Source organism: Variovorax sp. P1_G12, assembly GCF_056405555.1.
Window position 1 is genome coordinate 54,972 of sequence record NZ_JBFUBW010000006.1, and the last position, 57,453, is coordinate 112,424.

The window sequence follows — 57,453 nt, forward strand, 5'->3', positions numbered from 1 at the left end:
CGTTGAGGCTGTCGGCCGCATTGACGATCTCGAAGTTGATCGCCGCCAGGCCGCCGCCGATGCCGGCGAAGAAGCCGGCGACGATGAAGGCGAAGTAGCGCACCCGCTGCGTGTTGTAGCCGATGAACTCGACCCGCTCCGGGTTGTCGCGCACCGCGTTCAGCATGCGCCCGAGCGGCGTGCCCGTGAAGGCATACATCAGCGCGGTGCAGATGAAGCAGTACACCGCGATCAGGTAGTAGACCTGGATCTGGGGCCCGAAGCTGATGCCGAAGAAGGGCTTGCCGTAGACGCGGTCGGTCGTGATGCCGCCCTCGCCGCCGAAGAAGCCCGGGAACATCAGCGCCATCGAGGCCACCAGCTCGCCGATGCCGAGCGTGATCATCGCGAAGGTGGTGCCGGACTTCTTGGTCGTCACGAAGCCCAGCACGATCGCGAAGAACATGCCGGCCAGGCCGCCCACCAGCGGGATCAGCACCAGCGGGATCGGCCAGCCGCCCTTGCCCGCCAGGTTCATCGCGTGGATCGCGATGAAGGAGCCGAGCCCGACGTAGACCGCATGCCCGAAGCTCAGCATGCCGCCCTGCCCGAGCAGGATGTTGTAGCTCAGGCAGATGATGATGAGGTAGCCCATCTGCGAGAGCATCGTGAGCGCCAGGCTGGTCTTGAAGACCATCGGCGCGACGATCAGGACGATCGCGAACAGCGACCAGATGAAAAAGCGCCCGAGGTTCAGGGGCTTGAAGCGGTAGTACTGCGTGGTCATGCTTGGCGTTGCACTCATGTCAATCCTCCCGCGTGCCGAGCAGGCCCTTGGGCCTGAAGATCAGGATGAGCACAAGAAAGAGATAGGGAAGGATCGGCGCCACCTGCGAGATCGTGAGCTTGAGCAGCGGATAGCCGAAGGTGCCATCGTTCACCGCGACGCCGAGCGCCTGCAGGCCGGTGGCCATCGACTGGTCCATCGCCACCGCGAAGGTCTGGATGATGCCGATCAGCAGCGACGCCAGGAAGGCGCCCGCCAGCGAGCCCAGCCCGCCGACCACCACCACCACGAAGATGATCGAGCCCACCGAGGCCGCCATGGCCGGCTCGGTCACATAGGTGTTGCCGCCCACCACGCCGGCCAGGCCGGCCAGCGCGGCACCACCGCCGAACACCAGCATGAAGACCCGGGGCACGTTGTGGCCGAGCGCCTCGACCATCTCGGGATGCTTGAGCGCGGCCTGGATCACGAGGCCGATGCGCGTGCGCGTCAGCAGCAGCCACACCGACAGCAGCATCAGCAGCGCCACCAGCATGATGAAGGAGCGCGACTTCGGGAACTGGGTGCCGAACAGCGTGAAGAGCGGCCCCTGCAGTTGCGTCGGAAGGCCATAGGGCACCGTGGAGCGCCCCCAGACCAGCTGGACCAGCTCGAGGATCAGGAACGACAGGCCGAAGGTCACCAGCAGTTCGGGCACGTGGCCGAACTTGTGGACCCGCCTCAGGCTGTAGCGCTCGAAGCCGGCACCTAAAGCGCCCACCAGCAGCGGCGCGATGAACAACGCCGGCCAGAAGCCGATGATGCCGGACAGCGTGTAGGCCACGTAGGCCCCCAGCATGTAGAAACTGGTGTGCGCGAAGTTGAGCACACCCATCATGCTGAAAATCAGCGTAAGGCCAGAGCTCAGCATGAACAACAGCAAGCCGTAGCTCACGCCGTTGAGCAGCGAGATGACGAAAAATTCGACGTTCATCGGTCCTCGGGGTCACGTAGAAAAGAAAAAGGCCCGAGTGTTGAAGTCGGGCCTCGACCGGTCAGCGGAAGGTCAAGGGCTCGGCCGCTTCATCTCGCAGGTGGTGGGCGTGCTGGCGACGTAGGGCTCGTAGTATTTAACCGGAACAAAGGTGTATCCGGTCGACTCGGAGTCGATCGGGAACTTTCCGCCCGCCTTTTCCCACTTTGATACATACAGGCCCTGCTGCAGCTGGTGGTCGGCCTTGCGCATCTCGACGTCGCCGTTGAAGCTCTTGAAGCGCATGCCTTCCAGCGCCGCCGCGACCTTGAGCGGCTCGGTCGACTTGGCCTTGACGAAGCCGTCGACCAGCATCTGCAGCGAGGTGTAGGCCGCCGAGGTGTAGAGGTCTTCCTTGAACTTCTTGTTGAACTCCTTGCTCAACCGCTCGATCTCGCCGCCCATGTTGTAGTGGCCGTAGCCGACCATGTAGACCTTGCCCGCCGAGGCCGCGCCCATGGCGGTCGGCGTGCCGCTGACCGTGCCGTAGTAGGTATAGAACTTGACGTTGTTGAGGCCGGCATCGTTGGCCGCCTTGATCAGCAGCGCGAGGTCGGAGCCCCAGTTGCCGGTGATCACGGTGTCGGCGCCCGAGGCCTTGATCTTGGCGATGTAGGGCGAGAAGTCGCGCACCTGCGCCAGCGGGTGCAGGTCTTCGCCGACGATCTGCACGTCGGGCCGCTTGCGCGCCAGGTTTTCCTTGGCGTACTTGGCCACCTGCACGCCATGCGAGTAGTTCTGGTTGAGCAGGTAGACCTTCTTGACGTCCGCCTGATCCTTCATGTAGGTGGTCAGCGCTTCCATCTTCATGGAGGTGTCGGCGTCAAGCCGGAAGTGCCAGTAGCTGCACTTGCTGTTGGTCAGGTCGGGATCGACCGCCGCGTAGTTCAGGTAGAGCACTTCCTTGCCCGGGTTGCGGGCGTTGTTCTTCTCGAGCGCGTCGATGATGGCGAGCGCCGGGCCGGAGCCGTTGCCCTGCACCACGTAGCGTGCGCCCTGGTCCATGGCCGAGCGCAGGGCGCTGGTGGTTTCCTGCGGGCTCAGCTTGTTGTCGATGCCGATGATCTCGAACTTGACCCCGGCCGCGTTCTTCTTGTTGAACTCCTCGGTCAGGAACTGGAAGGTCTTGAGCTGGTTCGTGCCGACGGCGGCCATCAGGCCCGACAGCGGGTCGAGCCACGCGATCTTGACGGTCTCTCCCTTCTGGGCAAAGGCGCCGGTGGCAGTGGCCGCGAGGATGGCGGCGGTGGCGATTTTCAGAGCGAATTTCAATCTGTGTCTCCTAGGTCAAGCGGTCAAGGCGGGACGAGATTACAAGTCTTTGGGGACCTGCCCGTCAGGGAATGCCCGTAAGGAAGACGCTGCCGGGGCGGTTTTTATCACCCATGCGACAGCGCGCCTTCGGATGTTGCTACTCAGCGGTAGGATCTTCTCGTTTCAGACCCCCGGCAGCTTGTAGTCGCGCAGTTGTTCGCGCAATCGGGTCTTGAGGATCTTGCCGGTGGCGCCGATCGGAATCGCTTCCACGAACACCACGTCGTCCGGGATCTGCCACTTGGCCGTCTTGCCCTGGTAGAAGGCGAGCAGCTCGTCGCGCGTGACCTCGGCGCCGGGTTTCTTCACCACCGCCACGATCGGGCGCTCGTCCCACTTGGGATGGGCGACGCCGATGCAGGCCGCCATCGCGATCGCCGGATGCGCGACCGCGATGTTCTCGATGTCGATCGAGCTGATCCATTCGCCGCCCGACTTGATCACGTCCTTGCTGCGGTCGGTGATCTGCAGGAAGCCGTCGGCATCGATGGTGGCAACGTCGCCGGTCGGGAACCAGCCGCGGCCCTGCGCATCGGGAACCAGAGGGTCACCGCCCTCGGCCTTGAAGTACTCCTTGACCACCCATGGCCCCTTGACCAGCAGGTCGCCAGGGGCCTTGCCGTCCCAGGGCAGCTCCTCGCCGTTGCCGTCGACGATCTTCATGTCGACGCCGAAGATCGCGCGGCCCTGCTTCATGCGGATCGCGGTCTGCTCCTCGGGCGTCTGCACGAGGTGCTTGTTCTTGAGGGTGCACAAGGTGCCCAGCGGCGACATCTCGGTCATGCCCCAGGCATGCAGGACGTCCACGCCGTAGTGCTGCTGGAAGGCGTCGATCATGGCCGGCGGGCAGGCCGAGCCGCCGATCACGGTGCGCTTCAGGGTCGAGAACTTCAGGCCGTTGGCCTGCAGGTGCCCCAACAGCATCTGCCAGACGGTGGGCACGCCGGCGGCAAAAGTGACCTTCTCGGCTTCGATCAGCTCGTAGACCGATTTGCCGTCGAGCGCCGGCCCCGGAAACACCAGCTTGGCGCCGACCAGCGCGGCCGAATACGGAATACCCCAGGCGTTGACGTGGAACATCGGCACCACCGGCAGCACCGAGTCGCGCGCCGAGATGCACATGACGTCCGGCAAGGCCGCGGCATAGGCGTGCAGCAGCGTCGAGCGGTGGCTGTAGAGCGCGGCCTTGGGGTTGCCCGTGGTGCCGCTCGTGTAGCACATGCTGGAGGCCGAGTTCTCGTCGAAGCTCGGCCATGGGTACACCTCGGAGCGCTGTCCCATCCAGGTCTCGTAGCTCACCAGGTTGGGCACGCCGCTATCCGCCGGCAGCTTGTCGGCATCGCACAGTGCAATCCATTTTCGGATCGTGGTGCACTTGGCGTGGACCGCCTGCACCAGCGGCAGGAACGAGAGGTCGAAGCACAGGATCTGGTCTTCGGCATGGTTGGCGATCCAGGCGACCTGGTCCGGGTGCAGGCGCGGATTGATCGTGTGCAGCACACGCCCGCTGCCGCTGACGCCGTAGTACAGCTCCAGGTGGCGATAGCCGTTCCAGGCCAGTGTCGCCACGCGGTCGCTGAACTGCAGCTTCTCGTCGTCCAGCGCATTGGCGACCTGTCGCGACCGCGCCGCGATCCGTCCCCACGTCGTGCGATGGAGATCCCCCTCGACCCGGCGCGAGACGATTTCGGCGTCGCCATGGTGGCGCTCCACGAATTCGATCAGCGACGAAATCAAAAGCGGTTGGTCTTGCATCAAACCCAGCATCTACAGGCTCCTTCAAATGGACTTCAATAATTTTGCGGACAACGACGATTCACGCAATCTTCGGCCCCGCGCACAATGACAGAAACCCGCACTGCGCCGCCCAGAAAGCCAAAAGCACTCGCGTGACCGCGGCGGATTCTGCTCCCGAACGCAAGCGCACCAGGAGCACCCGAAGGGAGCGATCGCGAAAGCTGCTGCTGGACGCAGCCCTCGAGACGCTGTCCCCACCGCGTCAGGCGTCGACTCACTGCGTCGTGATCTGCAATGCAGTCTGCGTGGCGTCGAACTTCAGCTTCGACGGCCAGGGCGCCCAGGTGGTGCCCAGCGCGCCGGTGTTCGGATCGCCGTTGCGCATGAAGGCGGCGATGCTCGACATCATGGCGTCCGACAACGCCACCCGGCCCGGCCGATTGGCCGCGCTGTTGGTCGCGTTCGAGAACAGCGACGGGCCGAAGTTGCCGAACACGAAGCCCAGGTCGAAGGCATGCGCGGCGCCATAGACCTCGTTCCACGGCGCCGGCTGCTGCGCCCAGTCGAACTGGTAGTGCCAGACGTTCGACTGCTGGGTCTTCATCGTGTCGAGCAGGTTGTTGCGGCTCGGCACCATGAAGGCATTGGTGATCCGCGCGGTCATGGCGTCGTAGCCCGAGACCGCCGTCGTCACCGGCAGGTAGACCGGATCGATGATGTCGGCGGAGGTCAGCGTGGGGGCCGCGTCCGGATTGAAGTTCTGCATCATCGTGAAGCGCGTCGCATCGTCGATCTTGAAACCGACCTTGGGGCCGCCGACGAGTGGCAGGAACGGCGTGAACAGCTTGCCCTCGTCGCGCGTCATACCCGTCACCGTCGGCACCTTCAGGTACTGGCCGGCCGCGATCGCCGCGATCGGATCGACCGGCAGCACCGCGCCGTCGGGAATCGGGCCGGAGCCCGTCAGGCCCTTGGCCAGCACCGTGGCGAGAATGGTCTTGCCGTCCTTGCCGCGCAGGTAGTCGGCCACCTGCGCGTTGCTCAGGCCGGCGGCGTAGGTCGCCGCGCCCGCCAGGTCGGCCGCCTTGCCGTCCGCCACCAGCAGGTTCCGCAGCAGGCCGTTGCCCTGCGCCAGGTAGGCCGAGGCCGGGTTCAGCGTCGGCAGGCTGCCGGCCGGCAGGTTGCTCGCCAGCGAGATGCCGCCCGACAGCGGCATCGCCTTGTGGAACAGGCCCTTGGCCATCGGCGAAGCCATCAGGGCCAGCAAATTGATCGCGCCGGCCGACTGTCCCATCACCGTGACATTGCCTGCATCGCCGCCGAAGCCCGCGATGTTCTTCTGGATGTAGCGCAGCGCCGCCAGGTTGTCGAGCAGCGCGAAGTTGCCGGAGTCGTCGCCCTCGCTGCCGCCGACGTGCAGTTGCGGCACATTCAGGAAGCCGAGCACGCCCAGGCGGTAATTGGCCGTGACGACCACCGCGTTGGCCTTCTTCGCCAGGTTCGCGCCGTCATAGACCGGGTCGGCGGTAAAGCCCGAGATGTTGCTGCCGCCGTGGATGAACAGCATCACAGGCAGCTTCTCGTCGGTCGTGGACGGACGCCAGATGTTGAGCGTCAGGCAGTCCTCGTTGCCCACCGGCGTGTTCAGCGTGGCGGCGATCGTGGCGTCATAGGTGTTGTTGGCGCCCGGGCCGTAGATGCGGCCGATCTGCAGGCAGGGATTGCCGAATTGCTTGGCCGGCCGCACGTCGGTCCAGGCTTCGGGCTCGGCCGGGGCGCGCCAGCGCAGCGCGCCGATCGGCGGCTGGGCGAACGGCAGGCCCTTCCACCACCAGGTGCCCGAGCGGGCACTGTCGTCGACGCCGCCGACCTTGCCCTGGGCGGTCTGGCGCAGCGTCGGCGGATCCTGCGCCGGCGTCTGCGGCACGGCCGCCACGGGCGGTGTGGCCGGGGGATTGCCATTGGCGGCCGCGGGCGGCGTCAGAGGGAAAGAGGGATCGGATGATCCGCCGCAGGCGGTGATCATGGCGCACAGTAGCACCATTCCCGCGCCCCATTTCCGGGCTGTCATGCTCATGTCTTGTCTCCTCATCGGGTTATTCGGAATGCCTTCTGCCAGGGCTGGCCTCGATACTTCGCTGGTTCTTCGCAGCCCTGGAAAATTCTAGGAACGACCCCTTCCATGCCTGCTATCGCAAGCGCGCCAAACCAGTGACTTCAGAAACGCAAACGCCCGATTTCCTGCACCCTGCCCCGCCGGTCGCCCCGACGCGCACCAGCTCGGGCTCCTGGCTGCGCGGCGTGCTCGACATGTTCGCGGCCGAGGGTCTGGACGTGCCGGCCCTGCTGCGCGACAGCGGCTTCGACGCTGCCAGGATCGATCGGCCCGAAGCCCGCTTCCCGGCCGACGAGATCAGCCAGCTCTGGCGGCTGGCCGTGACCCGCTCCGGCAAGTCGACGCTCGGACTGGCGCGCGAACTCGCCGCGCGCCATGGCAACTTCGACACGCTGGGCCACGCGTTGACCTGCAGCCCGAACCTGCTGGCCGGCCTCGAGCGCCTGGCGCGCTACCTGGCGGTGATCTCGGACGCCGCCACCTTCGAGCTCGAGGCCGATGCCCGCGGCCACTGGCTGGTGATCGGCCATGTCGGCAACCGCCAGCCGGTGCCGCGCCAGCGCGTCGAGTACGGAATGCTGACCATGCTGATGCTGTGCGGCTGGCTCACGCGGCGCGAACTGCGGCCGCTGGCGGCCGAATTCGTCTTCGCGCCGCCGCCCAGCGACGCGCCGCATCGCGCGGCTTTCGGCGCCCCGCTGCGCTTCGGCGCCGAGTCCAACCGGCTGCTGCTGGCCGGCGCCGACATGCGCGCGCCGATCCCCACGCAGCATCCGGCGCTGGCGGCCTTGCACGAGCGCCTGCTCGACGAGCAACTGACCCAGCTGGCCGACAGCACCATGAGCCGCCGGGTCTGCACCGAGATCATTCGCCGGCTCCCCGGCGGCGAGCCGCGCCGCCAGGATGTGGCGACCGGCCTCGGCGTCGCGGAGCGCACTTTGCAGCGCCGCCTGCAGGCCGAGTCGAGCTCCTACCAGGCCCTGCTCGACCACACCCGCCGCGAACTGGCGCAGAAGTACCTGGCCGACCGGCGCCACACCCTCACCGATGTCGCCGACCTGCTCGGCTTCGTCGACAGCAGCAACTTCTTTCGCGCCTGCAAGCGCTGGTTCGGACTGCCGCCGGCGCAGTACCGGGCGCAGTTGTGGGAGAGCGGCGAGGTGCCGGGGACGACGGTGCCGGCCGGACTCTGAGTTCCGCCTGCCAGGCATCGGGATGGCCCCTGCGGCCCGGGGTCTCGCCCGCTGCGGGACAATGCCCCCCATGAGCATGCTTGCAGACGAAGCGGACCTGGTCGACCTGGGTCTGCGCTGGGCCCCGGGCTTTTCGGCGCTGGGCCCCGCCTTCTACACCGAACTCCAGCCCCGCCCTTTGCCCGATCCCTATTGGGTCGGCCGCAGCGAGCACCTGGCGCGCGAGCTCGGCCTGGACGCCTCGTGGCTGCATTCCGACGAAGGACTGGCCGCCTTTACCGGCAATCTGCCAATCGCCGGCAGCCGCCCGCTGGCCAGCGTCTACAGCGGCCACCAGTTCGGCGTCTGGGCCGGCCAGCTCGGCGACGGCCGCGCCATCCTGCTCGGAGAAACCGCGGATGGGCAGGAAGTGCAGCTCAAGGGTTCCGGCCTGACGCCCTACTCCCGAATGGGCGACGGCCGCGCCGTGCTGCGCTCCAGCATTCGCGAGTTCCTCTGCAGCGAGGCGATGCACGGGCTGGGCATCCCGACCACGCGGGCCCTGTGCGTGACCGGCTCCGATGCCCGGGTGCGGCGCGAGGAGCTCGAAACCGCCGCGGTCGTGACGCGGGTCGCGCCCAGCTTCATCCGCTTCGGCCATTTCGAGCATTTCGCGGCCAACCAGCGCGACGACGAACTGCGCGCCCTGGCCGACTACGTCATCGACCGCTACTACCCGGCCTGCCGCACGACATCGCGCTTCAACGGCAACGCCTATGCCGCGCTGCTCGAGGCGGTCAGCGAGCGCACCGCCGTCCTGCTCGCACAATGGCAGGCCATCGGCTTCTGCCATGGCGTGATGAACACCGACAACATGAGCATCCTCGGCCTCACGATCGACTACGGGCCGTTCCAGTTCCTCGACGGCTTCGATCCGCGCCACGTCTGCAACCACAGCGACACGGCCGGCCGCTACGCCTTCAACCAGCAGCCCAACGTCGCCTACTGGAACCTGTTCTGCCTGGCGCAGGCGCTGCTGCCGCTGATCGGCGACCAGGAGGTCGCGGTCGCGGCGCTGGAGTCGTACAAGACCGTGTTCCCGAACGCCTTCGAAGCTCGCATGCGGAGCAAGCTCGGTCTCGCCGAGGCCGCCGACGGCGACCGGGCGCTGATCGAGGGCGTGCTCCAGCTGCTGGCGCAGGAGAAGGTCGACTACACGATCTTCTGGCGCCGGCTGTCCGACGCCGTGGCAGGCGACAATCCCGAGCCGGTGCGCGACCTGTTCATCGACCGCGCGGGCTTCGACGCCTGGCTGCAGGCGTACGCCGGGCGGCGTGCGGCAACGCCGGCCGCCGAGGCTGCCGGCCGGATGCTCGGGAGCAATCCCAAGTTCGTGTTGCGGAACCACCTGGCCCAGCAGGCGATCGAAGCGGCCCAGCAGAAGGACTTCGACGGCGTCGCCACCTTGCTGAGACTGCTCGAAGCCCCATTTGCAGACCACGCCGGCCACGACGACTTTGCCGGCTTCCCGCCCGACTGGGCCTCCACGATCGAAATCAGCTGTTCATCATGACTTCTCCCGTCCAGAAAACCGATGCCGAATGGAAAGCCCTGCTGGCCGAGAAGGGCGCCGAGCGCGGGGCCTTCGAGGTCACCCGGCATGCCGCCACCGAGCGCCCCTTCACCGGCAAGTACGAGGCCCACTGGGAAGACGGCAGCTACCATTGCATCTGCTGTGGCGCCAAGCTGTTCGAATCCGCCACCAAGTTCGATGCCGGCTGCGGCTGGCCCAGCTTCTCCCAGGAAGCGGTGCCCGGCGCGATCCGCAACATCGTCGACCGCACGCACGGCATGGTGCGCACCGAGAACGTCTGCGCCAATTGCGGCGCCCATCTGGGCCACGTGTTCCCCGACGGCCCGACCGAAACCGGATTGCGCTACTGCATGAACTCGGCCTCGCTGGATTTCCACAAGCGCGAGACCGACTGAACCCGACCATGAAACTCTTTCTCGACTTCTTCCCGATCCTGCTGTTCTTCGGCGCCTTCAAGTTCTACGACATCTACACGGCCACCGGCGTGCTGATGGCCGCGACCGCACTGCAGATGGCGATCACCTGGTTCATGGAGCGCCGCCTGCTGCCGATGCAGAAGGCCACGCTGGTGCTGATCCTGCTGTTCGGCTCGCTGACGCTGGTGCTGCACGACGACCGCTTCATCAAGTGGAAGCCGACCGTGCTCTATGGCGCCATGGCGATCGCGCTCGCGGTCGCGCTGTGGGGCTTCAAGAAGAACTTCCTCAAGATGCTGCTGGGTGCGCAGCTGGAGTTGCCGACCCCGGTCTGGGGCCGGCTCAATGTCGCCTGGATCGGCTACTGCCTTTTCATGGCGGTCCTCAACGGCTACGTCGCGGCCTACTTCACGACCGAGGCCTGGGTCAACTTCAAGCTCTGGGGCTACGTCTTCCCGATCGTGTTCCTGATCGCTCAGGGGCTCTACATCTCGCCCCATCTCAAGTCGGACAAGCCTGCAGCATGAGCCTTCCTACCGCCCGGGACCTGGAGCTGCGGCTGCGCGAGGTGCTGCAGCCGACCGAACTCGAAGTCATCGACGAGAGCGCCGCCCATGCCGGCCATGCGGGCGCCGGCGCCGAGGGCTACGGCACCCATTTCCGGGTCCGCATCGCCTCGCCGCTGTTCGCCGGCAAGCCCCGCGTGGCGCGCCATCGGCTTGTGTATGATGCGCTGCAACTTTTCATCGCACAGGGCCTCCACGCGCTTGCCATCGAGACGCTTTAAGGCGTCGAATCACCTCCCCCGCACGGTCGTGCGGCGAACCACACCCCTCCCCCTATGAAGACAAACATCCTGAAGGCCGTCGCGGTCGCCACCCTGGTCGGCGCCATTCCGTTCGCCGCCCTGGCGCAGAACGCCGCCATCGTGAATGGCAAGGCCGTGCCCAAGGCGCGCATGGACGTGCTGGCCCAGCAGCTGGCCGCGGCCGGCCGGCCGGTGACGCCCGAGATGCAGGGCCAGTTGCGCGAGGAAGTGATCGCGCGCGAGATCTTCATGCAGGAGGCGCAAAAGCAGGGCCTCGACGCCACCGACGACTACAAGAACCAGCTCGAACTCGCCCGCCAGGCGATCCTGATCCGCCAGCTGTTCGACAACTACCGCAAGACCAACGCGGTGACCGACGCCGACGTCCAGGCCGAGTACGACAAGTTCGTTGCCGCCAACAGCGGCAAGGAATTCAAGGCCCGCCACATCCTGGTCGAGACCGAGGACCAGGCCAACAAGATCCTGGCCGACCTCAAGAAGGGCGCCAAGTTCGAGGACATCGCGAAGAAGCAGAGCAAGGACCCGGGTTCGGGCGCCAACGGCGGCGACCTCGACTGGGCAGCGCCCGCGAGCTTCGTGCCCGAGTTCTCGGAAGCGATGATCAAGCTCAAGAAGGGCGAGACCACGGCCGCGCCGGTCAAGTCGCAGTTCGGCTACCACATCATCCGGGTCGACGACATCCGCCAGGCACAGCTGCCGAAAGTCGAAGAAGTCAAGCCGCAGATCACGCAGCAGCTGCAACAGCAGCGCCTGCAGAAGTACCAGGACGACCTGCGGGCGAAGGCCAAGGTCGAGTGATCGAGCCAGGCGAGACGCCTCGCCAGCAGACAAGAAAGCGGCCCGCGGGCCGCTTTCTTTTTGATCGCAGCAACGCCTGCCCTACGACTGAGGCTTCGAACCGGCGGAAGAGAACGCCCTTGGTTGCGCCTGGCGTCGGACCAAAAAGCGACGCCGCACGGGTCGCTTTTTCAGGGTGCGTTCGGGCGCCGCGCCGACTTGATCGACCGCGTCTGCACGATGGCGTTGCCCTCGTCGTCGATCAGCGTGAAGGCGATCTCCGCGTCTGCCTGCGCGTGGGCCGGCGGCTTGAGGTCCACGTCGAGGCTGCCGAAGGGGGCCACCATCAACGCCTCCACCTGTTCGGCCGCCGGCGCGTTCGCATACTGGACCGCGGCGATCGATGCGTAGTAGGGCGTCGGGTTGTCGATCTTGAGCGCGGGTCGACCGGGCTCGGCCTGAAGCGACAGCACGAGCTTGTCGGCCACCTCGCCAGCCGCCATCGGCAAGCCTTGGGGCCGCAGGAAGACCTTCATCTGGGTGCGGACCGCCACGGTCAGGGTCGCGCTGTCGGGCGGCAGATCGAGCGGCCTGGGCGGGATCTCGTAGAGGTTGAGCCAGAACAGCGACTCGCGATCCTTGGCCAGCGGCGCCCCCGTGTGGAGCAGCCGCAGGCTCAGCTGGTCGCCGGCGTTCATGCGGAAAATCGGCGGCAGCGGAATGACCGGCGCGGTGGAGTTCTCGGGCGCCGAGTTCAGCTCCCCATCGTCCACCCAGGCCTCGACCACCACCGGGTAGGTGTTGAGGTTGACGAGCTGCAGCGATTGCTCCCTCGAATCGGGCGGGAAGATCACGCGGGTCGACTCGGCCATCACGCCAGCCATCGCCTGGGCCGCGGCCAGCACAAGGACCGACACCAGAAGGCCGGCGTCGGCGAACGCTCTCGCGCGACCTCGGGGAGAGAACAACTTGGCGCTGCGGACCGTCATGAGAAACAAACTCCCTATTGGATGCGAATCACGACCTGGGCGCGCGCGTTGAGCCGGCCCGGCGTCACGCTGCGGCCAGGGATTTGCTTCAGGGTCGCGTTCAGGCGCTTGGTGTAGGAGGTGACGCCGCCCGACACCCCCGTGCTGCTGGCCCCCTGCAGCACCGGGTACCAGCCCGCGGCGCCGCCGCCTCCGGTCACCTGGTCATTGCCGAGGAAGTTGAGGGGCGCGCCGTCGGCCTGCGTGAGCGCGACGCCGACCCCACCGGCCACCCCGGGCTGGCCGTAGTCGTCGGACAGCAGGAAAGTGACACCGCTGCCACCGGTCGTCAGGCCCTGGGCGACGGCGCTCTGGTAGTTGGCTGCCGGCACCAGCACACCCATCGCGGTGCGCCCGGCCTCCGTCCCGCTCGCGAAGGCGGTGAGCCCGGTGTTCGCGGGCGCGCCAGTCTGGCACTGGAACGCGATGTCGACCGGGAGTTGCCGGTTGGCGCCACTGTGGAGCTCGGCGATGCTGATCACCGGGAACTGGACGTTCGGCGTCACGTGGGTCACCGAGCAGGTGGCGGAGCGCCGCACGGTGATCCGGTTGTAGAGATTGACCGCGCCCGGCCATTCGCCATACCAGCCGGAGTAGTAGGACAGCGAGTCCTGCCCGACGCTCAGGCCGGCAGAACGGCCGCCGCCCTTGAAGGCGGTGTAGGCCGCGGGCTGCGAGTAGCCGTAGTTGCCCGAGGCGTTGGTGCCGCCCGCCGTGGCCTCGTTGCTGACGCGAAAGAGTTCCACGCGCACGTCGCTGAAGTTCTTGACCTTAACCAGGATCTTGCCCTGACCGTCCCGGTCCAGGCCCGTGAGTTGCCTCGCCTGCCAATAGCGGCTGAAGTAATTGCCGCTCGCGGCGTGGGTGACGCGAATCACCATGCCGTTGAAGTAGGTCCTGTAGGCACCCGGCAGGCCGAAGGCAGCGCCGTCTTCGTACTGGCCGCCGAAGGCGTTGTCCCCGTTGGTCGCGTAGTACTCGAAGAGGCTGCCTTCGTCGACCGCGTCGCAGCGAAACAGCACCTGATCGGGCGTGTAAGCCTCATTGCCCAGGTTGAGAATGCTGGCGCTGCCGCTGGCGATCAGCGTGCCGTTGGGCTGGAAGGTGCTGCTGTTGATGTTGACAACCCCCGGCAGGCCGCTGGCGCCCGAGGTGTCCAGCGAACCGGTCCAGACGTTGTGCGTGCCGTGGGCCGGATCCACGTAGTAGATCGAGTTCGACGGATAGCTGGTCGCCGGCGCATAGCTGATCTTGGTGCAGGTGGCCCAGGCCGACGCCGGCAGGCTTGCCAGGACGGCGGCGAGCAGCGCCCCGGCCGGCAATGACCGGGCGCTGCGGCGGATGGAGAAGAGTCTTCGGAACGACATCATGTTCGGGGTACGCGCAGGTTTGCGATCAAGGGCCGACCGGCCGGCAGACGGCGTTGAACCGGTACAGCACCTCCTCGGTGCCCTGTTCGCTGATCCGGTAAGGAATTTCGCAGCGCTCGGCCGCCGCTTCGCCCCATTGAACGAACAGGCGCCCCTCGCGATCGGCCGCCCGCGCGTAAACCTGGCCGCCCTGCCCCACCATGCCGATGCTGGCGCCGTCGCTGCCATACACGGCAGCACCCAGCGGGAGCGGCTTGCCGTCGTCCTTGGCGGCCCGCACCAGCAGGGCGTAGCCGGTCCGGGTCGTGAACTTCAATCGGACCACGGCCCCGGCTGAGGGCGCCACCCGCTGCTGGCTGCCGTCCAGCTCGGCATTGCGGTTAATGCCCTGCGAATCGAGCGCCACGTCGTTGTAGCGGTACGGCGACAGCGAAGGAACGATCGCGAAGCCGGCGCCGTCCACCCGCGCGCCCAGCCCGTTGCGCACCCCCGCGCCGCTCGCGCCCTGCGCCTCGACCAGGCCGAAGGTGTCGCTCACGTAGGGCCCGAAGGTCAGGCCGCCCGCATGCGCGACCGCCGCCCCACGGGCGCTGGCCCCCGCCTGCCAGAAGCCCTGGCCTTGCGAAACACTGGCGCCGACGGTCGCGACCGGCAACCGCTTCTGCAGGTTGCCGCTCACGTTGGTGACGCCATCCAGCGTCTCGTGGCCGGCGCTCACGCCGTAGCTGAGTGTCTGCGCTTCGTCCGCCATGCCGGCCACCGAGGTCTGGTAGCTGGTGCCGCCGTCGCTGCGCCGCGCCACCGAGGCCGACGCCGAGGCCGCCCGCGGCCCCGTGCCCAACGGTATGGAGACCGTGAACATCACGATGTTGGCCATCGTGGCCGCCTGGGCCGGGCCGCCCAGCGGCTGCGAGCCCAGGCCGAACAGCGCGCCGGTGCGCTGTCGCCCGATGCTCACGCCATAGCTGACGGAACGGTAGGTGTTGTTGTAGCTGAACTGGAACTGCGTGTCGCGGTCCTTGTCGACGCCGTGGTAGTCGCTGACGCCCGCCGTGAGGAACAGCTGGCCGTAGTTGCCGAGGCTCTGGCTGACGTTGGCGACGATCTGGCTGCGCAGCTGGAAGGTGCTCGAGCGCCAGACCTGTCCGCTGTCATGCGCGCTGAGGGAACCGAGCGCATCGGCCATCTCGCGGAATCCGTCGGTCGAGTAGCGGTAGCCCGCGAGAGCGAAGTTGGTGCCCGTGGGCTGGAAGGACTGGCTGTAGGTCAGCTCCGCGCGCCAGCCGGTCAGGTTGCTCCCGCCGGCCGGGTCCTTGGCGATCGAGTAGGTCGCATTGGCGCCGAGCGCGCCGATCGGCGTTCCCATCACGGCACCGGCCAGCAGCGCCTGGTAGTCACCGGCCGCGCGGACGCCTGCGTTCGCGGTCAGCGAATTGGTGAGACCGCGCTGATAGGTCAGTTCGCCGAAGGCGGCCCGGCTGTCGGCGACGTTGCGCACGCGCCCCACCGTGGCAGCATAGCGCGACGCGCCCGGGCGCATCGAATCGGGCACGGCGGAAAACGGGACCCTGAAGCTCGACACGCGGCCATCGGCCTCCGTGACGATGACCTGCAGGTCGCCCTGGAAGCTGGTCGGGTACAGGTCGTCGATGACGAAGGGCCCGGGCGCGACGGTGGTCTGGTAGATCTCGTTGTTGCCCTGGCGCACCACCACCCGCGCGTTGGTCGAGGCGATGCCGCGTACCACCGGCGCGAAGCCGCGCTGGGAATCCGGCAGCATGCGCTCGTCGGTGGCCACCTGGGCACCTTCGAAGCCGACCGAGCTGAACAGCGTGCCGCTGGTATAGCTCTGGCCGATGGTGAGTTCGCTGTCGAGCGAAGGCAAGGCGCGCTGCGCGTAGGCCCGGATCGAGTTCCAGTGGCCCCCGCCATAGCCCGGCCCGTTCTGGTAGTTGTAGCTCGACTGCTGGCGGAAGCGCCACATCCCCGCGTTGGCACCGAAATTCATGCCGAGGTACGTGGATTCACTGGTACTGCCGGCATTGCTGGCGCGAAAGTAATTGGTGTCGTAATTGAGGAAGCCCACGGGGACGCCCGGGTCGAGGTCGGCCTTGTCGACCGCGCCACGCACCGCACGCTTCATCAGCGCTTGCGGGATCGACAGGTCCAGCCGCAGGCGCGGCAGGTCGAAGGCCGCGCGCGCGCCGGCGATGCGCTGGCCGAGCGGCAGACAGACGGCACCGGAAGCGTCCTGGGCAGCACCCGGCTCGACACCGGCGGACGAAATGTTGCTGGCGAGCACGCCAGCGCCGACCAGGAACGAGGTTTCCAGGCAGGGAACGACCTCCTTGCCGACGGCGCGGAACTCGACGGCCTTCCGGCTGCGAAAGGCGCCATTGACGAAAACGTCGACCTGGTAGACGCCCGGATCGATGGCGCTGGCCTTGTTGAAGCGCTCGAGACCACCGGCCCCGAGCGAGGACCCCATCAGGAATCCGCTGTCGAATTGATAGGTCGGCGCCTCATCGGCCGGAGCGGCCTGCAGGCGGGCCGAGAAAAGAGCAATGCCGATGACCACTGCGGAGAGCTTTGTCGGCCTGTGCACACGTCGCACCCGGCCTTCGAAGAAACACGCTTGCGCTTGCCTTGCAGCATCCACCGATCGAAACCCTCATTTCTTTCTTTTTTGAAGTCTATCGACGAGCGGCCAAAGGCAGCTCGCCTTTGTTTTCGCCGCCGTAGTCGTTGACAGATTTGAAACTGATGCTGCGACCCGCCGATGCCAGGTTGGCGTTGCTCTTGATGCGCCAGTCGAAGGTGGCCTTCGGCGCAATCATGTCGGGTGCGAGGACGATGTCCTCTCCCGCCCCGGTGATCCTCGCGTCGGTCAGCGAGAGATGAAAGGCCGAGTCATTGGTGGCGGTGATCTTCCATTCCGCGCCATCGCGCTCCACGCTGAAGCGCAGCTTGTCGGTGGCGCGTTCGGGGTCTCCGGCAATTCCGGTCGGACGATAAAAAAGCTTGACCCGGTTGCGCAGCAGCAACAGCATCTTGTTGCGCTCCGCGTCGGCCGCATTCATTGCCGGAATCTGCACCGTGTTGATGAAGAAGACCGATTCGCGGTCCTGCGGCAAATCCTTGCCGGTGAAGATGAGGCGGGCGGTCTGTCCGGACTTGGGCTCGATGCGAAAGACCGGCGGCGTGACCACGAAAGGTGCATCCGCGGTCTCGGGCGTCGAGTCGGCATTGCCGCTGTCGATCCAGATCTGGACCACGCTGGGCGCATCGTCCTGGTTGGTGAACTGGATGCTGCGCTCCTTGGCGCCACCCGGGTAGATCACCCGGGTGCCGGTCATGACGACGCTCGCGAGCGAGGGAATCGCACAGCCGAGAACGGCCAGGAACAACCACAGACACCGCACGCTCTTCAACATCGATTCCTCCTCGTTGGCCAGTCATGCGCTGACTGAGACCACAATCATGCCAGGGTTATTTACGGGTAGGCAACCGAATACTGGACGGCGCCGACCACCGAACCCGCGGTGGCACCGCCGGCTTCCGAGATGTAACGCACCGCGAAGTTGTGCGATGCGGACGTGCCGTTGGTGGCCACTTCCAGGCCCGGTGCTGCATAGCCGCCGGCCAGGGGGAACCCCGTCGCGGGCGTCTTCGGATCCAGCAATTGCAGGCTCACCTTGGTGGCGGTCCCGGTATTGGCGATGTTGCCGCCGGCGGTGACGCTGTTGGGCAGGAACACCGTGTTGACAGCCGTCGGCGTCGCGCTGGCTTCACAGCCGCTGACCGAAACCGTGAATTCGGTCAGGCCGGCCGTCGCGCCGCTTTGCGCCAAGTCCGTTTTGCTGACCGTGGGCAGCAGCACGACCGGGCTGCTGGCGTTGCCATTCACCGCGACCGAGCAGGTCTGCGCGGCGACTTCGCCACGGAAAGTGATCGTATTGGCGCTTTGCGCGAACGAGAAAAAGGGAACTGCTGCGAGGGCGACGAAAAGGATGGACTTGTTCATGCTTAATACCTTGTCAATGTAAATTGGTTGATTTCTTTGATGACTCTATTGTCGAATTGCCATCAATTTATTACCAGGGAAAAATCCACGCATTCCGAACAATCGTTGAATTGCAGACTTTTCTCAATTTCAACTCGAATCGCAGCGCTTTGTTAATTGCATTGATCAATTTGAAAACAGGTTTATATTAATAAGAATTCAAATCAATTAAAATGAGAAAGTTCTGAAACTCCGCCAAGAACAGGCGCAGCCAATCACCCGCGCGAGCCTGCAGGCGCGGCTGAACACGCCGGACCTCGCGGTCCGACGAAAAAACGGTTGCTTGGGGTTGAAGGCGCGCACGCCGACCCGCGGGCCGCGGGGCTGGCTATCGGTCTACCGGGACTCCCGCGCCGCGGGAGCAGACGCGCAGCGAGGGACTCAGCCCACCCACTTGCGCGCGTTGCGCCAGATCCGCATCCATGGGCTGAGCTCGCTCGCATCGCCCGAGGTCCAGCTCATCTGGATGTTGCGGAACACCCGCTCAGGGTGCGGCATCAGCGCCGTGAAACGGCCATCGGCGGTGGTCACCGACGTCAGGCCGCCGGCGCTGCCGTTCGGATTGAACGGATAGCGCTCGGTCGCCTGGCCGTGGTTGTCGACGAAGCGCATCGCGGCGATCGCGCGGGCCGGGTCGCCGCGATGCTTGAAGTTGGCGTAGCCCTCGCCGTGCGCCACCGCGATCGGCAGCCGGCTGCCGGCCATGCCGGCGAAGAACAGGCTGGGAGATTCAAGCACCTCGACCATCGACAGGCGGGCCTCGAAACGCTCGCTCTGGTTGGTCGTGAAGCGCGGCCAGGCTTCGGCGCCCGGGATGATGTCGGCCAGCTCGGCGAACATCTGGCAGCCGTTGCAGACGCCCAGGCCGAAGGTGTCGGCGCGGCCGAAGAAGCCCTTGAACTGCTCGGCCAGCCTCGGATTGAAGGTGATGCTGCGGGCCCAGCCGATGCCGGCGCCCAGCGTGTCGCCGTAGCTGAAGCCGCCGCAGGCGACCACGCCCTTGAAGTCGGCCAGATCCGCCCTGCCGGTCTGCAGGTCGGTCATGTGGACGTCGAAGGCCTCGAAGCCGGCCTCGGTGAAGGCGTAGGCCATCTCGACATGCGAGTTGACGCCCTGCTCGCGCAGGATCGCGACCCTGGGCCGGGCGAGGTTCAGGAACGGCGCGGCGACGTCGTCGGTTACGCCGGGCGCCAGCAGCACGTGGGCGCCCGGGTCTTGGCGGTCGCCGGCCGCCGCATGTTCGGCATCGGCGCAATCGGGGTTGTCGCGCTCGCGGCAGATCTTCCAGCTGACCGAATCCCAGACCTGGTGCAGGTCGGCGAGTTGGGCGCTGAAGACGGCCTTGGCGTCGCGCCAGATTTCGACCTTGCCCTTCCCGGCGTCGACGGTCGAGCTGGCCGGACGGGTCTTGCCGACGAAATGGCTGTGGGCGCTCAGGCCATGCGCGCGCAAGGTCTGCATGACCTCGTTGCGCTCGGCGGTGCGCACCTGCAGCAGAAGGCCCAGCTCTTCGTTGAAGAGCGCCTTGAGCGTAAGTTCCTCGCGCCGGGCGCTGACCTGGCCGGCCCAGTTCTTGGCGTCGCCGTATTCGGCGCGGCTGTCGCTGATGCCGTCGCCTTCGGTGACCAGCAGGTCGACGTTGAGCGCGACGCCCACGTGGCCGGCAAAGGCCATCTCGCAGGCGGCGGCGAACAGGCCGCCGTCGCTGCGGTCGTGCAGCGCGAGGATCCTGCCTTCGGCGCGCAGGGCGTTCACCGCAGCGACCAGTCGAACCAGGTCCTGCGGGTCGTCGAGGTCGGGCACCGTGTCGCCGCTCTGCCCCAGCGTCTGCGCCAGGATGCTGCCGGCCATGCGCAGCTTGCCGCGGCCGAGGTCGACCAGCACCAGCGTGCTGTCGGGCTCTTCGGCGTCGAGCTGCGGCGTCAGGGTGCCGCGCACGTCGGCCAGCGTGGCGAAGGCGGTCACGATCAGGCTCACGGGCGACGTCACCTTCTTCGGCACGCCCTCGTCCTGCCACTGGGTGCGCATCGACAGGGAATCCTTGCCGACCGGGATCGAAATGCCCAGCGCCGGGCACAGTTCAAGCCCCACGGCCTTCACGGTCTCGTACAGCGCCGCATCCTCGCCGGGTTCGCCGCAGGCGGCCATCCAGTTGGCCGACAGCTTGACGCGCGACAGCTCGATCGGCGCCGCCAGAAGGTTGGTGATGGCCTCGCCCACGGCCATGCGGCCCGAGGCCGGCGCGTCGATCGCGGCCAGCGGCGTGCGCTCGCCCATGCTCATCGCCTCGCCCGCGAAGCCCTTGTAGTCGGCCAGCGTGACGGCGCAGTCGGCCACCGGCACCTGCCAGGGGCCGACCATCTGGTCGCGGTGGCTCAAGCCCCCCACGGTGCGGTCGCCGATCGTGATCAGGAAGCGCTTGGACGCCACGGTCGGGTGCGAGAGCACCTCGATCGCGGCCTTCTGCAGGTCGACGCCGTTGAGGTCCAGCGGCTTGAAGCGGCGGGCCACGGTCTTGACGTCGCGCAGCATCTTGGGCGGCTTGCCCAGCAGCACGTCCATCGGCATGTCGACCGGCTGCGCCTCGACGTCTTCATCGGCCACCAGCAACTGGCGCTCTTCGGTCGCCACGCCGACGACGGAGAACGGGCAGCGCTCGCGCTCGCAGAAGGCCTGGAACTGCGCGAGCGACTCCGGCGCGATCGCCAGCACATAACGCTCCTGGCTCTCGTTGCACCAGATCTCCTTCGGCGCCATGCCCGACTCCTCGAGCGGCACCGCCCGCAGGTCGAAGCGCGCGCCGCGGCCGGCGTCGTTCGTGAGCTCGGGGAAGGCGTTGCTCAGGCCGCCGGCACCGACGTCGTGGATCGCCAGGATCGGATTGGCATCGCCCTGCTGCCAGCAGTGGTTGATGACTTCCTGCGCCCGGCGCTCGATCTCGGGGTTGCCGCGCTGGACCGAGTCGAAGTCGAGCTCGGCCGCGTTGGCGCCGGTCGCCATCGAGCTCGCGGCGCTGCCGCCCATGCCGATGCGCATGCCCGGTCCGCCGAGCTGGATCAGCAGCGCGCCGGCCGGAAAGCGGATCTTCTTCGTCTGGCCGGCATCGATGCTGCCGAGGCCGCCGGCGATCATGATCGGCTTGTGGTAGCCGCGCTGCACCGTGCCCTGGTCGCTTTCGACCGCCTGTTCGTATTCGCGGAAGTAGCCCAGCAGGTTGGGCCGGCCGAACTCGTTGTTGAAGGCGGCGCCGCCCAGCGGGCCCTCGGTCATGATCTGCAGCGGGCTCGCGATATGGCCGGGCTTGCCGTAGCTGCCGTCGGCGGGCCACAGCGTCGAGACCGTGAAGCCGGTCAGGCCGGCCTTGGGCTTGGAGCCGCGGCCGGTGGCGCCCTCGTCGCGGATCTCGCCGCCGGCGCCGGTCGAGGCGCCCGGAAACGGGGAGATCGCGGTCGGATGGTTGTGGGTCTCGACCTTCATGAGCACGTGGCTCAGCGCATCCTGCTTCCGGTAGCTCCCCGATTCGGAAGCCGCCACGAAGCGCTCGATCTGCGTGCCCTCCATCACCGAGGCGTTGTCGGCATAGGCGATCACCGTGTGCTGCGGGTTCTGGCGCTCGGTGTTCCGGATCATGGAGAACAGGCTCTGCGGCTGCGCCACGCCGTCGATCACGAAGTCGGCGTTGAAGATCTTGTGGCGGCAGTGCTCGCTGTTGGCCTGCGCGAACATCATGAGCTCGACATCGCTCGGGTTGCGCCCGAGCCGGATGAAGGCCTCGACCAGGTAGTCGATCTCGTCCTCGGCCAGGGCCAGGCCGAAGCTCTTGTTGGCATCGACCAGCGCGGAGCGCCCGCCGCCCAGCACGTCCACCTGGGCCATTGGCTGCGGCGGCAGTTCGGCAAACAGGTCGGCCGCCTGGTCGATCCGGGCCAGCACCGATTCGGTCATGCGGTCGTGCAGCAGCTCGGCCACCGCGGCCAGCTTGTCGCCTTCCAAGGTGGGGGCCTTGCCCAGGGCCTTGTCCAGCAAGGGCGCCTTGAGCACCAGGTGGTATTCGGTCACGCGCTCGACCCGGCGCAGCGCCAGGCCGCAGTTGTGGGCGATGTCGGTGGCCTTGGAGGCCCAGGGCGAGACGGTGCCCAGCCGCGGCGTGACGATCACCGTCGGCCCGGACTTGGCCGGTGCGGTGAATGGCTCGCCGTAGCCCAGCAGCGCCGCGTAACGCTCCTGCTCGGCCGTGTCGAGGGCGTGGTCGGTGACCACCAGATGCACGAAGCGGGCGCTCAGGCCCTCGATGCGGGGGTCGACCGCCTGCAGCCGGGGCAGAAGCTGCCGGGCCCGGAAATCGCTGAGGGCGCTGCCGCCCTCGAAGAAGCTCACCACGGGGGCGGCATGGACAGCACGATGGGAAGGCGGGTTCACGGGCAGCGTCACGTTCGGGTCGGCCGCAGGGGCCGCGTTGGGATTCATGAGAATGAGGCGGAGGCCGCTGACTGGGGCCATCCGCGCTAACCCTGAATTTTAGCGGCCTCAATGGGATAATTCCGGCCATGAGCATTACCTACAAAGACGCCGAAGGCGTTGCCGGCATGCGCGTGGCGTGCCGTCTCGCCTCCGAGGTGCTGGATTACCTGACCCCCCACATCCTTCCCGGCGTGACCACCAACCAGATCGACAAGCTGGCCCACGACTACATCACGCAGGTCCAGGGTGCCATCCCCGCGCCGCTGAACTACATGGGCGCCAGCAGCACGCCCTACCCCAAGTCGATCTGCACCTCGGTCAACCACGTGGTCTGCCACGGCATCCCGAACGACAAGCCGCTCAAGAAGGGCGACATCATCAATTGCGACATCACGGTCATCAAGGACGGCTGGCACGGCGACACCAGCCGGATGTTCGTGGTCGGCGACGCCTCGATCGCGGCCAAGCGCCTGTGCGCCTTCACCTATGACGCCATGTGGCACGGCATCGTCAAGGTCAGGCCCGGCGTCCACCTGGGCGACATCGGTTTCGCGATCCAGCGCTTCGCCGAGAGCAACGGTTTCTCGGTGGTGCGCGAGTTCTGCGGCCACGGCATCGGCCGCGGCTTCCACGAAGAGCCGCAGGTGCTCCACTACGGCCGGCCCGGCACGCTCGAGGAGCTCAAGCCCGGCATGACCTTCACGATCGAGCCGATGATCAACGCCGGCAAGCGCGAGATCAAGGAAGACGCCAAGGGCGGCCAGTACGACGGCTGGACCATCGTCACGCGCGACCACTCGCTGTCGGCGCAGTGGGAGCACACGGTGCTGGTCACCGAGACCGGCTACGAGGTGCTGACGCTCTCCGCCGGCAGCCCGCCGACACCGGCCTTCGTCGACGCCCCCGCTTGAGGGGACGCCGCCTGCTCGAGGCTCCCATGGTGGATATTCCATCATTGCGCGATGCCTATCGCACGCACAAGCTGGCGCTGTTCGACCAGCTGCGCAGCGCGCGGGCGCCGACGCGCAGCGTCCACACCGTGCTGCGCCAGCTCGCCGCGCTGGCCGACGAGACCCTGACCGCCCTGTGGGACGACGCCCGGTTCGGCAACCAGCTGGCCCTGGTCGCGGTCGGCGGCTTCGGCCGCGGCGAGCTGTTTCCGTATTCCGACGTCGACGTGCTGCTGCTGCTGCCCGAGGACCATGGGACGGACATCGAGCCGGCGCGCATCGAGGCCTTCATCGGCCGATGCTGGGATGCCGGCCTGGAGATCGGCTCCAGCGTGCGCACGGTCTCCGAATGCCTGGCCGAGTCCGCCAAGGACGTGACGGTCCAGACCTCGCTGCTCGAATCGCGGCTGGTGATCGGCGACAAGAAGCTCTACACGGCCTTCCGCAAGAACTTCCTCGCGGCGATCGACCCGCAGGCCTTCTTCACCGCCAAGTCGCAGGAGATGCGGCACCGGCACCAGAAGTTCGACAACACGCCCTACGCGCTCGAACCGAACTGCAAGGAATCGCCGGGCGGCCTGCGCGACCTCCAGATCATCCTCTGGATGACCAAGGCCGCGGGCTTCGGCAACCGCTGGGACGATCTCGCGAAAAATGGCCTCGCAACGGCCTTCGAGATCCAGCAGATCAAGCGCAACGAGGCCTTGCTGAGCCTGATCCGCGCGCGCCTGCACGTCACGGCCAATCGTCGCGAGGACCGCCTGGTGTTCGACCTGCAGACCGCCGTGGCCGCCACGTTCGGCTATGTCGGCGAGTCACGGCGCTTGGCCAGCGAGGCCCTGATGCGGCGCTACTACTGGGCCGCCAAGGCGGTCACGCAGCTCAACCAGATCCTGCTGCTCAACGTCGCCGAGAAGCTGCAGCCGCAGGCCGAGCAGCCGACGCCGATCAACGAGCGTTTCTTCGAGAAGGCCGGCCTGATCGAGGTCGCGAGCGACGATCTCTACCTGAAGGATCCGCACGCGATCCTCGAGACCTTCCTGCTCTACCAGAAGACCATCGGCGTCAACGGCCTGTCGGCACGCACCCTGCGCGCGCTCTACAACGCGCGCCACGTGATGGACAGCAAGTTCCGCAACGACCCGGTCAACCATGCGACCTTCATGCGCATGCTGCTGGAGCCGCGCGGCATCACGCATGCGCTGCGGCTCATGAACCAGACCTCGGTGCTGGGGCGCTACCTGCGGGTCTTCCGCAGCATCGTCGGGCAGATGCAGCACGACCTGTTCCACGTCTACACGGTCGACCAGCACATCCTGATGGTGCTGCGCAACGTGCGGCGTTTCTTCATCGCCGAGCATGCCCACGAATACCCGTTCTGCTCGCAGCTCGCGGCCGGCTGGGACAAGCCCTGGATCCTCTATATCGCGGCGCTGTTCCACGACATCGCCAAGGGCCGCGGCGGCGACCATTCGACGCTGGGCGCGCGCGACGTGCGGCGCTTCTGCCGCCAGCACGAGATCCCGCGCGAGGATGCCAAGCTGATCGAGTTCCTGGTCGCGGGGCATCTGGTCATGAGCCAGGTCGCGCAGAAGCAGGACCTGAGCGACCCCGAGGTGATCGGCGCCTTCGCCAGGCGCGTGGGCAACGAACGCTACCTGACAGCGCTGTACCTGCTCACGATCGCCGACATCCGCGGCACTTCGCCGCGGGTCTGGAACGCCTGGAAGGGCAAGCTGCTCGAGGACCTCTATCGCCTGACCCTGCGCGCCCTGGGCGGCCGCATGCCCGATCCCGGCGCCGAAATCGAGGCGCGCAAGCGCGAGGCGCTGGTGCAGCTCGCGCTGCATGCCGAGCCTTTCGAATCCCACAAGTCCCTGTGGGAGACGCTCGACGTCGGCTACTTCATGCGCCACGACGCCTCGGAGATCGCCTGGCATGCCAAGCAGCTCTCCCGCCATGTGCCGCACGCGGGCGTGCCGCTCGATCCGCGCGCGCTGCCGATCGTGCGCGTCCGGCTGTCGCCGGTCGGCGAAGGGTTGCAGGTGGTGGTCTACACGCCCGACCAGCCCGACCTGTTCGTGCGCATCTGCGGCTACTTCGACCAGTCGTCCTTCAGCATCCTGGACGCCAAGGTGCACACCGCGAGCAACGGCTTCGCGCTCGATACCTTCCAGGTCGTGACCACCTTCATCCCCGAGCACTACCGCGACCTGATCAACATGGTCGAGACCGGCCTGGCCAAGACGCTCAGCGAGGCCGGCCCGCTGCCGCCGCCGAGCAAGGGCCGGGTGTCGCGCCGGGTGCGCAGCTTCCCGATCAAGCCGCGCATCAGCCTCCTGCCCGACGAAAAGGCGCAGCGCTGGCTGCTCAGCATTTCGGCCAGCGACCGGACGGGCCTGCTCTATTCGATCGCGCGGGTGCTGGCGCGCCACCACCTGAACCTGCAGCTGGCCAAGGTCACGACGCTCGGCGAGCGCATCGAAGACACCTTCCTGATCAGCGGGCCCGAGCTGCAGGGGCAGCGAGCGCAGCTGGCGATCGAGACCGAACTGCTGGAAGCCCTGGCGGCCTGAATCGCCAGCCTAGCCCGCGCTCAACCGTCGCTCCAGCCAGGCGCTGTAGCGCGCCAGCCCGAAGCACAGCAGCCAGTACACCAGCGCGATGAAGAGATAGCCCTCGAGGTAGAACGGCCGCCAGGTCGGGTCGCCGCCCAGCGCCAGGCCGAGCGCGCCGGTCAGCTCGAACAGCCCGACCACGGTGACCAGCGAGGTGTCCTTCAAGGTCCCGACCACGCTGTTGGTCAGCGCCGGCACCACCAGCCGCAGCGCCTGCGGCAGCACGATGTCGCGCTGCACCGGCCAGCGGCCGAATCCCAGCGCCATCGCGGCGTCGATCTGGCCGTGCGGCACCGCCTGCAGGCCGCCGCGGATGATCTCGGCCAGGTAGGCGGCGACGAACAGCGACAGCCCGGCCAGCACCCGCACCAGCACGTCGGGCTGCCAGCCGGCGGGCCACAGCAGCGGCAGCAGGAAGGAGGCCATGAAGAGCACGGAGATCAGCGGCACGCCGCGCACCAGCTCGATGTAGGTGGCACAGAGCGTACGCACCACCGGCCACTGCGAACGCCGGCCGAGCGCCAGCGCCAGCGCCAGCGGGAAGGCCAGCGCGAGCCCGACCACCGCCAGCCCGATGGTCAGCGGCAGGCCGCCCCAGCGATGGGTCGGCACGCCCTCGAGCCCGAAGACGCCACCGCGCATCAGGAGCACGAACGCGCCCAGCGACACGACCCACAGCGGCAGCAGCCACCAGCGCCAGCTGCGCGGCCAGGCGCTCAACAGCGTGGTCAGCGACAGCAGCGTGACCGCGACCGCGGGCCGCCACTGGTCCTCGTAGGGGTAGCGGCCGAACAGGATGGGCCGCCACTTCTCGGCGATCACGCCCCAGCAGGCGCCGTGCCGCACGGCGCGGCAGGCCTGCGCATCCGGATGAAACACGGCATGCAGGACGGCCCAGTCCAGGGCGTGGAAACCTGCCCAGACGAACAGCAGTGACAGCCCCAGGGTGAAGGACGCGCGCAGCGGCGACCCCCACAGCTCCTTGCGCCACTCGGTCGGCGGCCGCGTCGCCCCGCTCATCAGGCAACCTCCGTGCTTCGCACTGCGGTGCGAGCTTGCTTGGGGCGGCCCGGCGCGGCGCTCATCAGGCAACCTCCGTGCTTCGCACTGCGGTGCGAGCTTGCTTGGGGCGGCCCGGCGCGGCGCTCATCGCCAGCCCCTCAGCGCGACGCGCGCGTTGTAGCGGTTCATGGCCCACGAGATCACGAGCGAGAGCCCAAGGTACACCGCCATGATCACGGCAATGCACTCGAAGGCGCGGCCGGTCGAGTTCAGCGAGGTGTTGGCGATCGACACCAGCTCCGGATAGCCCACCGCCACCGCCAGCGAGGAGTTCTTGGTCAGGCTCAGCAGCTGGTTGGTGAGCGCCGGGACGATCACGCGCAGCGCCTGCGGCAGCACCACGATGCGCAGCTGCTGCCATGGCGAAAGACCGAGCGCCTGGGCCGCCAGCTTCTGGCCCTGCGACACGGAGACGATGCCGGCGCGCACGATCTCGGCGACGAAGGCAGCGGTATAGAGCGCGAGCGCGATCACCACCGCGAGGTATTCCGGGCTCAATGCCGCGCCGCCGCTGACGTTGAAGCTGCCGCGCTCGGGCCATTCGAGGTGGCTGGGCCAGAATGCGCCCTCCTCCCGCACCGGCCAGGGCAGCGAGAGCCCTCCCTTGCTGAGCCAGACATCGGGCAGCAATTCGAGCGGTTCGGTCGAATCGGGCAACAGTTGCGTGAGCGCGAAATAGAGCATCAGCAGCTGCACCAGCAGCGGCACGTTGCGGATCGTCTCCACGTAGACGCCGCACAGGCCGCGCACCAGCACGTGCGGTGCGAGCCGGCCGATGCCGAGCAGCGTGCCGAGCGCGACCGCCATGACCGCGGCCGGAATGGCGGCCCGCACGGTGTTGATCAGCCCGGCCAGGAAAGCACGCCAGAAGGGCTGGCCGGCATCGAAATCGAGCCAGCCTTCGGAGATCTCGAAGCCCGCCGGCTGCAGCAGGAAATCGAAGCCCGAATGCACGCCGCGGCTGCGCAGCACCTCCAGCGCATGCTGGACCAGCCAGAAGACGCCGAGCGCGATCGCCGCGATCAGCAGGGCCTGCAGGGCCCAGGCGAACCAGACGGCACGGCGCCGCTCGGGCGGCCGTGCACTGCTCATCGCACCGGCAATCCGTACATCAGCCCGCCCTTGTTCCACAGGTTGTTGGAGCCGCGCGGCAGCTTGAGCACCGACTTCGGGCCGACATTGCGCTCGAAGACCTCGCCGTAGTTGCCCACCGCCTTGATGGCCCGGTAGGACCAGTCCTTGTCGAGGCCCAGCAGCTTGCCGAGGTCGTCGCCGCTGCCGACCAGGCGCTGCTGCGCCGGGTCCTTGCTGCTCGCCTTGAGTTCGTCGATGTTGGCTTGCGTGATGCCGGACTCCTCGGCCTCGATCAGTGCGTTGGGCACCCACTTGGCGATCGCGAACCATTCGTCGTCGCCGCGGCGCACCAGCGGCGCCAGCGGCTCCTTGGAGATCAGCTCGGGCAGGATCACGTAGTCGTCGGGGTTCGGCGCTTCCTTGTTGCGCAGGCCCGCGAGCGCCGAGGTGTCGGTCGTGAAGGCCTGGCAGCGGCCGGCGAAGAAGGCCTTGAACGAGGCCTCGAAGCTCTCGAACACGACCGTCTTGACCGGAATGCCCTGGGCCTTGAACCAGTCGGCGACGTTCTTCTCGTTGGTGGTGCCCGACTGGGTGCAGATGGTGGCGTTCTTGAGCTGCTTGGCGCTGGTGACCTTGATCTTCTTCGGCACCAGGAAGCCCTGGCCGTCGTAGTAGGTGATGGTCGTGAAGTGGAAGCCGAGCGAGGCGTCGCGGGTCATCGTCCAGGTGGTGTTGCGCGCCAGGATGTCGATCTCGCCGGCCTGCAGTGCCGAGAAGCGCTGCTGCGAATTGAGCGGCACGAACTCCACCTTCTTGCCGTCGCCGAGCACCGCGGCCGCAATGGCACGGCAGGTGTCGACGTCGAGGCCCGACCAGTTGCCCTGGGTGTCGGGCGCCGAGAAGCCGGCGACACCGTTGGTCACGCCGCACTTGACGGTGCCGCGCTGCTTGACGGCGTCGAGCGTCTTGCCGGCGAAGGCCGGTGCGGCGACAAGGGTCATGACAGCGGCAGCACAAGCAAGCGCCGGACGAATGCGTTGGATCATTGGGGAAACCTCTTTTGTTCGAAATGCGGCAGCGGGCAGTTTACGGGGCGAGGCCGGGGTCTGCCAAAGAACGCGACAAGCCAAGCATATTCAGCGAAAAGTCGTTCTTATCGACCACAATCGCGCCTGTTTTTCACAACAGAAAGGTCTTCTCATGATCCGTTCCGACGACACCGGCAAGCTCATCCTGCGATTGGCGCTTGGCATCCTGATCCTGCTGCACGGCATCTCCAAGCTCAGTTCGGGTGTCGGCTTCATTGCCGGCACCCTCGAATCGCACGGCCTGCCGAGCGCCCTGGCCTACCTCGTCTTCATCGGAGAGATCGTCGCGCCGGTGCTGCTGATCGTCGGCGTCTACACGCGTCCGGCTGCCTGGATCACGGTCATCAACATGCTGGTCGCGATCTGGCTCGTTCACCTCAAGGACCTGGGGGTGATCGGCAAGACCGGCGGCTGGGCGCTGGAGCTGCAAGGAATCTTCCTGTTCAGCGCACTGGCGGTCGCCTTCCTGGGTGCCGGTCGCTTCAGCCTCGGCGGCAGCAGCGGCAAGCTCAACTGACCGCAGTTCTCCAAAAATGCCGGCCGGCGCAGCCAGGCCCGTTGTTGAAACACCGCGGAACCGGCTTTGCCGGGCCGCTGGTGTTGCCCCCGGTAGGGGGTGGGCGGGCTACACGAAATGAGCCCAACCTGGGGGCGAGTTTGATCAGTCGTCCGCGCCCGCATCGAGGCCTGGAAACAGGACCTCCGTGAAGCCGAAGCGCGAGAAGTCGCGCACCCGCATCGGATAGAGCTTGCCCAGCAGGTGGTCGACCTCGTGCTGTACCACGCGGGCGTGGAAGCCGCTCACGGTGCGGTCGATCGGGTCGCCGTAGGGGTCGAAGCCGGTGTAGCGGATGCTGGCGAAGCGCGGCACCACGCCGCGCAGGCCCGGCACCGAGAGACAGCCTTCCCAGCCCTCTTCTTCCTCCTCGCCGATCGGGGTGACGACCGGGTTGAGGAGCACGGTGCGCGGCACGATGGGGGCATCGGGGTAGCGCGGATTGACGGTGTCGGTGCCGAAGATCACGAGCTGCAGGTCGACCCCGATCTGCGGCGCCGCGAGGCCCGCGCCGTCGACTGCGTGCATGGTCTCGAACATGTCGCGCACCAGCAGGTGGAGTTCGTCGGTGTCGAAGGCGGCCACCGGCTGCGCGATGCGCAGCAGCCGGGGATCGCCCATCTTGAGGATTTCGCGGATGGCCATCTCGGGATTATCGTGGTGACCGCGCTCGCACAGCGCGATCTCCAGCCTCCGCTAGCCGGGGCCCCGGCCCCGTCCGTAGTAGCCCGGGCGCCCACCATAGTAGCCGGGCCGTCCGTAGAAGCCGGAACGGCCATAGTAGCCGCCGTAGTACGCCGGGCGCCCGTAGTAGCCGCGGTAGTACCCCGGCCAGCCGTAGTAACCGTAACCGCCCCATCCGTAGTAGCCGTTGACATAGAGCGACGGCGACACGACGACAGGGCTCGCCTCGCCGTAGTAAGGGTAAGACGCCGCGTAGTACGGCCCCGGCGCCACGCAGCCGCCCAGCAAGGCGGCGCCACCGAGCGCGACGGCGGCTAACACGGAACGAATTCGCTTCATCCGGACCTCCTGAGGTCATCCTGTCCGTTCAACGGCCGGCACGCGCCGGTTGTTGACCGGACAAGCCCGAAAAACTCAGGAAAGACCCTGCGCGAGGATCTCGAGCATCCGAGCTTCGTCGATCACGGCCACACCCAGGTCGCGCGCCTTGTCGAGCTTGCTGCCGGCCTCGGCGCCCGCCACCACGTAGTCGGTCTTCTTGCTCACCGAACCGGCAACCTTGGCGCCGGCTTCTTCCAGTTTGTCCTTCGCTTCATCGCGGCTCAACGTAGGAAGAGTCCCTGTGATGACGAAGGTTCTTCCCGCCAACGGCTTCGGGGCGCGGGCAGCGGGCTCGCTTTCCTCCCAGTGCACGCCGCAGGCGCGCAATTGCTCGACCACCTCGCGGTTGTGCGGCTGGTCGAAGAAGGTCCGCAGGCTGGTCGCGACCACCGGGCCGACGTCGTTGACCTCCAGCAGCTGCTCTTCGCTGGCATCCATGATTGCGTCGAGCTTGCCGAAGTGCTTCGCCAGGTCCTTGGCCGTGCTCTCGCCGACATGGCGGATGCCGAGGCCGAACAGGAAGCGCGGCAGCGTGGTCTTCTTCGATGCCTCGAGCGCTTCGACGATGTTGTTCGCCGATTTGTCGGCCATGCGGTCCAGCCCGGCCAGGGTCGTGAAGCCGAGCTTGTAGAGGTCGGGCAGCGTGCGGATCAGGTCGGCGTCCACGAGTTGCTCGACCAGCTTGTCGCCCAGCCCTTCGATGTCGAGCGCGCGCCGGGCCGCGAAATGCAGGATCGCCTCCTTGCGCTGCGCCGCGCAGAACAGGCCGCCGGTGCAGCGGTAGTCGACCTCGCCCTCCTCCCGCAGCGCGTCGGAGCCGCAGACCGGGCAGCGGAGCGGCATCGTGAACACCGGGCCGCGCTCGGCCTCGGGCCGGGCTGCGCTCTCGGGCAGCACGCCGACCACCTCGGGGATCACGTCGCCGGCGCGGCGCACGATCACGGTGTCGCCCACGCGCACGTCCTTGCGCCGGGTTTCGTCCTCGTTGTGCAGCGTGGCATTGGTCACGGTGACGCCGCCGACGAACACCGGCGCCAGCTTGGCCACCGGCGTCAGCTTGCCGGTGCGCCCGACCTGCACCTCGATGGCCAGCACCTCGGTGAGCTGTTCCTGCGCCGGGTACTTGTGGGCCACCGCCCAGCGCGGCTCGCGCGAGACGAAGCCAAGCCGCCGCTGCAGCTCCATGCTGTCGACCTTGTAGACCACGCCGTCGATCTCGTAGGGCAAGCTGTCGCGCAAAGCACCGATCTCGCGATGGAAGCGGGCCAGCGCGTCGCCGCCTGCGCAGGTCCGGGTCTGCTCCGCCACGGGGAAACCCCAGGACTTGAGCGTCAACAGGGTTTGCATCTGGCTGTCGAATCGCGGCCCGCCCTGCTCCGCCGGCGTGACTTCGCCCAGGCCGTAGGTGAAGAAGCTCAACGGCCGCCGCCGCGCGATGGAGGGGTCGAGCTGGCGGATCGCACCGGCTGCCGCGTTGCGCGGATTGACGAAGGTCTTCTCGCCCTTGATCCCCTTCTCGATCCGGCGCCTTTGCGTTTCGTTGAGCTGTTCGAAATCCTTGCGCCGCATGTAGACCTCGCCGCGAACCTCGAGAACAGGCGGCGCATCGCCGGGGAGCTGGACGGGCACGTCGCGGACCAGCCGCACGTTGTGGGTCACGTCCTCGCCCACCTCGCCGTCGCCCCGGGTCGCCGCCTGGACCAGCAGGCCATCCACGTAGCGCAGATTGATCGCCAGCCCGTCGAACTTGAGTTCGGCCGTGTAGTCCACCGGCGGATCGGTGTCGCCCAGGCCAAGCTCCTTGCGGATCCGGGCGTCGAACAGCGTGGCGCCCTCGGCGCTGATGTCGGTCTCGGTGCGGATCGAGAGCATCGGCACCTGGTGGCGCACCTTGACGAAGCCATCGAGCGCCTTGCCGCCGACGCGCTGGGTCGGCGAATCGGGCGTGCGCAGCTCCGGGAACTCGGTTTCGAGCGCCTGCAGGCGCTGGAACAGCCGGTCGTACTCGGCGTCCGGCAGCTCGGGCTCGTCGAGCACGTAGTAGAGATGGGCGTGCCGGCGCAGCTGCTCGCTCAACGCCGCAGCTTCGCGGGCCGCGTCCTGGCGTGTGGTCATGCGGGGTCCTAGCTGAACAATCGGCGCGCCAGGGGCGAGCCGGCCGACAGGTCGCGCGAATCGAGCGTGTCGTAGAGCTGTTCGAGGTCGACGCCGATCACGTCCATGGTCTCCTCGCGCAGCGCCTGGCCGTCGCTGTCGGTGACCACGCCGTCCATTTCGCGCGCCAGCGCTGCGGCCGCCTCGCGCATGCGCCCGAAGGGCCGCTCGCCGCGGTCGACCTGCGGCACGTCCAGGCTCAGGGTCAGCTCGCGGATCGCCGATTGGGCCGGGTCGTCGGCCAGCGCGGCCTGGGTGTCGAAAGACAGGCCCAGGATGGCGGGCAGCCCCTGCTCACCTGCGGGCAGCACCATGCGGCCAGGGATCATGCCGGCCACGAAGCCGAGGCGCGAGGCGTTCTGCTGCACGTAGCCAGGGCTCCAGGCCGCGTGGCGCGCGCGCAGCACGAAGCTCAGCTGGGCATCGTGCGAACTCGCGAACTGGTCGAGTTCGCGCGCCCGCGCCACTTCGTCGAGCATTTCCGGGAACTCGGGCGCACCGTTGAGCGCATCGGCGAAGGCCTGGGCCTTGACGACGAACTCGGAGTATTCGATCTCGTTGAGCGCGCCGGTGCGGTTGGCCATTTGCACGCCGACCTGGAAGGCGCCATAGCGCTGGCCGGCGACCGCCGGCTCCCATTCGCCGGTGAATTCATTCAGGCCCTCGACCGCCACCGGCTTGCTGCCCGCGCGCCGGGTGGACGGCATGGCCGCGATCGCGGCATCGCCGGACGCCAGCCCGTCGAGCGACACCGGGGCGATGACGTCGATCAGCGGATCGAGGCCGCCGCGCCGATCGGCCGATGGCGTGGCGAGCGCCGCCGGCGCCGGCAGGTCGGGGTCGAACAGCGGCTCGTGCCGTTCGTTGCCGGACACCTGGTGCGGGTCGATGTGCAGCACCGGTTCGAGTTCGCCCTTGGGCGCGGCTTCGGCCTCGGCCGGCCCGCTGTCCGGCGCGTCGGGCTGGCGCGGCGCGTTGCGGCGCGACATCCAGGTGTTGTAGCCGACCACGGTGGCGAGAACCAGTCCGCCGAGGATGGCGAGGGCGACGGTGAGATTGCTCATGGACCGCACCGGCTCAGACGCCGCCGGGCCGCCCCAAGGCGGCTGCGGCCCCCTCGGGGGGCAGCGACACACGAAGTGAGGAGCGTGGGGGTCACCCAGGCCGGCGCCGGGCCGCCCCAAGGCGGCCTGCGGCCCCCTCGGGGGGCAGCGACACACGAAGTGAGGAGCGTGGGGGTCATCAAGCTGCCTCGACCATCGACACGGCCGACTCCATGTCGACCGCCACGATCCGCGAGACGCCCTGCTCCTGCATGGTCACGCCGATCAGCTGTTCGGCCATCTCCATCGCGATCTTGTTGTGGCTGATGAAGAGGAACTGCGTTTCACGGCTCATCGCGGTGACCAGCTTGGCGTAGCGCTCGGTGTTGGCGTCGTCCAGCGGCGCGTCCACCTCGTCCAGCAGGCAGAACGGCGCGGGGTTCAACTGGAAGATCGCGAACACCAGCGCGATCGCGGTCAGCGCCTTCTCGCCGCCCGACAGCAGGTGGATGGTCTGGTTCTTCTTGCCCGGCGGCTGCGCCATGACCTGCACGCCGGAGTCGAGGATCTCGTCGCCGGTCATCATGAGCCTGGCGTTACCGCCGCCGAAGAGTTCGGGGAACATGCGGCTGAAGTGCTCGTTGACGATCTTGAAGGTGCCGCCGAGCAGGTCGCGGGTCTCGGCGTCGATCTTGCGGATCGCGTCCTCCAGGGTACCGATGGCTTCGTTCAGGTCGGCCGACTGGGCATCGAGGAAGGTCTTGCGCTCGCTCGCCACCGCGAGTTCGTCGAGCGCCGCCAGGTTGACCGCGCCGAGCGATGCCACCTCGCGGTTGAGCCGGTCGATCTCGCTTTGCAGGCCGGTGAGGCGCACCTTGTCGGTCTCGATCGACTGTGCGACCGCCTCGAGATCGGCCTCGGCGTCGGCCAGCAGTTGCTGGTACTGCTCGAAGCCCAGCCGCGCCGCCTGCTCCTTCAGCTGGAAGTCGGTGATGCGCTGGCGCAACGGATCGAGCTCGCGCTCCAGCTGCAGCCGGCGCTCGTCGCTGGCGCGCAGCTTCAGCGTCAGGTCGTCGTACTGGCTGCGCGCGGCGCCCAGCGCGGTCTCGCGCTCCAGCTTGAGTGACAGCGCGTCCTGCAGGCCCGCCTGCGCCGCCGCGTCGGACAAACGGCCGAGTTCGGCGCGGGCGCGCTCGTTTTCCTCAGCCAGCGCCACCGTCTGCTGGGTCGCGGTTTCGATCGCGCGGCTCAGCTCGCCCCGGCGCGCTTCGAGCGTGCGTTGCGCGAAGGTCGCTTCCTGGGCCTGGCGCTCCAGGCTGCGGTGCTGTTCGCGGCTGGCGGTGAGCGCGCGGCCGGCCTCGATCACGCGTTCGTCGAGCTGCGCGTGACGCTCCTGGCTGTCGGCGAGCTGCATGTCGAGCTCTTCGAAGCGCGACTCGGCGGCGACGCGCCTTTCCTGCAGTTCCTCGAGCTGTGCCACCACTTCGCCGAGGTCGTTCGACAACTGCTCGCTGCGCGCGCGGGTCTGCTCGGCCAGCTGCGACAGGCGCAGCGTCTCGACTTGCAGTTCATGCGCGCGCGACTGGGTGTCGGCGGCCTCGCGGCGCGCCGTCACGAGCCGTTGAGCGGCGTCGCCGTAGGCGGCTTCGGCACGCGCCAGCGCGGTGCGCGACTCGTCGGCGATCAGGGTCTGGGCGCGCAGCTGGCGCTCCAGGTTTTCCATTTCCTGCTGGCGCGCCAGCAGGCCGGCCTGCTCGGAGTCCGGTGCATAGAAGCTCACGCTGTGGGCCGTCACCGCGTGACCGCTCTGGACGTAGATCACTTCGCCGGGTTGCAGCTTGTCGCGCTGCGCCAGCGCCTCTTCGAGCGTCGCGGCGGTGAAGCAGCCGTGCAGCCATTCGGACAGCAAGGCCTGCTGGCCGGCGTCGCCCAGGCGCAGCAGGTCCGCCAGCCGCGGCAACGTCGCCGCACCCTGTGGCACACCGGCCAGCGGCGGGCTGTAGAAGGCCAGCTTGGCCGGCGGCGCATCGCCACCGAAGGCGCGGACCATGTCGAGCCGACTGACTTCGAGCGCGCCCAGCCGCTCGCGCAGCGCGGATTCGAGCGCGTTCTCCCAGCCCTGCTCGATGTGGATGCGGCTCCACAGTCCCTGCAGGCTGTCGAGCCCGTGCTTGGCCAGCCAGGGCGCGAGCTTGCCGTCGGTCTTGACCTTTTCCTGCAGCGCCTTGAGCGCCTCGAGCCGGGCCGAGAGCTCGGCATGGCGCGCGCCTTCGGTGTTGACCGATTGCTGGCGCGTGCGCCGATCGTCGTCGAGCTGCGGCACCGTTTCCTGCAGGTCCTGCAGCCGGGCGTCGGCCTCGGCGGCCGCTTCCTGCGCGGCGGCGAGCTGCTCCTGCTGGTCGCGCAACCGCGCCTCGTCGGGCGCCGCGAGCGCGTTCTGGTCGACCCGCAGCCGCTCGGCGCGCTGGTTGAGCTGGCGGCTCTGCTCCTCGATGTTGCGCTGGTCGGCCGCCAGCACCTGGATCTGCTGCTGCACCTGCACCACCGTGGCGCGCTGGGCGTTGGCTTCGTTCTGGGCCCGCTGCTGCGCGTCCTCGAGCTCGGGCATGCGGGCGTCGTGCTCCTCGAGCTGCGCGGCCAGCAGTTCGGCCTGCTCCTCGGCGTTCACGCCCTGGCCGGCCAGCGTTTCGATCTCGGTCTCGGCGTCTTCGCGGCGCGCCCCCCATTGGGCCATCTGCTCGCGCAGCTGCACCAGGCGCTGCTCGACCCGCTGGCGGCCTTCGACCACGAAGCGGATCTCGCCCTCGAGCCGGCCGACTTCGGCGCTGGCCTCGTACAGCTTGCCCTGCGCCTGGTTGACCTGGTCGCCGGCCGCGTAATGGGCCTGCCGCACGGTCTCGAGGTCGGCCTCGACGTGGCGCAGGTCGGCGGTGCGCGATTCGAGGTCGTTGATCGCGCGCTCGGCGTCGGCCTTGACCTTGGCCTGGTCGGCTTCGCTTTCGGTGCGCTTGAGGAACCACAGCTGATGCTGCTTGCGCGCGGCGTCGCCCGTGAGCGCGTTGTAGCGCGCCGCCACCTCGGCCTGCTTCTCGAGGCGTTCGAGGTTGCTGTTGAGTTCGCGCAGGATGTCCTCGACCCGGGTGAGGTTCTCGCGCGTGTCGCCGAGCCGGTTCTCGGTCTCCCGGCGGCGCTCCTTGTACTTCGAGACACCGGCGGCCTCTTCGAGGAACAGGCGCAGTTCCTCGGGCTTGGATTCGATGATCCGGCTGATCGTGCCCTGGCCGATGATCGCGTAGGCGCGGGGCCCCAGGCCGGTGCCGAGGAACACGTCCTGCACGTCGCGCCGGCGCACCGGCTGGTTGTTGATGTAGTAGCTCGAGTTGCCGTCGCGCGTCAGCACGCGCTTGACAGCGATCTCCGCGAACTGGGCCCACTGGCCGCCTGCGCGGTGGTCGGCGTTGTCGAACACCAGCTCGACGCTGGATCGGCTGGCCTGCTTGCGCGTGGTGGTGCCGTTGAAGATGACGTCCTGCATGGACTCGCCGCGCAGTTCGGAGGCGCGCGACTCGCCGAGCACCCAGCGCACGGCATCCATGATGTTCGACTTGCCGCAGCCGTTGGGACCGACCACGCCGACCAGCTGGCCGGGCAGGAGGAAATTGGTGGGTTCGGCGAAGGACTTGAAGCCCGAGAGCTTGATGGAATTGAGACGCACGTCAGGTCGGCCCTAAGCCAGTTGTTTTGCCAAGGTTGGGTGCCAAGGTGTTGATTTGTAAGCAGATTCCGACGGCCGGCACCCCCAGGCCAGGCCGCCCCCTGAGGCGAGGATGATAACGTGAGGACCATGCCTGTTTCCCCTCTTTCCGCGTCTCTCGGCCGCCGCGCCTGGCTCATCGGCGGCGGCGCGGCGGCCCTGGCCCTGGCGGGCTGTGCCTCGACCGATCGCGCCGAGCCCTACGCCAACAACGAATGGCTCCAGAGCGGCGCGAACCGCATCGCCAACCTCGCGCTGCGCGACAACCTCCAGTCGGTGCGGCGCGTGCAGCTGTCGCTCTACCGCCGAAATCCGCGCGAATGGCGCAAGTGGTGCGGCAGCGCCGACGAGGCGATCCAGCGCACCTGGGACGCGGTCTCGCACAACGCGCCGCTGCCCCAGCTCCAGGGCGCCTACGGCATCGACGCCATCCGGCTGGCCTTCGAGACCGCGCCCCGGCCCTACGAGGGCGACCGGGTCGCGGCGCTGGTGGTCGGCTGGGCGGCGCTGCTCAAGCAGGCCAACGGCGACACCTGGGAGCAGAGCATGCTCGACGGGGTGAACGCCGAGAACAGCTTCCGGGCGGCGCGCAATTTCGAGATCTCGCTGTGGCTGATCGGCTCCAAGACCGGGCCCGACGGCCAGCCGCTGCTGCTGGCCACCGAGATCAGCGAGCGCGGCCGGAATCTGCTGGTCGATCGCGAACTCTCCAAGGTGGTGGCGCGGCTGGACCTGCTGGCGGCGCAGGCCGACGAGAAATACCGGCGCGCCGCGCTCGACTTCAGCCAGAACTGGTTCCTGGGCAGCCTCGGGCCGTTCCTGTCGATGGTGCCCAAGTAATGGGCCCGAATCGACCGTTGGCTCGCCGCTGACAACCGGCGGCCGGCACGGCCGGGAAGGGCGAGAGGCGAGCGCCCGCGTGCAGAGATTCCCCCTTCGCCGCTAGACTCCACGCCGTGGTGCGCCGCTCGCGCATCAAACTGCTGATCGCTGAAGGCAAATGCCCCATGGCTGAGTCCCGGTCTCGACCCCTGTCGAAGCACGCGCCCCGCGCGGGCAGCACACTGCGCGAACCGGTCGAGCGGCGGGCCGACCCCGGCCTGCGGCTGAACGCGCTCAGCACCACGAGCGAGGTGTGCGACCTGGTGGTCGACGAAGCCGCCCGGCTCGTTGGCGCCCAGCGCCTGCTGCTGGTGCTCGATACCGAAGCCGGCTTGCGCAGCGCCGGCGCGAGGCTGCCGCCCACTGAAGACGCCGCCGCCCTCCTCTGCGCCATCACGCCCTGGCTCGCCGACACCCGCCGCAGCCGCAAGGCGAGCCTGCGGCACGGGCCCGAGGGCGCCGAGCCGGCCGACCAGCGCTCATGCCTGATCGCGCCGCTGGTCGCGCGGGGGGAATTGTGGGGCTACCTCTATGCCGACACCGAAGGCACGCTGGGTCGCTTTGACCGCAAACACCGCGACTTGCTGGCCGCGCTGGCACGCCAGGCCGCCGGGGTCCTGGCCAATCTCCGTGTCCGCGAGAGCCTCCAGCATGAGTTGACCGAATGCAAGGGCGCGCTCATGCAGCGCACCGACGAACTCACGCTCATCAACGGGATCCAGCAAGGCATCGCGGCAAAGCTGGGATTCCAGGCCATCATCGAACTGGTGGGCGACAAGTTGCGCGACCTGTTCCACACCGGCGACCTGAACATCGTCTGGTGGGACGACAAGACCGACCTGGTCCAGGTGCTGTACCGCTACGAACACAACATGCCCCTGCCGCAGCCACCGGCAAGGCCATTGAAGCCCGACGAGGCCATGGCGCGCATCCTGCACACGCGCCAGGTCGGCGTGGCCCATACGCGCGAGGAGCAGACCCGGGCCGGCCTCCATCCCGCACCGGGAACCGACTGGGCACATTCGATCGCCGCGGTCCCGATCATCGGCAGCGACCGCGCGCTCGGCATCATCGCGCTGCAGAACCACGAACGCGAATACGCCTTCGGGGCGCACGAGATCCGGCTGCTCGAGACCGTGGCGGCGAGCCTGGGCCTGGCGCTGGAGAACGCACGCCTGTTCGACGAGACGCAGCGCCACGGCCGCGAGATGCAAGAGGCCCTGTCCCACCAGCGCGCCGCCGCCGAGGTGCTGCAGGTCATCGGCAGCTCGGTGGCGGACCCCGGTCCGGTGTTCGACAAGATCCTCGAATGCTGCGAGCACCTGTTCGACGGCAGCTCCTTCGCCCTGTTGATGGTCGACGCCGAGGGGCACCTTGCGCTGACCCGCTGGTTGATGACGGCAGCCGGCCGCGCCACGATCAGCGAAGAACGGCTGGCCGACCTCAGTGCGTCGATGCAGTCGAACTACCCGATGCCGCTGGCCGGCACCTCGGCCGAACTCTCCTTTCGGACCGGCGAACTCGTGGAATTCGCCGATGTGCTGAGCGATCCCGCGGCGCCGCTGGTGCTGCGTCGCAACGCCGAGCTTGCGGGAATGAGCTACGCGAACCTGGCGGCGCCGCTGATCTGGGAAGGCCGCGGCATCGGCATCCTGAGCATGCAGCGCACCAGGGTCGGTCCGTTCAGGCCCAGCGAGCGTGCGCTGCTCAAGACCTTCGCCGACCAGGCCGTCATCGCGATCCAGAATGCACGGCTCTTCAACGAGACCCAGGTGGCGCTGCACAAGGTCGAGGAGCGCACCGCCGAGCTGACTGAGTCGCTCGAGTACCAGACCGCCGTCAGCGACGTGCTGCGCGTCATCAGCGAATCGCCGACCGAAGTGACGCCGGTGTTCGAGGCCATCCTGGACTGCACCATGTGGTTGTTCGAAGGCCCGGCTTCCGCCATCTTCAGCTTCGATGGCCACCTGGTCCGCCTGGCCGCGACCCGCAACTGGTCCGCGCAGGCGCTGGAAGCGGCGCGCACGGTGTGGCCGGCGCCGCCGGACCCGCGCCAGATGAACGGCCGGGCCATCCTCGAGCGACGGGCCCTCAGCACCGACGACGCGTGGTCGGATCCGGACTACGACCGCAGGCTGGCGAACAGCGGAAACCGGCGCCGGTTGATCTGCGCGCCGATGCTCAAGGACGGCGTGCCGATCGGCGCGATCACCACCGCCTGGCCGGACCCCGGCAAGACGCCGCAGCGGCAGATCGACCTGCTCCAGCTGTTTGCCGACCAGGCCGTGCTCGCGATCGAGAACGTGCGGCTGATCCACGAGACCCGCGAGGCGCTCGAGCGGCAGACCGCCACGGCGGACGTGCTCCAGGTCATCAGCGAATCGATGGAAGACGCGCAGCCTGTGTTCGACAAGATCCTGGAGAGCTGCCAGCGCCTGTTCTCCGGCACGCAGCAGGGCATTTCGCTGGTCGACGACGACGGACTGGTGCACCTGAGCGCGCATCGCGGCCCTGCCCGCGAAGTGCTCGAGCGCTTCTATCCCCGGCCGATCGTGCCCGCGGGCGCGGCGATGCCCGGCCCCGACGTCCTCCATGTTCCGGATGCGCTCGCCGCGCAGCACTTGCCCGCATTCATGCGCGAGATCGCCGAGTTGCTGGGCAACTACGCGATCATGATCGCCCCCCTGATGTGGGAGGGCCGCTACATCGGCTCGATCCACGTCACGCGCCAGCCGCCGCAGGCGTTCGCCGACAAGGAGATCAAGCTGCTGAAGACCTTCGCCGACCAGGCCGTGATCGCGATCCAGAACGCACGCCTGTTCAACGAGTCCAAGGAGGCGCGAGCCGCCGCCGAAGCCACGAACGAGGCCAAGAGCGCATTCCTCGCGACCATGAGCCACGAGATCCGCACGCCGATGAACGCGGTGATCGGCATGAGCGGGCTGCTGCTCGACACGCCGCTCGACGCCGAGCAGCAGGACTACGTCTCGACCATCCGCGATTCGGGCGATGCGCTGCTGACCATCATCAACGACATCCTGGACTACTCGAAGATCGAGGCCGGGCGCATGGACATCGAGTCGCATCCGTTCGACCTGCGCGACTGCGTGGAGTCGGCGCTCGACCTGATCAGCACACGCGCGACCGAGAAGAAGCTCGACATCGCCTATGTGTTCGAGTGCGGCGTGCCGACAGGCGTGAGCGGCGACCTCACGCGGCTGCGGCAGATCCTGCTGAACCTGCTGAGCAACGCGGTGAAGTTCACCGAGACCGGCGAGGTGGTGTTGACGGTCAGCGCCAAGCCCCAGGCGGCCGAGCGGGTCTCCCTGACCTTTGCCGTGCGCGACACCGGCATCGGCCTGTCGCCGGAGGGCATGGGCCGGCTGTTCCAGTCGTTTTCGCAGGCCGACTCGAGCACCACCCGCAAGTACGGCGGCACCGGTCTCGGCCTGGCGATCAGCAAGCGGCTGGCCGAGTTGATGGGCGGGACCATGTGGGTCGAGAGCGAGGGCCCGAGCAAGGGTTCGTCCTTCTTCTTCACCATCGAAGCGTCGATCTCCGATGCGCCGCCGAGCAAGCGCCGCGTCGTCACCGGCGTGCAGGTCGAGCTGCGCGACAAGCGCCTGCTGATCGTCGACGACAACGCGACCAACCGGCGCGTGCTCGCGCTTCAGACCGGCCGGTGGGGCATGAATTCGCTCGACACCGAATCGCCGGCCGAGGCCTTGCGCTGGCTCGCGCAAGGCGAGCGCTTCGATCTCGCGATCCTCGACATGCACATGCCCGAGATGGACGGCATCGACCTGGCGCGCCGCATCCGCGCGAATCACGCCGCCCTGCCCCTGGTGCTCTTCAGCTCACTGGGCCGGCGCGAGGCCGGCGACGCCGAATCGCTGTTCAACGCCTACCTGTCGAAACCGATCCACCAGTCGCAACTGTTCGACACGCTGGTCAGCCTGCTCGCGCGCGAGTCTGTCGCCAAGCCTGCGGAGGGCGGCAGCGCCAAGCCGCAGATCGACCCGACGATGGGGGCGCGCCACCCCTTGCGGATCCTGCTGGCCGAGGACAACGTGGTGAATCAGAAGCTCGCGATGCGCCTGCTGCAGCAGATGGGCTACCGGGCCGACCTGGCCTCCAACGGCATCGAAGCCGTCGAGTCGGTGCAGCGCCAGACTTACGACGTGGTTCTGATGGACGTCCAGATGCCCGAACTCGACGGGCTCGACGCGACGCGGCAGATCTGCACGCTGCTCGAGGCCGATCGACGGCCGCGCATCGTGGCGATGACCGCCAACGCCATGCAGGGCGACCAGGAAATGTGCATCTCGGCCGGCATGGACGATTACCTGACCAAGCCGATCCGCGTCGATCGGCTGGTCGAAGCCTTGATCAATGTGCCTGCACGCGGGGACCGCTGACGGGGGCCATCCATTGGCCAGGGGATGGCGGGTTGTCGACGCGGTTGCAATTTGGGCGTAAGCTAGAAAAAGGTTCTACTTGTTGCTCGCAAACCGCTTTTGTTTTGTTTTACGAACAAGAAGAGGACCGATTCAGAACCCATCGATATCGCACTGCGGAGAGCGTATGGACCTGAGAAGCGAGCAACTGGCCGACGGCGTCGAAAAGATCAGTCTGGTCGGGCGCATGGACAGCATTGGCGGGCATGACATCAACGTGCGCTTGTCCGCGCTGGTGTCGACCCGAAAGCTTCTCGCCGTCGTCGATCTGTCCGAAGTGTCGTTCCTGGCATCCATCGGCATTCGCACCCTCGTCGTCAATGCGAGGGCCCAGTCGTTGCGCGGCGGCGTGATGGCCTTGGCCAGCCCGCAGCCCCTTGTGGCGGAGGTGCTCAAGATGGCAGGCATCGATACGATCATTCCGGTGTACCCCGACGTCGATACCGCCTGCAGCGCGCTGATGGCGGGAGCCGGGAGTCGCTGATGGCCTCCTCGGACGGGGAACCGCAGGCATCCCTCATCGTCGGTAGCGAGCTGCGCGAACTCTCGCGCGTCAGCGCCTGGGTGCACGACTGGGCCGAGGGCCAACGGCTTCCGGCACGGGTCGCACTGAACCTCGATCTTTGCTCGACCGAGGTGGTCACGAACATCATGACCCACGCCTGCACCAGTGGCGCTCAGAGCATCTTCCTGCGCCTGGGTTGGCAAGGCGAAGACGTGGCCCTGGAAGTCGAGGACGAGGGAAGCGAGTTCGATCCGCAAAAGGTCCCGGAACCCAGGCCACCCACCAGCATCCAGGACGCGCGAATCGGCGGCTGGGGCATCCCCATCGTGCGGCGCTTCTCCGATGGCGTGCGTTACCGCCATGCAGACGGCCGCAATTGCCTGACGCTCCTTTTCCGGGCGACCGCCCCACCCTGACCAGGCTCGACACCCCACATTCGCATCGCGGCGCCGATGTCCACGTCGGCACCCTTCAATTCACAACCGAGGAGATATGTCGATGGGAACTGCAGCCAAATCCATACCGAGCATCGATGCGCAAACCGCGCTGGCGGCCCAGGCGGTGCTCGCCAGCCAACCGAACGGCGCAGGCGAGACATCCGGGGTCGACAAGATGCGCGAGTTGCTGTTCGGCAACCAGATGCAGGATTACGACAAGCGCTTTTCCATTCTCGAGGAGCGCTTTCAGCAAAGGATGCGCGACCTGGAAGCGGAGTCGTCCCGCAGCCTGAGCAGCCTTGAAGGCACGATCAAGAAACAGCTGGAATCGGTGGCCGGCCAGTTCCGCGAGGAAAAGGACCTGCGTGCCGATGCCGACAAGGAGCTGGAGCGCAGCCTGCGGGATCACACCCAGGCGCTGGAAAAGCGCCTCGCCCAGGTTTCCGACCAGCTCGCACGCCAGGAGCGCGACTTCACGGATCGCCTGAGCCACGAGGTTCAGGCCTTGCGCGAAGAGATGCGCCGGCGCCAGGACGACCAGCGCGCCACCACCGAGCGGATGTTCGCCGAACTCAGCAACGTCAAGACCGATCGCAATCTGCTCGCCGGTCTGTTTGTCGAGATCGCCAAATGCCTGAATCAGGACGTATCGCCCAAGGGCGTCAACGCCGGCGAGCGCGGTTGAATCGCGCAGCAAGCGCACCAGGTCTGCTCGCGCGACGCGATGCCGGGGTGGGGGCGCGGTGAACGCGCGCCTGTCGCTGACCGCGACGCGCGCGCCCGGCAGCGCTTCCGAAGAGGAGACGAACAGGCGACTCGCCGGCCTTCTTCTGGAGTTGGCCCGGTGCGTCAATCCGGACGTGGCCGCGACGCTTCCGAGCCGCCTGGAGGCCGATCCGCGGATGGACGCGCTGCGCGGCGTGCTGATGGAACGCGAGCAGGTGGCGCTGGCGAGATTGCAGCAAAAGTTCGACGATCCGCGCGAGTTCGCCGATGCGGTGGGCGCCGTGCTCCCCGCCGCCTTCGTGCTGGCGACGCAGGACGAGCGCCTCGGCCACGCGATCGCGCCGACCGTCGAGCGTGCCACCCAGGCGTCCATTCAGAAGAACCCGGGCACCATGGTCGATATCCTGTATCCCGTCATGGGACCGGCGATTCGCAAGGCCATCGCCGAGACCCTCGAGGGCACGCTTCAATCGCTCAATCAGGCGCTCAAGCACAGCTTTTCCTGGCGCGGCCTCAAGTGGCGCATCGAGGCATGGCGCAGCGGGAGCACCTTCGCGGACGTGGTGCTCAAGCACACGGCCGTGTACCGGGTCGAACACCTCTTCCTGGTCCATCGCAAGACCGGCCTGCTGCTGGCGCATGTGGCCAGGGAGGACGCGACGACGCGCGATCCGCAACTGGTCTCGGCAATGCTCTCCGCGATCCAGGATTTCGTGCGCGATTCGTTCGACGAGGCAGGGAGCGGCGCCACGAGCGGCCGCAGCATCGACAGCCTGCGCCTGGGCGACTTGCTGCTGTGGTGCGAGGAAGGTCCGTCGGCCTTTCTCGCCGCCGTGATCCACGGCAGTCCGCCTGCGATGCTGCGTACCCGCCTGGGCGAGGCGCTGGCGGCCGTACACGCCGACTGGCGCACGCCGCTCGAAGCGTTCAACGGCGACGTCGACCCCTTCTCCGATGTGGGGCAACGGCTGCAGCCCTGCCTGATCTCCCAGGAAGCCGAGACGCGGAAGAAGCTGACCCCGCTGTTCTGGCTGGCCCTGCTGGCGCTGCTGCTGGCGCTGGGCTACTGGATGTCCCAACGGATCATCGAACGCCAGCGCGTCGACGCCTATGTCGCGGCGCTGCAGGACCAGCCCGGCATCGTCGTGACGGGCGCCGAGCGCCGCGACGGGAAGTGGCTGGTGTCCGGGCTGCGCGACCCGCTGGCGACGCAGCCGGAAGCGCTGCTGGGTCAGGCCCGCCTGGACCCGGCGCGCGTCGTCGGCCGCTGGGAACCCTACCAGGCGCTGCATCCGGCCATCATTCTGAAACGGCTGCAAGCGACCCTGAATCCGCCGCCGACCGTCAGCCTGTCACAGGACGCGAGCGGCATTCGGGCCACCGGCAGTGCGCCCCAACGCTGGATGGACAAGGCGCGGGCCTTCACATCGACTCTTCCTGCCGGCGCTCCGAAGGTCGATCTCAGCGCCCTCCAGGACGTGCAGGATCCGGACTACGTTCGGCTGCGCGACGCCATTCAGGCCCAGCTCATTCACTTCGATTTCAGCGTCCCTCGGCCCGCGGCGGACCAGGAAGGCAAGCTCGACGCCGTGGCCGCCGACATGCGCGAGCTGGTGCAGGTGGCGCGCACCCAGGGGTTCCCGGTGAAGGTGACGATCGTCGGCCACGCCGATGCGACCGGCAAGGACACGTCCAACCTGGCCCTCAGCGTGGGCCGCGCGGAGGTCGTGCGCTCCATGCTGCGGGCCCGCGGCGTGGATCCGACCTTGCTCGCCGTGCGTGGCGCCGGCCCGCTGGAGCCGCTGCGCCCCGGCGCCAGCGAGGATGAGCTGTCGATGAACCGGCGCGTGTCCTTCGGCGTCAGCACCGGCGACTGACCATGCTGCAAAAGAAGATCTGTCTGCTCGGCGCTTTCGGCGTAGGAAAGACCAGCCTGGTACGCCGCTTCGTCGACACCATCTTCTCGGATGCCTACCTCACCACGGTCGGGGTGAAGATCGACAAGAAGCTGCTGACCATCGGCACCGAGCAGGTGGCGCTGATCCTGTGGGACATCGCCGGCGAGGACGAGGTCTCGGCCGTCCGGGTGAGCTACCTGCGCGGCGCGGCCGGCTATCTCCTGGTGGTGGATGGCACGCGGCCCGAAACCCTGGACACCGCGGTGTCGATCCAGGCGCGGGTCGGCGCGGAGGTCGGCGACGTTCCCTTCGTCGCCCTGCTCAACAAGGCGGACCTCGAGGAGGATTGGACGCTCCCACCGGAACGGATCGAGCGCCTCGAGGCGGCAGGCTGGGCCTTTCGCCGCACCAGTGCCAAGACGGGCATGGGCGTCGAGGAGACCTTCCAGGAACTGGCGGCGCGCCTGGCGCGATAGCCATGCTCGACCTGCCGACGCGGATTTCCGACTCGCTGCTCCTGCTGCTCCATGCGCAGCGGGTTCTCGCGCATCTGGTCATCGATGGCTCGCAGAAGCTGACGCAGGCCGGCGGGCACCTGGCGCACTACGGCCTGGAGGGCCTCCAGGTCGGCGTCCTTGCCAGCGACCAGATCCCGTTCCTCGAAGGCCTGCTGCCGCTGGCGGAGACCCCCTTCCTCATCCGCTCCATGGAAATGCCCAGCGGGCGCGTGGCGGACGTCCATTTCTTCGCCGATGACAGCACCGTCTGGGTTCTTCTGCTCGACGTGACGGCGGAATACGAGGAGGCGCGGCTGGTGCAGCAGAAGGCCTATGACATGACCTTGCTCAGCCAGCGCGAGGCCAGGCTCATCGCGCAGCTCGAATCGGCCAATCAGGAACTGACGCGCGCCCACCGCGATCTCGCGGCCTCCCGCGAGGACCTGCAGCGTACCCACGACCGGTTGCAGCAGGAGCTGCGCGACGCCGAGCGCTACGTTCGCTCGATGCTGCCGGCGCCGCTGTCGCAGCCCTGGGTGATCGACTGGCGCTTCGTTCCGTCGACCGAACTGGGCGGCGACTCGTTCGGCTACCACTGGATCGACGAGGAGCATTTCGCGCTCTACCTGATCGACGTCTGCGGCCATGGCGTGGGCTCGGTGCTGCTGTCGGTGGCGGTCGCCGACACGCTGCGCTCGGAGGCCCTGCCGAGAACCGACTTCCGCAATCCCGGCGAGGTGCTCACCGCGCTCAACCAGGCCTACCAGATGGAGCGCTACGGCGAGCTGTTCTCCACGGTCTGGTACGGCGTCTACCACCGCGCCAGCGGACGCCTGCGCTACGCCTCTGCCGGCCATCCTCCGGCCATCCTGGTGAGCGGCCCCTGTGAAGCCGCCGGGGAGGGCCGGCCCCTGGAAGCATCGGGCCCCTGCATCGGCATCATGCCGGCGGCCAGCTACCAGGACGCGCAGTGCATCGTGCGATCGCCTGCGCGGCTTTTCGTCTTCAGCGACGGCGCCTACGAGATCAAGAGACCGGATGGCTCCATGCTGGAGTTCTCCGCATTCCTCGAGATTCTCACCCGGCCGGTCGACGACGGGCAGTCCGAGCTGGACCGCGTTCTGGACTGGGCGCGCGAGGTGCATGGCCCCGGCGTGCTCGAGGACGATTTCACCATCCTCAAGATGGTGCTCTGAGCCCGCCCGAGGTGTCGAACCAGGGCGCATCGGGATGGCGCTTGCGCCACGCCGCCGCGCTCGCATTGCTCTGGATGTGCTCGGCGAGCCGGGTGCGATGCGCAGCCGTCAAGGGCAGCGCCTTCAGCAGGCCGGGCCAGCTCGCCATGGCCTGGTCGACGCAACGGGTCACGACCTCGCTCAGCTGCTTCTCGGGAATGTCCCAGACGTTGCCGAGTTCGCGCAGGGTCCTGGGCGTCAGCAGCGTGCGCGGCGGCTGCTCGGGGAAGAACTTCAGGCCATGCCCCGAGCCCGCGAAGTACACGCCATAGGCGACGATGTCATAGGCCGGGGAAAGCTCGGGCCGGGCCTGGCCGCGCGGGTAGACGAGGCTGAAGTTCTTCAGATGCGCGTCGTAGTTGCCGAGCAATTCAGAGACCTTGATGCGGCGCAGGAGTTCGGCCACATCGGCCTCGCCACTGGCCGAGCGCCGCTTGAGCAGCAGCCCGATTGCCGCGTAGGTGCCCAGGTACTTGTATTCCGACGGCATGCCCGTGACCTGGGCGAAGTCCTCCATGTGCAGGCGCCGGGTCTGGGTCGGGACGTCGCGGTCGAAGCGGGACACCAGCAGGAAGTTCCGGCCGTCTTTCTGCAGCGCATACGGCAACTGGTCGGCGATCGATGACAAAGGTTCCAGCGCGAACTCGCAGGTGTTCACGCCCGCCGCCGCCGCCAGCGTCAGCGAGCTGTACTCCACTTCGGGCAGTTGGTCGTACTCGCCGGTCGGCAGCTTGCCGATGAAGTGCTTCTGGTCCGAGTGCTTCGAGCGCATCACGTAACGCCCCGGGCTTCCCAATATCAGCGCGACCTTGGGCTGGACACCCGAAATGGAGGTCTGCTGGGGTGTCGGCACCTGGCCCGAACTCATTTCGTAGCTGTCGCGGCCCTGGCCGATCAGCCGGCCCAGCGCGGGCTCATCGAGCGTTTCGGCATCGGCCCGGACGTCGCCGGGCAGGTCACCGCCGCAAGCCGCGAGCAAGCCGAGTTCATCGTTCACGTCCAGGCCCAGGTCGCCGATCAGCTGTTTGCGCAGAGGGCCTTCGGGCAGCAGATTCTGGAAGAAAGGCGGCAGACCGAACTGGCCGTCGCCCCGGTTGGCGTCCAGCGCCGGGTCGAGCAACTGGGCCACCGTGGCGGCCTCGGCCTCTGCGAGGGCCTGGGCCAGCCTTTCGGCGCTCCCCGAAGTGGCTGGCGCGACCACGTAGAGCTGCGACAGGACCGGCCGCGCGGGGTTCTTCGCATAGTCGTCGTCGAACCGGAAATACACCCGCCCGTCGTCGAGCCCGAACAGCGAGCCGACGTCCGTGGTGCCGAGCCGGATGCGCAAGGACCGCACGACGCTCATGCGAGTACCTTCGTGCTTCGCACTGCGGCGCTCATGACGCACCGCGCCGAGGCGGCTTCGGCATCAGGCCGCTCACCTCGTCCTGCAGGCCGGTGGATTTGGTGTCGGCGCCGAACCGGGTCAGGTCGGCCACTGCCTCCGGCACGAACTGCAACTCGAGTTGCAGGCACTTGAGCAGCGCCAGCAAGGTGTTCAGCTCGACGTTGCCGCGCCCCGCTTCGAGGGCGCCCAGGGTGTTTCGGGAAATGCCGGCCTTCAGGGCCAGTTCCGAAGCGGTCATGGCGCGATCCTTGCGCGCCTGGCGCAGGAAGGTCCCAATGGCGGCGAGGGTCGTCATGCGCAACATGCTATGCATATTAATCGAATGCAAAACATATTGTGCAAACCTGGATATCAAGCCAAGTTCTTTGCCTATTTTGATGAACATATCTTCAAACCGCTCAACTTATTGGGCGATTCACCAACTTTCGGGAGGCGGCTCACGCGTCGCCTCGCTCCACTCGACCCCTAGAATGATTTTCAGTTTTCATCCCACTCTGGCAGGAACCACATGAGCTCCATCAACTTCATTGGCGGCGAAAAGGGCGGGGTCGGCAAGTCGGTCACGGCGCGGGTACTGGCGCAGCACTTCATCGACCACAGCCGGCCCTTCGTGGGCTTCGATACCGATCGATCGCACAGTTCCTTCACCCGTTTCTACGAGGGATTCGCCTCGCCGGTGGTGGTGGACAGCTTCGAGGGGCTCGACACGGTGGTGAACGGCTTCGAAACCAACCCGCAGCAGAGCGTGATCGTCGACCTCGCGGCCCAGACGCTGGCACCGCTGTCGCGCTGGATCAAGGAGTCCGACCTGTTCGACGTCTTCGCCGACTTGGGCGTGGCCGTCAATTTCTGGCACGTGCTCGACGACGGCAAGGATTCGAGCGACCTGCTGGGCACGCTGATCGACACCTTCGGCAACCGCCCGAACTACATCGTGGTGCAGAACTATGGGCGCGGCAGCGACTTCGGCCTGCTGCTCGGCTCACAGTCGCTCGGCAAGGCGACCGCGAACGGCGCCCGCGTCATCGCCCTGCCCCGGCTGCACGACGCCAGCATGCGCAAGATCGATGCGCGCAACAGCAGTTTCTGGAAAGCCGTCAACGACCGTGACGGGCCGCACGCACTGGGGCTGCTCGAGCGCCAGCGCGTGAAGACCTGGCTGGCGACCGCCTACGCCGCCTTTGACACGCTTGCGCTCTGAGTCCCGCGACGCAACAGCAGGATCAGCAGCAGCACCGCGAAGCCGGTGAACGCGATGAAGGACCAGTTCGCGATCGACAGGCCGAGGAAGGTCCAGTCGACCTGCGAGCAGTCGCCGGCGCCGCGGAAGATCATCGGCAGCGCGCGCTGCAGCGGGAAGGTCTCGATCATTCCGTAGATGTCGCGGCCGCAGGACACCACCTCAGGCGGATGCCACTGCAGCCAGCTCTGGCGCGCGGCCGTGTAGGCGCCACCGACGGCCATGACCAGGCCCAGCAGCATGCCCACGACCTGCAGGCCCCTGCGGCTGCTGGCCGACGCCAGGCCGGCAAAGACTGCCACCAGCACCAGCGCATAGCGCTGCACGATGCACATCGGGCACGGCTCGAGGCCGACCACATGCTGCAGGTACATGCCGAAGGCGAGCATCGCCACGCAGGCGATGCAGATCAATGCCAGGGCGCGACGCGGCGCACCAAAATACCAGTCGATCACGGTGAAACCCAATCTTCTACGAACACGCGGGCCTTGCGCGGCGTGGCGACGACCTTGTCGCCCTCGTGCAGGCCGAGGTCCCGGAACTGTTGCGCAGGGAGTTGCGCTTCGATGATGGCTCCGGACCCTGGATTGTCTGGATTCGATTCGACCGGTTCTAGTTCCAGGCGCGCGATCGGTCCGACCACAATCGCCCGGCTCAAGGTCGCAACGATGCCGCTGGCTCCCGGCGCATAGCGTTCGACGCTGAGGTCGTGCGGCCGCACGTAGGCCAGCGCCTTGCCGTCGCGCAGCCCGCGCTGCTCCGGCGTGTCGAGCCGGATGCCCTCGACATGCACCTCGCCCTCGTGGGCGCGGCCGTGGAACAGGTTGACGTCGCCCAGGAAGCCATACACGAACGGGCTCGCCGGGTGGTCCCACACATCCTGCGGGGAGCCGACCTGCTCGATGCGGCCGCTGTTCATCAGCACCACGCGGTCGGCCACCTCGAGCGCCTCTTCCTGGTCGTGGGTGACGAAAATGCTGGTGACATGCAGTTCGTCGTGCAGGCGGCGCAGCCAGCGGCGCAGTTCCTTGCGCACCTTGGCGTCGAGCGCGCCGAAGGGCTCGTCGAGCAGCAGCACCTTGGGCTCGACCGCCAGCGCCCGGGCCAGCGCGATGCGCTGGCGCTGGCCACCGGACAACTGCGCCGGATAGCGGTCGGCCAGCCAGTCGAGCTGCACCAGCTTCAGCAGCTCATGCACCTTGGCCTTGATCTGCGTCTCGCTCGGACGCTGGCCACGCGGCTTGACCCGCAGGCCGAAGGCGACGTTCTCGAACACCGTCATGTGGCGAAACAGCGCGTAGTGCTGGAACACGAAGCCGACCTGCCGCTCGCGCACATGGACGTCGGTGGTGTCCTCGCCCGAGAACAGGATGCTGCCCGCGCCGGCGGTTTCCAGGCCCGCGATGATGCGCAGCAGCGTGGTCTTGCCGCAGCCCGAAGGCCCCAGCAGCGCGACCAGTTCGCCAGAGGCGACATCCAGGCTGACGTCGCGCAAGGCGTGGAAATCACCGAACTGCTTGCTGACGTTTCTGATTTCGATGCTCATGGTTTCTCTCTTTTCAGGTCGCCGGCGTCGGCCGCTCCGGCGGCAGCTCGGCGATCGCCTTCATCTCGCGCTCGTGGCGCCATTCGATGACCGACTTGATCACCAGCGTGACGAGCGCCAGGATGGCCAGCAGCGAGGCCACCGCGAAGGCGGCCACCGACTGGTATTCGTTGTAGAGCACTTCGACGTGCAGCGGCATGGTGTTGGTCTGGCCGCGGATGTGGCCCGACACCACCGACACCGCGCCGAACTCGCCCATCGCGCGTGCGTTGCACAGGATCACGCCGTAGAGCAGCCCCCACTTGATGTTGGGCAGCGTCACGCGCCAGAAGGTCTGCCAGCCGGTGGCGCCGAGCACGATCGCGGCCTGCTCCTCTTCCGTGCCCTGGGCCTGCATCAGCGGGATCAGCTCGCGCGCGATGAACGGGAAGGTCACGAACACGGTCGCCAGCACGATGCCGGGCACCGCGAAGATGATCTTGATGTCGTGCGCCTGCAGCCAGGGGCCGAACCAGCCCTGGGCCCCGAACACCAGCACATAGATCAGGCCCGCCACCACCGGCGAGACCGCGAACGGCAGATCGACCAGGGTCGTGAGGAAGGCCTTGCCGCGGAACTCGAACTTGGCGATCGCCCAGGCGGCGGCAACGCCGAACACCAGGTTCATCGGCACCGCGATCGCGGCCGTGAGCAGGGTCAGGCGGATCGCGCTCCAGGCGTCGGGCTCCTTCAGCGCCTCGACGTAGGCGCCGAAGCCCTTGCGCAGCGCTTCGGCCGCGACCGCAGCCAGCGGCAGCACCAGGAACAGGAACATGAAGGCCAGCGCGACGCCGATCAGGGTGCGACGCACCCAGGCCGACTCGGTGGTGCCGGCCTGCGCGCGGCGGATGGTCCTCGAAGACGCGCTCATTGTGTGGCCTCCGAGCGGCGCCGCTTCCAGCCCTGCAGCCCGTTGATGACCAGCAGCAGCACGAAGGAGATCACCAGCATCACCAGCGCGACCGCGGTGGCACCCGCGTAGTCGTACTGCTCGAGCTTGCCGATGATGATCAAGGGCGTGATCTCCGAGATCATCGGCATGTTGCCGGCGATGAAGATCACCGAGCCGTATTCGCCGATCGCGCGCGCGAAAGCCATCGCGAATCCGGTCAGCAGCGCCGGCGTGATCGAGGGCAGGATCACCTTGGTGAAGGTCTGCAGCCGGGTGGCGCCGAGGCTGGTGGCCGCTTCTTCGAGTTCCTTTTCGGTGTCTTCGAGCACCGGCTGCACCGTGCGCACCACGAACGGCAGCCCGATGAAGATCAGCGCGATCACCACGCCCGCGGGCGTGAAGGCCAGCTTGATGCCCAGCGGCTCGAGGAACTGGCCGACCCATCCGTTGCCGGCCAGGAGTGCCGTCAGCGAGATGCCCGCGACAGCGGTGGGCAGCGCGAACGGCAGATCGACCAATGCATCGATGATCCGCTTGCCCGGAAACTTGTAGCGCACCAGCACCCACGCCACGAGCAGGCCGAACACCAGGTTCACCAGGGCCGCGATCAGCGAGGCGCCGAAGGTCAGGCGGTACGAGGCCATCACGCGCGGCGAGGTGACCGCCACCCAGAACTGATCCCAGCTCATGCCGACGGTCTTGATCACCAGCGCCGACAGCGGGATCAGCACGATCAGGCTCAGGTAGAGCACCGAGAAGCCGAGCGTCACGTGGAAGCCCGGCAGCACGCGCCGCGACACGCCGGTAGCGCCTGCGCGCGCGAGCGGCGCCGCCGCGGACGGCAGCGCCGAAGTAGCAGCACCGCTCATTTATTTGGCGCCGGGCGTGTAGAGCTTGTCGAACTGCCCGCCGTCGTTGAAGTGCACCTTCTGCGCTTCGCCGAGGCTGCCGAACAGTTCCTGCACCGTGAAGAGCTGTAGCGGCTTGAAAGTCGCGGCATTCTTCTTGAGCACCGCTTCCGAACGCGGGCGCAGCGCATGCTTGGCTGCAATCTCCTGCCCCTCGTCCGAGTACAGGTAGTCGAGGTAGGCCTTGGCGAGTTCGCCGCTGCCCTTCTTGTTGACCGTGCGCTCGACGATCGCGACCGGGTTCTCGGCCAGGATGCTGATCGAGGGGTACACCGCATCGACCTTGCCCGCACCGAACTCGCGGTCGATCGACAGCACTTCGGATTCGAAGGTGATCAGCACGTCGCCGATGCTGCGCTGCAGGAAGGCGGTGGTCGCGTCGCGGCCGCCACGGGCCAGGATCGGCACGTTCTTGAACAGCTTGCCGACGAACTCGGCCGCCTGGGCGTCGGTGCCGCCCTTCTTCTTCACGTAGCCCCAGGCCGCGAGATAGGCGTAGCGGCCGTTGCCACCGGTCTTGGGGTTCACGACCACGACCTGCACGCCGGGCTTGATCAGGTCGTCCCAGTCCTTGATGCCCTTCGGGTTGCCATTGCGGGTCAGGAACAGCATGGTCGAAGTGGTCGGCGATGCGTTGTACGGGAAGCGCTTGGGCCAGTCCTTGGCGACCACGCCCGCGTTGGCCAGGAAGTCGATGTCGGTCGAGGTGTTCATGGTCACCACATCGGCATCCAGGCCGTCGGCGACCGCGCGCGCCTGGGCGCTGGAGCCGCCGTGCGCCTGGTCGATCTTGACGTCCTTGCCCGTGGTCTTCTTGTAGTGCGCCACGAAGGCCGGGTTGTAGTCCTTGTAGAACTCGCGCGCGACGTCGTAGGAGGCGTTGAGCAGCGTCGACTGCGCGCAAGCCAGGCCGCTGGCGGCGAGCACCAGGGTGCCGATGAGGGTCTTGAATCTGGAAGTCATAGGTTCACGAAAGGTTCTAGTTTTCGGTGGGCGGCCATCAGCGTGGTCGGCTCGTCCGTCAGCGATTGGAGCAGCGCCAGGCCCAAAGGCCAGTCGCCGTGCCCGGATTCGATGTTGATGTGGCCGGCATTCTGCATCCGAACGAATTCGCTGCCCCAGGCCCGGGCATAGGCGCCCGCCAGCCGCACCGGGCAGAACGGGTCGTTGCTGCTCGCCACGAGGATGCTGCGGTAGGGCAGCTTGGCGAAAGGCACGGGAGCGAAATCGGTCAGCGCGGCGCGCCGCTCGGGGTCGGCCGGCGCCACCAGCAGCGCGCCGCCGATGCGCGCCGCGGCCGCCTCCGGCAGGTGCGTGGTGGCGATGCAGCCGAGGCTGTGGGCGACGATCACCACCGGGCCCGGGCACTCGAGCACCAGCCTCTCGAGCGCGCCCACCCAGGCGGCCCGGCTCGGCGTGATCCAGTCGTCCTGGACCACGCGCACGGCGCCCTGCATGCGCTCGGCCCAGAGGCTCTGCCAATGGCCGGGGCCGGAATCGCGCCAGCCCGGCACGATGACAATGGTCGGCTTGGTCACGCAGGCTTATTTGTTCGGCTGAGGCGTCAGGCGCAGGTACGGGCGCACCGCCTTGAAGCCCTTCGGGAAGCGCTCGGCCAGTTCGGCCGGGTCCTGCAGGCTCGGGATGATGACGACGTCGTCGCCGTCCTTCCAGTTCACGGGCGTGGCCACCTTGTGGCTGTCGGTCAGCTGCAGCGAATCGATCACGCGCAGGATCTCGTCGAAATTGCGGCCGGTGCTCGCCGGGTAGGTCAGCGTGGTGCGGATCGTCTTCTTCGGGTCGATGATGAAGACGCTGCGCACGGTCGCGGTGGTCGACGCGTTCGGGTGGATCATGTCGTACAGGTCCGCCACCGTGCGGTCGGCGTCGGCCAGGATCGGGAAGTCGACGGTGGTGTTCTGCGTCTCGTTGATGTCGCCGATCCATTCCTTGTGCTTGTCCGCCGGATCGATGCTGATCGCGATCGGTTTCACGCCGCGCTTGGCGAATTCGCCCGACAGCGCCGCGGTCTTGCCCAGTTCGGTGGCGCACACCGGCGTGAAGTCGGCCGGATGGGAGAACAGCACCACCCACGAATCGCCGGCCCACCGATGGAAGTCGATCGCGCCTTCGCTGGAGTCCTGGGTGAAATTGGGGGCGGTGTCGCCGAGTCGCAGGGTGGCCATGTTCGTTGGTTCTTGCTGGGATGGGCCGCCATTCTGCAAACCATCGCTTAAATGACAAACGAATATCTACTTGTTTGAATATGAGCTTTTGGACATAAGCGTCCTATTCCATCAAGTGGTGCGGTTCGGCGCCGTCCAGGTTTTCGACCAGGAAATCGATCAGCCGGCGCACCGCCGGCACCAGGGCGCGCCGCGCGGGGAACACGGCGTGGCAGATCCCGGGCGCCGGCCCCCAGCCCGGCAGCACCTCGAGCAGCTTGCCGGCGTTGATTTCCCGGCGGCACATGTAGTCGGGCAGCACCGACGCGCCGGTCCCCTGCACCACCGCGAACTTGAGCGTCAGCAGGTCGTCGGCCACGTAGCGCGGCGTGTGGGTGTGGACGAGCACCTTGCCGTGGGGCCCCTCGAGCCGCCAGCTGGCGCGGCCATCGCCGGTCGACATCGCGACGGTGTCGAGCTTTTCCAGGTCCGCCGGCGTCGCCACCGGCCCCTGCCGCTGCAGCAGATCCGGGCTCGCCACCAGGATGCCGCGGCTGACGCCGAAATTCTTGGCCACCAGCGTCGCGCTGTCCTCGATCGCCGGGCGCACGCGCAAGGCC

At 67.5% G+C, this 57,453-nt stretch carries 47 protein-coding genes (2 of these 47 running past the window's edge); 18 read left to right on the plus strand and 29 right to left on the minus strand.

The window, feature by feature from the left end; all coding sequences use genetic code 11:
- The 5 genes from AC1D2O_RS08625 to AC1D2O_RS08645 form a co-directional block, all read right to left on the minus strand.
- A protein-coding gene (locus tag AC1D2O_RS08625) for a branched-chain amino acid ABC transporter permease (RefSeq protein ID WP_478092060.1) crosses the window boundary here: on the minus strand, positions 1 to 784 show its 5' portion. The gene continues 530 nt to the left of window position 1, outside the view; the window shows 784 of its 1,314 coding nt (coding positions 1-784); it begins with the start codon at positions 782 to 784; the stop codon falls past the left edge of the window.
- A 1-nt stretch (position 785) separates the two neighbouring features.
- The gene (locus tag AC1D2O_RS08630) at positions 786 to 1,739 is read right to left on the minus strand and encodes a branched-chain amino acid ABC transporter permease (RefSeq protein WP_478156720.1); all 954 of its coding nucleotides are present in this window, start codon (positions 1,737 to 1,739) and stop codon (positions 786 to 788) included.
- Between the two features lie 72 nt (positions 1,740 to 1,811).
- Entirely contained in the window at positions 1,812 to 3,050 is a 1,239-nt protein-coding gene (locus AC1D2O_RS08635; RefSeq protein WP_478156721.1) for a branched-chain amino acid ABC transporter substrate-binding protein, read from the minus strand.
- A gap of 165 nt (positions 3,051 to 3,215) precedes the next feature.
- On the minus strand, positions 3,216 to 4,859 hold the full coding sequence (locus AC1D2O_RS08640; RefSeq protein WP_478156723.1) for a 3-(methylthio)propionyl-CoA ligase: 1,644 nt from the start codon (positions 4,857 to 4,859) through the stop codon (positions 3,216 to 3,218).
- 244 nt (positions 4,860 to 5,103) lie between these two features.
- Complete coding sequence (locus tag AC1D2O_RS08645) at positions 5,104 to 6,906, minus strand: carboxylesterase/lipase family protein (protein WP_478091176.1); 1,803 nt, start codon at positions 6,904 to 6,906, stop codon at positions 5,104 to 5,106.
- Between the two features lie 233 nt (positions 6,907 to 7,139).
- Between AC1D2O_RS08645 and AC1D2O_RS08650 the strand changes: the two genes are divergently transcribed.
- From AC1D2O_RS08650 to AC1D2O_RS08675, 6 genes are all read left to right on the plus strand, one after another.
- Complete coding sequence (locus AC1D2O_RS08650; RefSeq protein ID WP_478156819.1) at positions 7,140 to 8,138, plus strand: AraC family transcriptional regulator; 999 nt, start codon at positions 7,140 to 7,142, stop codon at positions 8,136 to 8,138.
- Between the two features lie 70 nt (positions 8,139 to 8,208).
- Positions 8,209 to 9,690 (plus strand): protein adenylyltransferase SelO, encoded by a 1,482-nt coding sequence (locus AC1D2O_RS08655; protein ID WP_478091177.1) that lies wholly within the window; start codon positions 8,209 to 8,211, stop codon positions 9,688 to 9,690.
- Entirely contained in the window at positions 9,687 to 10,106 is a 420-nt protein-coding gene (gene msrB, locus AC1D2O_RS08660; RefSeq protein ID WP_478091178.1) for a peptide-methionine (R)-S-oxide reductase MsrB, read from the plus strand. Before AC1D2O_RS08655 ends, msrB begins: the two co-directional genes overlap by 4 nt.
- A gap of 8 nt (positions 10,107 to 10,114) precedes the next feature.
- Positions 10,115 to 10,654 (plus strand): septation protein A, encoded by a 540-nt coding sequence (locus tag AC1D2O_RS08665; protein WP_478091179.1) that lies wholly within the window; start codon positions 10,115 to 10,117, stop codon positions 10,652 to 10,654.
- Complete coding sequence (locus tag AC1D2O_RS08670) at positions 10,651 to 10,914, plus strand: BolA family protein (RefSeq protein ID WP_478156724.1); 264 nt, start codon at positions 10,651 to 10,653, stop codon at positions 10,912 to 10,914. The genes AC1D2O_RS08665 and AC1D2O_RS08670 overlap by 4 nt, the downstream gene beginning before the upstream one ends.
- Before the next feature lie 54 nt (positions 10,915 to 10,968).
- The gene (locus tag AC1D2O_RS08675; RefSeq protein WP_478091181.1) at positions 10,969 to 11,754 is read left to right on the plus strand and encodes a foldase protein PrsA; all 786 of its coding nucleotides are present in this window, start codon (positions 10,969 to 10,971) and stop codon (positions 11,752 to 11,754) included.
- Positions 11,755 to 11,924: 170 nt separating this feature from the next.
- On the opposite strand, the gene AC1D2O_RS08680 is transcribed toward AC1D2O_RS08675, so the two are convergent.
- From AC1D2O_RS08680 to purL, 6 genes are all read right to left on the minus strand, one after another.
- Positions 11,925 to 12,722 (minus strand): fimbrial biogenesis chaperone, encoded by a 798-nt coding sequence (locus tag AC1D2O_RS08680; RefSeq protein WP_478156726.1) that lies wholly within the window; start codon positions 12,720 to 12,722, stop codon positions 11,925 to 11,927.
- A 14-nt stretch (positions 12,723 to 12,736) separates the two neighbouring features.
- Positions 12,737 to 14,128, minus strand: coding sequence for a fimbrial protein (locus AC1D2O_RS08685; RefSeq protein ID WP_478094686.1), 1,392 nt, complete (start codon positions 14,126 to 14,128; stop codon positions 12,737 to 12,739).
- A gap of 28 nt (positions 14,129 to 14,156) precedes the next feature.
- On the minus strand, positions 14,157 to 16,709 hold the full coding sequence (locus AC1D2O_RS08690) for a fimbria/pilus outer membrane usher protein (RefSeq protein WP_478156728.1): 2,553 nt from the start codon (positions 16,707 to 16,709) through the stop codon (positions 14,157 to 14,159).
- Positions 16,710 to 16,824: 115 nt separating this feature from the next.
- The gene (locus tag AC1D2O_RS08695) at positions 16,825 to 17,565 is read right to left on the minus strand and encodes a fimbrial biogenesis chaperone (protein WP_478088745.1); all 741 of its coding nucleotides are present in this window, start codon (positions 17,563 to 17,565) and stop codon (positions 16,825 to 16,827) included.
- Between the two features lie 59 nt (positions 17,566 to 17,624).
- On the minus strand, positions 17,625 to 18,155 hold the full coding sequence (locus AC1D2O_RS08700) for a fimbrial protein (protein WP_478088747.1): 531 nt from the start codon (positions 18,153 to 18,155) through the stop codon (positions 17,625 to 17,627).
- A gap of 420 nt (positions 18,156 to 18,575) precedes the next feature.
- On the minus strand, positions 18,576 to 22,661 hold the full coding sequence (gene purL / locus AC1D2O_RS08705; protein WP_478156729.1) for a phosphoribosylformylglycinamidine synthase: 4,086 nt from the start codon (positions 22,659 to 22,661) through the stop codon (positions 18,576 to 18,578).
- Positions 22,662 to 22,741: 80 nt separating this feature from the next.
- On the opposite strand from purL, the gene map reads away from it, so the two are divergent.
- A complete protein-coding gene (map, locus tag AC1D2O_RS08710) occupies positions 22,742 to 23,566 on the plus strand; it encodes a type I methionyl aminopeptidase (RefSeq protein ID WP_478088751.1) in 825 nt (274 codons plus the stop codon).
- Positions 23,567 to 23,592: 26 nt separating this feature from the next.
- Entirely contained in the window at positions 23,593 to 26,181 is a 2,589-nt protein-coding gene (locus AC1D2O_RS08715; protein ID WP_478088753.1) for a [protein-PII] uridylyltransferase, read from the plus strand.
- 9 nt (positions 26,182 to 26,190) lie between these two features.
- Here the strand turns inward: AC1D2O_RS08715 and AC1D2O_RS08720 are convergent, their stop codons facing one another.
- The 3 genes from AC1D2O_RS08720 to AC1D2O_RS08730 form a co-directional block, all read right to left on the minus strand.
- On the minus strand, positions 26,191 to 27,243 hold the full coding sequence (locus AC1D2O_RS08720; protein ID WP_478156731.1) for an amino acid ABC transporter permease: 1,053 nt from the start codon (positions 27,241 to 27,243) through the stop codon (positions 26,191 to 26,193).
- A gap of 126 nt (positions 27,244 to 27,369) precedes the next feature.
- A complete protein-coding gene (locus AC1D2O_RS08725) occupies positions 27,370 to 28,377 on the minus strand; it encodes an amino acid ABC transporter permease (RefSeq protein ID WP_478156733.1) in 1,008 nt (335 codons plus the stop codon).
- A complete protein-coding gene (locus AC1D2O_RS08730) occupies positions 28,374 to 29,405 on the minus strand; it encodes an amino acid ABC transporter substrate-binding protein (RefSeq protein ID WP_478088759.1) in 1,032 nt (343 codons plus the stop codon). The genes AC1D2O_RS08725 and AC1D2O_RS08730 overlap by 4 nt, the downstream gene beginning before the upstream one ends.
- A 154-nt stretch (positions 29,406 to 29,559) precedes the next feature.
- Between AC1D2O_RS08730 and AC1D2O_RS08735 the strand changes: the two genes are divergently transcribed.
- The gene (locus AC1D2O_RS08735) at positions 29,560 to 29,964 is read left to right on the plus strand and encodes a DoxX family protein (protein WP_478088761.1); all 405 of its coding nucleotides are present in this window, start codon (positions 29,560 to 29,562) and stop codon (positions 29,962 to 29,964) included.
- A 144-nt stretch (positions 29,965 to 30,108) separates the two neighbouring features.
- Here the strand turns inward: AC1D2O_RS08735 and def are convergent, their stop codons facing one another.
- From def to smc, 5 genes are all read right to left on the minus strand, one after another.
- On the minus strand, positions 30,109 to 30,648 hold the full coding sequence (gene def, locus AC1D2O_RS08740) for a peptide deformylase (RefSeq protein WP_478088764.1): 540 nt from the start codon (positions 30,646 to 30,648) through the stop codon (positions 30,109 to 30,111).
- A gap of 51 nt (positions 30,649 to 30,699) precedes the next feature.
- Entirely contained in the window at positions 30,700 to 31,008 is a 309-nt protein-coding gene (locus AC1D2O_RS08745) for a hypothetical protein (RefSeq protein WP_478088767.1), read from the minus strand.
- 93 nt (positions 31,009 to 31,101) lie between these two features.
- A complete protein-coding gene (gene ligA, locus AC1D2O_RS08750) occupies positions 31,102 to 33,183 on the minus strand; it encodes an NAD-dependent DNA ligase LigA (protein WP_478088769.1) in 2,082 nt (693 codons plus the stop codon).
- A gap of 8 nt (positions 33,184 to 33,191) precedes the next feature.
- Complete coding sequence (locus tag AC1D2O_RS08755) at positions 33,192 to 34,286, minus strand: cell division protein ZipA C-terminal FtsZ-binding domain-containing protein (protein ID WP_478088771.1); 1,095 nt, start codon at positions 34,284 to 34,286, stop codon at positions 33,192 to 33,194.
- Between the two features lie 178 nt (positions 34,287 to 34,464).
- The gene (gene smc / locus AC1D2O_RS08760) at positions 34,465 to 37,980 is read right to left on the minus strand and encodes a chromosome segregation protein SMC (protein ID WP_478156735.1); all 3,516 of its coding nucleotides are present in this window, start codon (positions 37,978 to 37,980) and stop codon (positions 34,465 to 34,467) included.
- Between the two features lie 129 nt (positions 37,981 to 38,109).
- On the opposite strand from smc, the gene AC1D2O_RS08765 reads away from it, so the two are divergent.
- The 8 genes from AC1D2O_RS08765 (at position 38,110) to AC1D2O_RS08800 (ending at position 48,617) form a co-directional block, all read left to right on the plus strand.
- On the plus strand, positions 38,110 to 38,859 hold the full coding sequence (locus AC1D2O_RS08765; RefSeq protein ID WP_478091879.1) for a hypothetical protein: 750 nt from the start codon (positions 38,110 to 38,112) through the stop codon (positions 38,857 to 38,859).
- 167 nt (positions 38,860 to 39,026) lie between these two features.
- On the plus strand, positions 39,027 to 43,319 hold the full coding sequence (locus AC1D2O_RS08770) for a GAF domain-containing protein (RefSeq protein ID WP_478156737.1): 4,293 nt from the start codon (positions 39,027 to 39,029) through the stop codon (positions 43,317 to 43,319).
- A gap of 166 nt (positions 43,320 to 43,485) precedes the next feature.
- Positions 43,486 to 43,842: an STAS domain-containing protein gene (locus AC1D2O_RS08775; protein WP_478090789.1), complete on the plus strand. Its 357-nt coding sequence runs from the start codon at positions 43,486 to 43,488 to the stop codon at positions 43,840 to 43,842.
- On the plus strand, positions 43,842 to 44,279 hold the full coding sequence (locus AC1D2O_RS08780; protein ID WP_478090790.1) for an ATP-binding protein: 438 nt from the start codon (positions 43,842 to 43,844) through the stop codon (positions 44,277 to 44,279). The genes AC1D2O_RS08775 and AC1D2O_RS08780 overlap by 1 nt, the downstream gene beginning before the upstream one ends.
- Before the next feature lie 145 nt (positions 44,280 to 44,424).
- Positions 44,425 to 44,985, plus strand: coding sequence for a hypothetical protein (locus tag AC1D2O_RS08785; RefSeq protein ID WP_478156738.1), 561 nt, complete (start codon positions 44,425 to 44,427; stop codon positions 44,983 to 44,985).
- 58 nt (positions 44,986 to 45,043) lie between these two features.
- The gene (locus tag AC1D2O_RS08790; RefSeq protein WP_478090792.1) at positions 45,044 to 46,903 is read left to right on the plus strand and encodes an OmpA family protein; all 1,860 of its coding nucleotides are present in this window, start codon (positions 45,044 to 45,046) and stop codon (positions 46,901 to 46,903) included.
- A gap of 2 nt (positions 46,904 to 46,905) precedes the next feature.
- The gene (locus AC1D2O_RS08795) at positions 46,906 to 47,400 is read left to right on the plus strand and encodes a Rab family GTPase (protein ID WP_478090793.1); all 495 of its coding nucleotides are present in this window, start codon (positions 46,906 to 46,908) and stop codon (positions 47,398 to 47,400) included.
- A 2-nt stretch (positions 47,401 to 47,402) separates the two neighbouring features.
- Positions 47,403 to 48,617 (plus strand): PP2C family protein-serine/threonine phosphatase, encoded by a 1,215-nt coding sequence (locus tag AC1D2O_RS08800; protein WP_478090794.1) that lies wholly within the window; start codon positions 47,403 to 47,405, stop codon positions 48,615 to 48,617.
- Here the strand turns inward: AC1D2O_RS08800 and AC1D2O_RS08805 are convergent.
- On the minus strand, positions 48,601 to 50,001 hold the full coding sequence (locus tag AC1D2O_RS08805; RefSeq protein WP_478156740.1) for a type II toxin-antitoxin system HipA family toxin: 1,401 nt from the start codon (positions 49,999 to 50,001) through the stop codon (positions 48,601 to 48,603). The genes AC1D2O_RS08800 and AC1D2O_RS08805 overlap by 17 nt on opposite strands.
- A gap of 31 nt (positions 50,002 to 50,032) precedes the next feature.
- Positions 50,033 to 50,428, minus strand: a complete 396-nt coding sequence (locus AC1D2O_RS08810; RefSeq protein ID WP_478090796.1) for a helix-turn-helix domain-containing protein — start codon at positions 50,426 to 50,428, stop codon at positions 50,033 to 50,035.
- Positions 50,429 to 50,551: 123 nt separating this feature from the next.
- Between AC1D2O_RS08810 and AC1D2O_RS08815 the strand changes: the two genes are divergently transcribed.
- The gene (locus AC1D2O_RS08815; protein ID WP_478090797.1) at positions 50,552 to 51,244 is read left to right on the plus strand and encodes a P-loop NTPase family protein; all 693 of its coding nucleotides are present in this window, start codon (positions 50,552 to 50,554) and stop codon (positions 51,242 to 51,244) included.
- Here AC1D2O_RS08815 and AC1D2O_RS08820 read toward each other — a convergent pair.
- The 8 genes from AC1D2O_RS08820 to AC1D2O_RS08855 form a co-directional block, all read right to left on the minus strand.
- A complete protein-coding gene (locus AC1D2O_RS08820; protein WP_478090798.1) occupies positions 51,214 to 51,738 on the minus strand; it encodes a disulfide bond formation protein B in 525 nt (174 codons plus the stop codon). The two genes, AC1D2O_RS08815 and AC1D2O_RS08820, sit on opposite strands and share 31 nt — an antisense overlap.
- The gene (locus AC1D2O_RS08825; RefSeq protein ID WP_478156742.1) at positions 51,735 to 52,829 is read right to left on the minus strand and encodes a sulfate/molybdate ABC transporter ATP-binding protein; all 1,095 of its coding nucleotides are present in this window, start codon (positions 52,827 to 52,829) and stop codon (positions 51,735 to 51,737) included. Before AC1D2O_RS08825 ends, AC1D2O_RS08820 begins: the two co-directional genes overlap by 4 nt.
- Before the next feature lie 13 nt (positions 52,830 to 52,842).
- Positions 52,843 to 53,739 carry a sulfate ABC transporter permease subunit CysW gene (cysW, locus tag AC1D2O_RS08830; RefSeq protein WP_478092293.1) on the minus strand — a complete coding sequence of 299 codons (897 nt, stop codon included), beginning with the start codon at positions 53,737 to 53,739 and terminating at the stop codon, positions 52,843 to 52,845.
- Entirely contained in the window at positions 53,736 to 54,629 is an 894-nt protein-coding gene (gene cysT, locus AC1D2O_RS08835) for a sulfate ABC transporter permease subunit CysT (protein ID WP_478156744.1), read from the minus strand. Before cysT ends, cysW begins: the two co-directional genes overlap by 4 nt.
- Positions 54,630 to 55,631 (minus strand): sulfate ABC transporter substrate-binding protein, encoded by a 1,002-nt coding sequence (locus tag AC1D2O_RS08840; protein WP_478092297.1) that lies wholly within the window; start codon positions 55,629 to 55,631, stop codon positions 54,630 to 54,632.
- Complete coding sequence (locus AC1D2O_RS08845; protein WP_478092298.1) at positions 55,628 to 56,206, minus strand: RBBP9/YdeN family alpha/beta hydrolase; 579 nt, start codon at positions 56,204 to 56,206, stop codon at positions 55,628 to 55,630. The genes AC1D2O_RS08840 and AC1D2O_RS08845 overlap by 4 nt, the downstream gene beginning before the upstream one ends.
- 6 nt (positions 56,207 to 56,212) lie before the next feature.
- Positions 56,213 to 56,854 carry a peroxiredoxin gene (locus AC1D2O_RS08850; RefSeq protein ID WP_478092299.1) on the minus strand — a complete coding sequence of 214 codons (642 nt, stop codon included), beginning with the start codon at positions 56,852 to 56,854 and terminating at the stop codon, positions 56,213 to 56,215.
- Positions 56,855 to 56,957: 103 nt separating this feature from the next.
- On the minus strand, positions 56,958 to 57,453 hold the 3' portion of the coding sequence (locus AC1D2O_RS08855) for a LysR family transcriptional regulator (RefSeq protein WP_478156745.1). 422 nt of this gene lie beyond the right edge of the window; the window shows 496 of its 918 coding nt (coding positions 423-918); its start codon lies beyond the right edge, outside the window — the gene reads right to left on this strand; the stop codon is at positions 56,958 to 56,960.

Excerpts from the sequence above, each read along its gene's own strand:
- AC1D2O_RS08630 (WP_478156720.1), bottom strand. The coding sequence starts at position 1,739 with ATGAACGTCGAATTTTTCGTCATCTCGCTGCTCAACGGCGTGAGCTAC.
- AC1D2O_RS08640 (WP_478156723.1), bottom strand. The coding sequence starts at position 4,859 with ATGCTGGGTTTGATGCAAGACCAACCGCTTTTGATTTCGTCGCTGATC.
- AC1D2O_RS08645 (WP_478091176.1), bottom strand. The coding sequence starts at position 6,906 with ATGAGCATGACAGCCCGGAAATGGGGCGCGGGAATGGTGCTACTGTGC.
- AC1D2O_RS08650 (WP_478156819.1), top strand. The coding sequence starts at position 7,140 with ATGTTCGCGGCCGAGGGTCTGGACGTGCCGGCCCTGCTGCGCGACAGC.
- AC1D2O_RS08655 (WP_478091177.1), top strand. The coding sequence starts at position 8,209 with ATGAGCATGCTTGCAGACGAAGCGGACCTGGTCGACCTGGGTCTGCGC.
- msrB (WP_478091178.1), top strand. The coding sequence starts at position 9,687 with ATGACTTCTCCCGTCCAGAAAACCGATGCCGAATGGAAAGCCCTGCTG.
- AC1D2O_RS08665 (WP_478091179.1), top strand. The coding sequence starts at position 10,115 with ATGAAACTCTTTCTCGACTTCTTCCCGATCCTGCTGTTCTTCGGCGCC.
- AC1D2O_RS08670 (WP_478156724.1), top strand. The coding sequence starts at position 10,651 with ATGAGCCTTCCTACCGCCCGGGACCTGGAGCTGCGGCTGCGCGAGGTG.
- AC1D2O_RS08675 (WP_478091181.1), top strand. The coding sequence starts at position 10,969 with ATGAAGACAAACATCCTGAAGGCCGTCGCGGTCGCCACCCTGGTCGGC.
- AC1D2O_RS08680 (WP_478156726.1), bottom strand. The coding sequence starts at position 12,722 with ATGACGGTCCGCAGCGCCAAGTTGTTCTCTCCCCGAGGTCGCGCGAGA.
- AC1D2O_RS08685 (WP_478094686.1), bottom strand. The coding sequence starts at position 14,128 with ATGTCGTTCCGAAGACTCTTCTCCATCCGCCGCAGCGCCCGGTCATTG.
- AC1D2O_RS08695 (WP_478088745.1), bottom strand. The coding sequence starts at position 17,565 with ATGTTGAAGAGCGTGCGGTGTCTGTGGTTGTTCCTGGCCGTTCTCGGC.
- AC1D2O_RS08700 (WP_478088747.1), bottom strand. The coding sequence starts at position 18,155 with ATGAACAAGTCCATCCTTTTCGTCGCCCTCGCAGCAGTTCCCTTTTTC.
- purL (WP_478156729.1), bottom strand. The coding sequence starts at position 22,661 with ATGAATCCCAACGCGGCCCCTGCGGCCGACCCGAACGTGACGCTGCCC.
- map (WP_478088751.1), top strand. The coding sequence starts at position 22,742 with ATGAGCATTACCTACAAAGACGCCGAAGGCGTTGCCGGCATGCGCGTG.
- AC1D2O_RS08715 (WP_478088753.1), top strand. The coding sequence starts at position 23,593 with ATGGTGGATATTCCATCATTGCGCGATGCCTATCGCACGCACAAGCTG.
- AC1D2O_RS08720 (WP_478156731.1), bottom strand. The coding sequence starts at position 27,243 with ATGAGCGGGGCGACGCGGCCGCCGACCGAGTGGCGCAAGGAGCTGTGG.
- AC1D2O_RS08725 (WP_478156733.1), bottom strand. The coding sequence starts at position 28,377 with ATGAGCAGTGCACGGCCGCCCGAGCGGCGCCGTGCCGTCTGGTTCGCC.
- AC1D2O_RS08730 (WP_478088759.1), bottom strand. The coding sequence starts at position 29,405 with ATGATCCAACGCATTCGTCCGGCGCTTGCTTGTGCTGCCGCTGTCATG.
- AC1D2O_RS08735 (WP_478088761.1), top strand. The coding sequence starts at position 29,560 with ATGATCCGTTCCGACGACACCGGCAAGCTCATCCTGCGATTGGCGCTT.
- def (WP_478088764.1), bottom strand. The coding sequence starts at position 30,648 with ATGGCCATCCGCGAAATCCTCAAGATGGGCGATCCCCGGCTGCTGCGC.
- ligA (WP_478088769.1), bottom strand. The coding sequence starts at position 33,183 with ATGACCACACGCCAGGACGCGGCCCGCGAAGCTGCGGCGTTGAGCGAG.
- AC1D2O_RS08755 (WP_478088771.1), bottom strand. The coding sequence starts at position 34,286 with ATGAGCAATCTCACCGTCGCCCTCGCCATCCTCGGCGGACTGGTTCTC.
- AC1D2O_RS08765 (WP_478091879.1), top strand. The coding sequence starts at position 38,110 with ATGCCTGTTTCCCCTCTTTCCGCGTCTCTCGGCCGCCGCGCCTGGCTC.
- AC1D2O_RS08770 (WP_478156737.1), top strand. The coding sequence starts at position 39,027 with ATGGCTGAGTCCCGGTCTCGACCCCTGTCGAAGCACGCGCCCCGCGCG.
- AC1D2O_RS08775 (WP_478090789.1), top strand. The coding sequence starts at position 43,486 with ATGGACCTGAGAAGCGAGCAACTGGCCGACGGCGTCGAAAAGATCAGT.
- AC1D2O_RS08780 (WP_478090790.1), top strand. The coding sequence starts at position 43,842 with ATGGCCTCCTCGGACGGGGAACCGCAGGCATCCCTCATCGTCGGTAGC.
- AC1D2O_RS08795 (WP_478090793.1), top strand. The coding sequence starts at position 46,906 with ATGCTGCAAAAGAAGATCTGTCTGCTCGGCGCTTTCGGCGTAGGAAAG.
- AC1D2O_RS08800 (WP_478090794.1), top strand. The coding sequence starts at position 47,403 with ATGCTCGACCTGCCGACGCGGATTTCCGACTCGCTGCTCCTGCTGCTC.
- AC1D2O_RS08805 (WP_478156740.1), bottom strand. The coding sequence starts at position 50,001 with ATGAGCGTCGTGCGGTCCTTGCGCATCCGGCTCGGCACCACGGACGTC.
- AC1D2O_RS08810 (WP_478090796.1), bottom strand. The coding sequence starts at position 50,428 with ATGTTCATCAAAATAGGCAAAGAACTTGGCTTGATATCCAGGTTTGCA.
- AC1D2O_RS08815 (WP_478090797.1), top strand. The coding sequence starts at position 50,552 with ATGAGCTCCATCAACTTCATTGGCGGCGAAAAGGGCGGGGTCGGCAAG.
- AC1D2O_RS08825 (WP_478156742.1), bottom strand. The coding sequence starts at position 52,829 with ATGAGCATCGAAATCAGAAACGTCAGCAAGCAGTTCGGTGATTTCCAC.
- cysW (WP_478092293.1), bottom strand. The coding sequence starts at position 53,739 with ATGAGCGCGTCTTCGAGGACCATCCGCCGCGCGCAGGCCGGCACCACC.
- cysT (WP_478156744.1), bottom strand. The coding sequence starts at position 54,629 with ATGAGCGGTGCTGCTACTTCGGCGCTGCCGTCCGCGGCGGCGCCGCTC.
- AC1D2O_RS08840 (WP_478092297.1), bottom strand. The coding sequence starts at position 55,631 with ATGACTTCCAGATTCAAGACCCTCATCGGCACCCTGGTGCTCGCCGCC.
- AC1D2O_RS08850 (WP_478092299.1), bottom strand. The coding sequence starts at position 56,854 with ATGGCCACCCTGCGACTCGGCGACACCGCCCCCAATTTCACCCAGGAC.